The organism is Candidatus Protochlamydia phocaeensis, from assembly GCF_001545115.1.
In the GTDB taxonomy this organism is placed as follows: Bacteria; Chlamydiota; Chlamydiia; order Chlamydiales; family Parachlamydiaceae; genus Protochlamydia_A; species Protochlamydia_A phocaeensis.
In genome coordinates, this window is the sequence record NZ_FCNU01000023.1 from 115,343 (window position 1) to 173,013 (window position 57,671).

General features: G+C 43.5%; 53 protein-coding genes and 1 pseudogene (2 of these 54 running past the window's edge). 26 read left to right on the forward strand and 28 right to left on the reverse strand.

From position 1 onward, the window contains the following. From BN3769_RS09175 to BN3769_RS09200, 6 genes are all read right to left on the reverse strand, one after another. Positions 1-239: the start of a phosphoribosylanthranilate isomerase gene (locus tag BN3769_RS09175; protein WP_068469814.1), read on the reverse strand. It extends 385 nt beyond the left edge of the window; only the first 239 of its 624 coding nucleotides appear in the window; its start codon is at positions 237-239; the stop codon falls past the left edge of the window. Beyond that, the gene (trpC, locus tag BN3769_RS09180) at positions 229-1,050 is read right to left on the reverse strand and encodes an indole-3-glycerol phosphate synthase TrpC (RefSeq protein ID WP_068469817.1); all 822 of its coding nucleotides are present in this window, start codon (positions 1,048-1,050) and stop codon (positions 229-231) included. The genes BN3769_RS09175 and trpC overlap by 11 nt, the downstream gene beginning before the upstream one ends. Further along, complete coding sequence (gene trpD / locus BN3769_RS09185; RefSeq protein ID WP_068469819.1) at positions 1,028-2,107, reverse strand: anthranilate phosphoribosyltransferase; 1,080 nt, start codon at positions 2,105-2,107, stop codon at positions 1,028-1,030. The genes trpC and trpD overlap by 23 nt, the downstream gene beginning before the upstream one ends. Further along, positions 2,104-3,312 (reverse strand): amino acid permease, encoded by a 1,209-nt coding sequence (locus BN3769_RS09190; RefSeq protein WP_079989498.1) that lies wholly within the window; start codon positions 3,310-3,312, stop codon positions 2,104-2,106. Before BN3769_RS09190 ends, trpD begins: the two co-directional genes overlap by 4 nt. Positions 3,313-3,563: 251 nt before the next feature. Continuing rightward, on the reverse strand, positions 3,564-3,872 hold the full coding sequence (gene trpR, locus BN3769_RS09195) for a trp operon repressor (protein WP_068469917.1): 309 nt from the start codon (positions 3,870-3,872) through the stop codon (positions 3,564-3,566). A gap of 239 nt (positions 3,873-4,111) precedes the next feature. Beyond that, the gene (locus tag BN3769_RS09200; protein WP_068469823.1) at positions 4,112-5,791 is read right to left on the reverse strand and encodes an SEL1-like repeat protein; all 1,680 of its coding nucleotides are present in this window, start codon (positions 5,789-5,791) and stop codon (positions 4,112-4,114) included. Between the two features lie 214 nt (positions 5,792-6,005). Here BN3769_RS09200 and BN3769_RS09205 point away from each other — a divergent pair, with 214 nt between their 5' ends. After that, complete coding sequence (locus BN3769_RS09205; RefSeq protein ID WP_068469825.1) at positions 6,006-7,091, forward strand: hypothetical protein; 1,086 nt, start codon at positions 6,006-6,008, stop codon at positions 7,089-7,091. Positions 7,092-7,339: 248 nt separating this feature from the next. Further along, a complete protein-coding gene (locus BN3769_RS09210) occupies positions 7,340-7,858 on the forward strand; it encodes a hypothetical protein (RefSeq protein WP_068469827.1) in 519 nt (172 codons plus the stop codon). Between the two features lie 54 nt (positions 7,859-7,912). Here the strand turns inward: BN3769_RS09210 and BN3769_RS09215 are convergent, their stop codons facing one another. After that, the gene (locus tag BN3769_RS09215) at positions 7,913-8,623 is read right to left on the reverse strand and encodes a DsbA family protein (protein WP_068469828.1); all 711 of its coding nucleotides are present in this window, start codon (positions 8,621-8,623) and stop codon (positions 7,913-7,915) included. 581 nt (positions 8,624-9,204) lie between these two features. On the opposite strand from BN3769_RS09215, the gene BN3769_RS09220 reads away from it, so the two are divergent. Then, positions 9,205-10,611, forward strand: coding sequence for an alanine/glycine:cation symporter family protein (locus BN3769_RS09220; protein WP_068469831.1), 1,407 nt, complete (start codon positions 9,205-9,207; stop codon positions 10,609-10,611). Positions 10,612-10,707: 96 nt separating this feature from the next. On the opposite strand, the gene BN3769_RS09225 is transcribed toward BN3769_RS09220, so the two are convergent. Together BN3769_RS09225 and BN3769_RS09230 are read right to left on the reverse strand one after the other, a co-directional pair. Continuing rightward, entirely contained in the window at positions 10,708-11,610 is a 903-nt protein-coding gene (locus BN3769_RS09225; RefSeq protein WP_228840664.1) for a DUF4268 domain-containing protein, read from the reverse strand. A 278-nt stretch (positions 11,611-11,888) separates the two neighbouring features. Continuing rightward, positions 11,889-12,395, reverse strand: a complete 507-nt coding sequence (locus tag BN3769_RS09230; RefSeq protein ID WP_068469833.1) for a Dps family protein — start codon at positions 12,393-12,395, stop codon at positions 11,889-11,891. 148 nt (positions 12,396-12,543) lie between these two features. On the opposite strand from BN3769_RS09230, the gene BN3769_RS09235 reads away from it, so the two are divergent. Then, the gene (locus BN3769_RS09235) at positions 12,544-13,740 is read left to right on the forward strand and encodes a cupin domain-containing protein (protein ID WP_068469836.1); all 1,197 of its coding nucleotides are present in this window, start codon (positions 12,544-12,546) and stop codon (positions 13,738-13,740) included. Between the two features lie 317 nt (positions 13,741-14,057). Continuing rightward, positions 14,058-15,071, forward strand: a complete 1,014-nt coding sequence (locus BN3769_RS09240; RefSeq protein WP_068469838.1) for an esterase/lipase family protein — start codon at positions 14,058-14,060, stop codon at positions 15,069-15,071. A 9-nt stretch (positions 15,072-15,080) separates the two neighbouring features. Here BN3769_RS09240 and BN3769_RS09245 read toward each other — a convergent pair whose 3' ends face one another. Further along, positions 15,081-15,542: a nucleotide triphosphate diphosphatase NUDT15 gene (locus BN3769_RS09245; RefSeq protein ID WP_068469840.1), complete on the reverse strand. Its 462-nt coding sequence runs from the start codon at positions 15,540-15,542 to the stop codon at positions 15,081-15,083. Between the two features lie 537 nt (positions 15,543-16,079). On the opposite strand from BN3769_RS09245, the gene BN3769_RS09250 reads away from it, so the two are divergent. Next, positions 16,080-17,315, forward strand: a complete 1,236-nt coding sequence (locus BN3769_RS09250) for an MFS transporter (protein ID WP_068469842.1) — start codon at positions 16,080-16,082, stop codon at positions 17,313-17,315. 4 nt (positions 17,316-17,319) lie between these two features. Here the strand turns inward: BN3769_RS09250 and BN3769_RS09255 are convergent, their stop codons facing one another. From BN3769_RS09255 to BN3769_RS09265, 3 genes are read right to left on the reverse strand one after another with little or no spacing between them, the layout of a single operon-like run. Beyond that, the gene (locus BN3769_RS09255; protein WP_068469844.1) at positions 17,320-18,750 is read right to left on the reverse strand and encodes a phytoene desaturase family protein; all 1,431 of its coding nucleotides are present in this window, start codon (positions 18,748-18,750) and stop codon (positions 17,320-17,322) included. Positions 18,751-18,775: 25 nt separating this feature from the next. Next, the gene (locus BN3769_RS09260; protein ID WP_228840665.1) at positions 18,776-19,258 is read right to left on the reverse strand and encodes a YiiD C-terminal domain-containing protein; all 483 of its coding nucleotides are present in this window, start codon (positions 19,256-19,258) and stop codon (positions 18,776-18,778) included. Next, on the reverse strand, positions 19,252-20,805 hold the full coding sequence (locus tag BN3769_RS09265) for an efflux transporter outer membrane subunit (RefSeq protein WP_228840666.1): 1,554 nt from the start codon (positions 20,803-20,805) through the stop codon (positions 19,252-19,254). The genes BN3769_RS09260 and BN3769_RS09265 overlap by 7 nt, the downstream gene beginning before the upstream one ends. A 137-nt stretch (positions 20,806-20,942) precedes the next feature. Here BN3769_RS09265 and BN3769_RS09270 point away from each other — a divergent pair, with 137 nt between their 5' ends. Both BN3769_RS09270 and BN3769_RS09275 read left to right on the forward strand, forming a co-directional pair. Then, positions 20,943-24,152: an efflux RND transporter permease subunit gene (locus BN3769_RS09270; protein WP_068469847.1), complete on the forward strand. Its 3,210-nt coding sequence runs from the start codon at positions 20,943-20,945 to the stop codon at positions 24,150-24,152. Beyond that, the gene (locus BN3769_RS09275; RefSeq protein WP_068469849.1) at positions 24,152-25,327 is read left to right on the forward strand and encodes an efflux RND transporter periplasmic adaptor subunit; all 1,176 of its coding nucleotides are present in this window, start codon (positions 24,152-24,154) and stop codon (positions 25,325-25,327) included. Before BN3769_RS09270 ends, BN3769_RS09275 begins: the two co-directional genes overlap by 1 nt. Before the next feature lie 478 nt (positions 25,328-25,805). Here the strand turns inward: BN3769_RS09275 and BN3769_RS09280 are convergent, their stop codons facing one another. Next, a complete protein-coding gene (locus BN3769_RS09280; RefSeq protein ID WP_068469851.1) occupies positions 25,806-26,159 on the reverse strand; it encodes a hypothetical protein in 354 nt (117 codons plus the stop codon). Here BN3769_RS09280 and BN3769_RS09285 point away from each other — a divergent pair. From BN3769_RS09285 to BN3769_RS09300, 4 genes are all read left to right on the forward strand, one after another. Next, positions 26,148-26,387 carry a hypothetical protein gene (locus BN3769_RS09285; protein WP_068469853.1) on the forward strand — a complete coding sequence of 80 codons (240 nt, stop codon included), beginning with the start codon at positions 26,148-26,150 and terminating at the stop codon, positions 26,385-26,387. The genes BN3769_RS09280 and BN3769_RS09285 overlap by 12 nt on opposite strands. Positions 26,388-27,335: 948 nt before the next feature. Beyond that, positions 27,336-28,322 (forward strand): CapA family protein, encoded by a 987-nt coding sequence (locus BN3769_RS09290; RefSeq protein WP_068469855.1) that lies wholly within the window; start codon positions 27,336-27,338, stop codon positions 28,320-28,322. Positions 28,323-28,839: 517 nt separating this feature from the next. Next, the gene (locus BN3769_RS09295) at positions 28,840-29,424 is read left to right on the forward strand and encodes a pilus assembly protein TadG-related protein (RefSeq protein ID WP_068469857.1); all 585 of its coding nucleotides are present in this window, start codon (positions 28,840-28,842) and stop codon (positions 29,422-29,424) included. Beyond that, entirely contained in the window at positions 29,390-29,857 is a 468-nt protein-coding gene (locus BN3769_RS09300; protein WP_154017872.1) for a hypothetical protein, read from the forward strand. The genes BN3769_RS09295 and BN3769_RS09300 overlap by 35 nt, the downstream gene beginning before the upstream one ends. 44 nt (positions 29,858-29,901) lie before the next feature. Here the strand turns inward: BN3769_RS09300 and BN3769_RS09305 are convergent, their stop codons facing one another. After that, a complete protein-coding gene (locus tag BN3769_RS09305) occupies positions 29,902-30,708 on the reverse strand; it encodes a prepilin peptidase (protein ID WP_068469861.1) in 807 nt (268 codons plus the stop codon). 199 nt (positions 30,709-30,907) lie between these two features. On the opposite strand from BN3769_RS09305, the gene BN3769_RS14485 reads away from it, so the two are divergent. After that, positions 30,908-31,792, forward strand: a complete 885-nt coding sequence (locus BN3769_RS14485; RefSeq protein WP_079989499.1) for a phosphatase PAP2 family protein — start codon at positions 30,908-30,910, stop codon at positions 31,790-31,792. Positions 31,793-31,878: 86 nt separating this feature from the next. Here BN3769_RS14485 and BN3769_RS14760 read toward each other — a convergent pair whose 3' ends face one another. Further along, the gene (locus BN3769_RS14760) at positions 31,879-32,739 is read right to left on the reverse strand and encodes an acyl-CoA thioester hydrolase/BAAT C-terminal domain-containing protein (RefSeq protein WP_154017873.1); all 861 of its coding nucleotides are present in this window, start codon (positions 32,737-32,739) and stop codon (positions 31,879-31,881) included. Then, positions 32,675-33,241 (reverse strand): acyl-CoA thioesterase/BAAT N-terminal domain-containing protein, encoded by a 567-nt coding sequence (locus tag BN3769_RS14765; protein ID WP_195155568.1) that lies wholly within the window; start codon positions 33,239-33,241, stop codon positions 32,675-32,677. Before BN3769_RS14765 ends, BN3769_RS14760 begins: the two co-directional genes overlap by 65 nt. 77 nt (positions 33,242-33,318) lie before the next feature. Between BN3769_RS14765 and BN3769_RS09320 the strand changes: the two genes are divergently transcribed. Then, positions 33,319-33,888 (forward strand): GNAT family N-acetyltransferase, encoded by a 570-nt coding sequence (locus BN3769_RS09320; protein WP_068469864.1) that lies wholly within the window; start codon positions 33,319-33,321, stop codon positions 33,886-33,888. Between the two features lie 56 nt (positions 33,889-33,944). Then, complete coding sequence (locus BN3769_RS09325) at positions 33,945-34,817, forward strand: nucleotidyltransferase domain-containing protein (protein ID WP_068469866.1); 873 nt, start codon at positions 33,945-33,947, stop codon at positions 34,815-34,817. 45 nt (positions 34,818-34,862) lie between these two features. On the opposite strand, the gene BN3769_RS09330 is transcribed toward BN3769_RS09325, so the two are convergent. Next, on the reverse strand, positions 34,863-35,840 hold the full coding sequence (locus tag BN3769_RS09330) for a phosphotransferase family protein (protein ID WP_068469869.1): 978 nt from the start codon (positions 35,838-35,840) through the stop codon (positions 34,863-34,865). 50 nt (positions 35,841-35,890) lie between these two features. Further along, positions 35,891-36,754: a class I SAM-dependent methyltransferase gene (locus tag BN3769_RS09335; RefSeq protein ID WP_068469871.1), complete on the reverse strand. Its 864-nt coding sequence runs from the start codon at positions 36,752-36,754 to the stop codon at positions 35,891-35,893. A gap of 223 nt (positions 36,755-36,977) precedes the next feature. Here BN3769_RS09335 and BN3769_RS09340 point away from each other — a divergent pair, with 223 nt between their 5' ends. From BN3769_RS09340 to BN3769_RS09355, 4 genes are all read left to right on the forward strand, one after another. Beyond that, positions 36,978-37,787: a hypothetical protein gene (locus BN3769_RS09340; RefSeq protein WP_068469873.1), complete on the forward strand. Its 810-nt coding sequence runs from the start codon at positions 36,978-36,980 to the stop codon at positions 37,785-37,787. A gap of 80 nt (positions 37,788-37,867) precedes the next feature. Continuing rightward, complete coding sequence (locus tag BN3769_RS09345) at positions 37,868-38,314, forward strand: hypothetical protein (protein ID WP_068469875.1); 447 nt, start codon at positions 37,868-37,870, stop codon at positions 38,312-38,314. An 11-nt stretch (positions 38,315-38,325) separates the two neighbouring features. Further along, on the forward strand, positions 38,326-39,003 hold the full coding sequence (locus tag BN3769_RS09350; RefSeq protein ID WP_068469877.1) for a hypothetical protein: 678 nt from the start codon (positions 38,326-38,328) through the stop codon (positions 39,001-39,003). Positions 39,004-39,322: 319 nt separating this feature from the next. Then, positions 39,323-42,688 (forward strand): TM0106 family RecB-like putative nuclease, encoded by a 3,366-nt coding sequence (locus BN3769_RS09355; RefSeq protein WP_068469879.1) that lies wholly within the window; start codon positions 39,323-39,325, stop codon positions 42,686-42,688. A gap of 90 nt (positions 42,689-42,778) precedes the next feature. On the opposite strand, the gene BN3769_RS09360 is transcribed toward BN3769_RS09355, so the two are convergent. Beyond that, a complete protein-coding gene (locus tag BN3769_RS09360; protein WP_068469881.1) occupies positions 42,779-43,273 on the reverse strand; it encodes a GNAT family N-acetyltransferase in 495 nt (164 codons plus the stop codon). A 32-nt stretch (positions 43,274-43,305) separates the two neighbouring features. Here BN3769_RS09360 and ggt point away from each other — a divergent pair, with 32 nt between their 5' ends. Further along, positions 43,306-45,048, forward strand: coding sequence for a gamma-glutamyltransferase (gene ggt, locus BN3769_RS09365; protein WP_154017875.1), 1,743 nt, complete (start codon positions 43,306-43,308; stop codon positions 45,046-45,048). A 4-nt stretch (positions 45,049-45,052) separates the two neighbouring features. Here the strand turns inward: ggt and BN3769_RS09370 are convergent, their stop codons facing one another. The 4 genes from BN3769_RS09370 to BN3769_RS09385 form a co-directional block, all read right to left on the reverse strand. Continuing rightward, positions 45,053-45,481, reverse strand: coding sequence for a hypothetical protein (locus BN3769_RS09370; RefSeq protein WP_068469885.1), 429 nt, complete (start codon positions 45,479-45,481; stop codon positions 45,053-45,055). Between the two features lie 35 nt (positions 45,482-45,516). Further along, a complete protein-coding gene (locus BN3769_RS09375) occupies positions 45,517-46,566 on the reverse strand; it encodes a threonine aldolase family protein (RefSeq protein ID WP_068469887.1) in 1,050 nt (349 codons plus the stop codon). A gap of 157 nt (positions 46,567-46,723) precedes the next feature. After that, complete coding sequence (locus BN3769_RS09380; protein WP_068469889.1) at positions 46,724-47,695, reverse strand: hypothetical protein; 972 nt, start codon at positions 47,693-47,695, stop codon at positions 46,724-46,726. 289 nt (positions 47,696-47,984) lie between these two features. Continuing rightward, the gene (locus BN3769_RS09385) at positions 47,985-49,127 is read right to left on the reverse strand and encodes a hypothetical protein (RefSeq protein WP_068469891.1); all 1,143 of its coding nucleotides are present in this window, start codon (positions 49,125-49,127) and stop codon (positions 47,985-47,987) included. Between the two features lie 357 nt (positions 49,128-49,484). On the opposite strand from BN3769_RS09385, the gene BN3769_RS09390 reads away from it, so the two are divergent. Beyond that, positions 49,485-50,474: an aldo/keto reductase gene (locus tag BN3769_RS09390; RefSeq protein ID WP_068469892.1), complete on the forward strand. Its 990-nt coding sequence runs from the start codon at positions 49,485-49,487 to the stop codon at positions 50,472-50,474. A 266-nt stretch (positions 50,475-50,740) separates the two neighbouring features. On the opposite strand, the gene BN3769_RS09395 is transcribed toward BN3769_RS09390, so the two are convergent. After that, entirely contained in the window at positions 50,741-51,004 is a 264-nt protein-coding gene (locus BN3769_RS09395) for a hypothetical protein (protein ID WP_079989501.1), read from the reverse strand. A gap of 390 nt (positions 51,005-51,394) precedes the next feature. Between BN3769_RS09395 and BN3769_RS09400 the strand changes: the two genes are divergently transcribed. Next, entirely contained in the window at positions 51,395-52,837 is a 1,443-nt protein-coding gene (locus BN3769_RS09400) for an SDR family oxidoreductase (protein WP_068469896.1), read from the forward strand. 76 nt (positions 52,838-52,913) lie between these two features. Here BN3769_RS09400 and mgtA read toward each other — a convergent pair whose 3' ends face one another. From mgtA to BN3769_RS14770, 3 genes and pseudogenes are all read right to left on the reverse strand, one after another. Next, positions 52,914-55,469 carry a magnesium-translocating P-type ATPase gene (mgtA, locus tag BN3769_RS09405; protein WP_154017876.1) on the reverse strand — a complete coding sequence of 852 codons (2,556 nt, stop codon included), beginning with the start codon at positions 55,467-55,469 and terminating at the stop codon, positions 52,914-52,916. Continuing rightward, positions 55,454-55,737, reverse strand: a pseudogene (locus tag BN3769_RS15260) (phosphoketolase family protein); the annotation flags it as partial. The pseudogene BN3769_RS15260 and the gene mgtA, both read right to left, overlap by 16 nt. Before the next feature lie 159 nt (positions 55,738-55,896). Then, positions 55,897-56,040, reverse strand: a complete 144-nt coding sequence (locus BN3769_RS14770; protein WP_154017877.1) for a hypothetical protein — start codon at positions 56,038-56,040, stop codon at positions 55,897-55,899. Between the two features lie 346 nt (positions 56,041-56,386). On the opposite strand from BN3769_RS14770, the gene BN3769_RS15145 reads away from it, so the two are divergent. The 4 genes from BN3769_RS15145 to BN3769_RS09425 form a co-directional block, all read left to right on the forward strand. Continuing rightward, positions 56,387-56,731, forward strand: a complete 345-nt coding sequence (locus BN3769_RS15145; protein WP_068469898.1) for a VIT1/CCC1 transporter family protein — start codon at positions 56,387-56,389, stop codon at positions 56,729-56,731. 41 nt (positions 56,732-56,772) lie between these two features. Continuing rightward, the gene (locus tag BN3769_RS15265; protein WP_068469899.1) at positions 56,773-57,072 is read left to right on the forward strand and encodes a VIT1/CCC1 transporter family protein; all 300 of its coding nucleotides are present in this window, start codon (positions 56,773-56,775) and stop codon (positions 57,070-57,072) included. 205 nt (positions 57,073-57,277) lie between these two features. Then, positions 57,278-57,433 (forward strand): DUF3309 family protein, encoded by a 156-nt coding sequence (locus BN3769_RS09420; RefSeq protein ID WP_079989504.1) that lies wholly within the window; start codon positions 57,278-57,280, stop codon positions 57,431-57,433. Positions 57,434-57,577: 144 nt separating this feature from the next. Continuing rightward, a protein-coding gene (locus BN3769_RS09425) for a hypothetical protein (protein ID WP_068469904.1) crosses the window boundary here: on the forward strand, positions 57,578-57,671 show its 5' portion. The gene runs 119 nt beyond the window's last position; 94 of the gene's 213 nt are visible here — the first part of the coding sequence; the start codon lies at positions 57,578-57,580; its stop codon lies beyond the right edge, outside the window.

Sequence of the window (57,671 nt, forward strand, 5' to 3'; positions counted from 1 at the left end):
ATCACTTGAATTTCCGCCTGTTCGCAAAGAGAGCGGATTTGATCAGCCGTTTCATCGACGAATACGCCTACAGCTAAGGCGCCGTTTAGATGAGCTGCCTGGGCAATCTCTTTCGCGCGATTGAGCGGAACGCAGCGCTTGGAGTAACTGGAAAACAGGATTCCAATATAATTAGCTCCTAAGCTGGCAGCATAACCGGCTTCTTCCGGATCCGTTAACCCACAGATTTTAATTTGCATGTTCTTCTCCTCTCATCAACGCAATGAGCGCAGCCGGATCTTTTGATTGGACAAACGCTTCGCCGACTAAAATGGCATCGTATCCCAGCTCGTGCATGCGCTTAGCTTGATCGGGAGTGCGGATGCCGGACTCTGCCACTGCAATAGCCGATGGCGGAATCCGAGGGCGAAGCTCTTCCGATCGCTTTAAATCCACCTCAAATGTCCGCAAATTGCGATTATTCACTCCAATAATTGGCGCTCCAGCCTCTAAGGTCAGCTCCAAGTCTTCCACATCATGGACTTCTGTCAGGGCCTCCAATCCCAAGCGGACAGACGCCTCAAGGAATACTTTCAATTCCTTTCCTAAAAGGCCGGCAATTAACAGCACTGCAGAAGCTCCCGCCAAAGCAGCTTCTGCCAGCTGCAAGGGATGGATGATAAAGTCCTTTCTTAAAACAGGGACAACGGCTCTGCTGCAAGAAATCTCTTGCGAAACCTGCTGCAAATCCTTCAGCGTCCCTCCAAATCCTCCCAGATCCGTTAGGACAGAAATTGCTGAAGCGCCTCCTTGGCAGTAATTTAAAGCCAATTTCGCCGGATCGACGATCTCTCCTATTTTTCCAACAGAAGGAGACCTTCTTTTGACTTCCGCAATAATTCCCAGCTTTGGGCCTTTTAAAGCGGAGGCAAATCGTCCATTTGCTTTGCGCTCCTGGCTTAAAGTTTGATGCAAAAGATTTTGCGGATCTTGATCTGCCCTTTTAATGAGAGCCTGCACCTCTTTTCTCTTCCGATTAAGAATTTGATCAAGATAAGGATGGTTGCTCATGGAACTGCTCCTGCTTAAGTTTCATTGAAAATTGCCTCCATTTTTCCAATACCTGCAGCGCCTGACCTGTTTCTAAGGCTCTTCGCGCAACGTGAATGCCCTCTTGCAGAGAAGGCGTGCGCTCGAAGACCCATAAAGCTGCCCCAGCATTGAAAATAAGGGCATCGGCAACAGCGCACTTTCGACCGGCAAAGACCTCTTTTAAAATAGCCGCATTGGCCTGCGCATCCCCTCCTTGCAGATCAGAAAGCGAACAGGAAGGCAACCCTAAAGAAAGGGGGTCTATTTCCAAGCGTTCTTTTTTTCCATTGCTAATATCATAGGCAATGGCGGGCCCTAAAGGGCTCAGCTCATCTAAGCCACAGCCATGAAAGACGAGCGTCCGTTTGCGGTTGCCAAGCTTTAAAATCACTTCGCTCACTAGTTCAAGAAGAGAGGCTTGAGCAACGCCGATCAAACTGTATTCCGCTTTGGCTGGATTGAGCAGAATGCCAAGCAAATTGCAGGCAGTGGGCAGTTTCAATCCCTTTCGAATCGGTCCGAGCTTCTTCAAGCTAGGATGGTAGTAAGGCGCAAAAAGAAAGGAAATATTTGCTTCCACCAAACAGGAGCCGATTCGATCGGGAGGAATTTCCACTTCCACCCCTAAGGCTTCTAAAACATCTGCCGCCCCACTGCGGCTTGAAAGCGACCGGTTGCCATGCTTGGCAACGGGGATGCCGCAAGCGGCAGCTAAAATTGCTGAACCCGTTGAAATGTTCACTGTATTGGCCAGATCGCCCCCCGTTCCGACTATATCAAGGACAGGGTAGGGCAAGTGTACAGGCAGAGCTCGTTTAGCAAATGCTGATAAGAATCCGATCACTTCATCTGCCGTCTCTCCGCGGTATTTCAAAATGCTTAGCAAAGCGGCAGCCTGATAAGGATTCGCTTCTTCCACTATTAAATCCATTACGGCTTCAGCCTGCTGCCTAGTCAGCTCCTTCTTCGAAAACAGAAGATGGAGATATGATTCCAGGCCTAGCAATTCCTTTCCTAAATCCTCATATGTATTCATTGGTGCCTCAGCAATAAAAAAAATAAAGACAGCAGCATCATTGCTAATATAAAAGGCTTCCCCCCTGCAACCTGATAAGGTCCTTGCAGGCGCTTGATATAGCGTCCGACAAAAACAATCAGAGAAGGAAGCAGACCGAATAGCAGCACATCGGCAAATCCCCCGGCCAATCCCAATGCCTTCAAGAAGAGGTTAGGATAGAGAAGCGTACAGACTGCCGGCGGAATAAAGACTAATCCAATGACAGCCAAATGGCTTGCCAAGCGCGAGGACGAAGATAGCTTAAGGCCATCCTTGAGGAAGTCCACAAATGAAAGCGCATTAGGCAGGAAGGACGTCAAAATTGCAAGCAGGGAAAAAACTTTTACAAATACAATGGCAAATTGAAAATGCGAGGTTTCTTCCAATAAGCCTGTGACCAATTCATTATGGCTTAAGGCTTTTTTTAGCTCGGCATAGTCTTGGCCCAAGAGTCCCAGGATGACAAAGTCCCACACAAAATAAATGAGCAGAGGAATGAAATTTCCCACTATAATAGCTATCCGGATTGCCTCTACATTTCTCTTCAAGTAATGGACAAGGCTTGGGACCAGATTTTGGTAACCGAAGCATACGAGCAAAACCGGCAAAGCGGCAACCGATGCCTTCCAATCCATGTGCGCTAAATGGGCTAAATGGACTTGCGGCAAACCAAGCGAAATCAAGGCGGCATACAGGGCAATCAATCCAAACATCAACAGACGGTTGACATAGACGATAAATTGAGCGCCGATATAGGTCATCGCGCTGACAATAGCCAAGCATAAAAGGATTCCGCATTCGCGCGGCAGCACGACAAAAGGAGGCAAAGCCGACAAAAGATTAACCAATATCCCTCCTCCCGCATCTAAGTAAGCTACGAACAAGCAATAGAAAAGAAATGTAAACAGAAAGCTCGTTACAATTTTGCTTGCCCTTCCTAAAATAGCTTGTGAAATAGACAGCAAATTGACCTTTCCCTCAAACCATAAAGTCGCCTCAAGAATTAAAAGGCCTGTTCCGGTTGTAAAAAAATAGCAAAGAATCATGGCCAGCGTAGAGGGAATCAAACCGGCTTTTGCACTTAAAACCGGAAGTCCAATCATCCCAGCCCCTGTACAACAGCCAGTTACCAATAGGGTAGCTCCCAATGCACCCTCTTTCTTGGCAAGAGCGAAACTCGTCATAAAAACCTTATCGATAAAAAATTAAATAATTAAATCCAGCATGAAGCTTCATGGAAAGCATAAAGGCTTTGATATCCATGTCGTCACGGCAGTCCCTTTCCTAAAACAGATAAGGGCTATTCAAATAAACGTATGAAAATGAATAAGGGAATTAACGGGCGATCGCCCACCAGACAGAGAAAGAAGAAGGGAACAAACAAATAGAGAGGCAAGACGCTTGAGCACAGGCGACTCTTTTCTTAAGAGAACATTCAGTCTTCATCTTTTTTACTCTTCTTATGTGATAGCAATTTTTTTAAATACTGCTTTAATTTGGGATCGATAATTTTTAACGCATTCGATCCTCTGGTAATTTGAGCAATGCTGACTTGGTATTCTTCAGCCATTTCTCTTTGCGTTAATTGCTCTTCCAATAGTCCCTTGACAATGGCATATCGGGAAGCAAGCGTTTCTCTTTCTTCAAAAGTCAAAAACACTTGAAAGAATTGATTGAGCTCTTCGGTTGAGCGCATCTTCCTGCACCACTCTAAAAACCCCCGCCATTCCTCTTCTGAGCTCATTGTCATTTCAACCTCTTTTTCTGTAATGGTACACCATTACAAAATTACATTCAAGCTTTTCTTTTTTTCAGATGTCAAATCCCTTCTTTTCAAGAGCGATTCTTAGAAGGCGTATTAAGACATCCATAATCTTAAATAGTATGATTTGTTTGCTTAGTTATAAAAATGGAAAAATTTATTGAACCAAAGGAAACACCCCTCAAATAAATTTGAGGGTGCTTGCTTATTAAAATAAATACCTAGCTTGGATTAAAACCTTGTTCACATAACGCTTCCAATTTTGCCATTTCATAAGCGTCAGGATACAAAGACTTCATCATGGCTTTTGTTGAGTAAACAAATAAATGAGTGACGGCATTCATAGCAACAAGCGCACTTGCTCTCCTTTTTCCTTGGTAAGCCAGCCTTGCACTATTTACTGCCAGTTGTCCTGCCGTTCTTAACGATGAAGGGAGAAAAGCTTTAGCAGCTAAGTTGAAGGCTGGAGAAACAAAAGAACTGACTTTTGATATAAATGGAGTGACGCTTGATTCTTTATCTAATTGGTAACGCTCAATCATTTTTTCATCTAATTGAGAGATTCCTCGTCCTGCTTTATACATAATTTTCAAATTGGATTGCGCCTCTTCCTTGCCTTGGTCTGCGGCTAATAAAAAATACTGAATGGCTTTGTCGTCTGATCGTTCCACTCCTCGTCCGCTTGCGTACAGGACACCTAGTTTAAACTGGGCATCTGCATCACCTTGATTGGCTGCTAATTGGAAATACTCCGCCGCCTTCTCATCTGATTGAGGCACTCCTCGTCCTTCCTCATACATGATTCCCAGATTGAATTGGGCATCTGTATCACCTTGATTGGCCGCTAACTGAAAATACTCGGCAGCCTTCTCATCTGATTGAGGGACTCCTCGTCCTTCGTCATACATGATTCCCAGATTGAATTGCGCCTCTACATGACCTTGATTGGCTGCTAATTGAAAATACTCGGCAGCTTTCTCATCTGATTGAGGCACTCCTTGTCCTTCCTCATACATGATTCCCAAATTGAGTTGCGCCTCTACAAGACCTTGGTCCGCCGCTAACTGAAAATACTCCGCCGCCTTCTCATCTGATTGAGGCACTCCTCGTCCATGTTTATACATGATTCCCAGATTGAATTGTGCCTCTACATCACCTTGGTCCGCCGCTAACTGAAAATACTCCGCCGCCTTCTCGTCTGATTGAGGCACTCCTCGTCCTTTCACATACATTACTCCCAGATTGCATTGAGCTTTTGCATGGCCTTGATTGGCTGCTAATTGATAGTATTCGACAGCCTTCTCATCTGATAAAAAGACACCTCGCCCTTGCTCATACCTGGTTCCCATATGGAATTGCGCTTCCGCATGGCCTTGATTAGCCGCTAATTGATAGTATTCGACAGCCTTCTCATCTGATAAAAAGACACCTCGCCCTTGCTCATACCTGGTTCCCATATGGAATTGCGCTTCCGCATGGCCTTGATTAGCCGCTAATTGATAGTACTTGATAGCTTCTTGGTCTGATTGAGGCACTTCCTCTCCATTCGCATACATGCCCCCTAGAGTGAATTGCGCTCTTGCATCGCCTTGGTTAGCCAAGATTTTATTGGATAAAAAAGGAGAGCCATATAAAACGACACTCTTCTTTCCGCTCCAAAAGGCTTTCCATTCCTCTTTGCTCTTTTCAATAAAAGAAGAAATAATACCCAAAGAAAATATCGCATGAGCAATGGCGAAAATTCCCATCCAAATACGCTGATTGAAACGCACAGTTCGCTCTGATTTGCCTAATAAAATGTAAGTTTTCCCTGCATAATTTTTTGTCTCTTCTAATTCAGCGTTTTTTACAGGAACGGAATACTTGGAAGGAAGATAAGTATCTAAGAATTTTATTTTCATAATCAACTTTATTTTTAATAATAATTATTTAAATATTTAGAATAAATTCTACTAAAAATAAATTAATTTTTTATTAAGATTAAATATAAACACAAAAAAGAAGACAATAAGTTTAAGAAAATATTAAAGCTCAAGTTATTACATAATTGAATGAAATCAACTCTCTCTTTATGATTCCTAGGTGTTTTAATAGCGCAGTCAAATGAGGTAATAGATGAAAAAAATCATTCAATGGACGATAGGGTTTGTCCTTGGTTGTCTTCCTTGGCATTTACAAGGCTTAAATTTTATCATTCAAGATCTGGGGACATTGACAGCCGATGAAAGCTATGCCACGGCAATTAATAATCAAAATGCAGTGGTAGGCTATGCGAAGACTGGAGATCAAGTCAGCGATTTCATCTGGCAATTGGACAGCGGCTTGACCCTTCTGCCTTTTTCCTCCTCTTATCAACTGCCTTTAATTAATAATCATAATCAAGTTGCCTGCCTATTCTGGCATCGAACCAATTATTGGTTTTTTACGAATAAACGGACTAAACATGTGTATATCTTTAACCCCGATGGATCTTACCAAGATATTGGCGCTCCCAAGCAATGGAAGATGCAAGAATTAGAAGATTGGCAACAGTCTTCTGGTTGGGACAATAAAGAGCTAAAAATTTTAACGATCAATGACAAGCAGCAAATCCTGCTTGCCAATTCCCACGACCTTAACAAGGCAACGCAATTTGCCATTTGGCAAAATGGCGTCTTCCAAGATGTCGACCCCAACTTCATCAGTACCGCTTATAGCATGAACAACCAAGGCTTGATTTTAGGCAGAAGATGGATCAAAGACGACAATAGCAATATTCCCATGCTTGTCTTATACGACCCTGCTCAAGGAACCGTTACCGACATTATGAAAGACGTGAATATAGCCAGACGGGAATTAAACGACCAAGGACAAGTCATTATCTTTCAATCCATTAAGAATCAATCTATTTATAAAGGCTTTCTATGGGATCCTCAACAAGGCTTGATCGCTTTAGAGGATTTTGCCCCTTTGGCAATAAATAACTGCAATCAAATCATCGGATTTCAAATTTCAGAATTGCAAAGCCAAAAAATCGTCTCTCTTTTATGGAATCAAGGCGAAATCATTCCTTTAAATCTGCTTATTGGACTTGATCAAGCGGAATCCTTATGGAGCGAAATAGAATTTCTGACGGGAATCAATGATAATGGCTATATCATTGGACAAGGCCAATTTGACGGTAAAAGGCATGCCTTTGTTCTAATTCCTTCTGGTGATTAATCGTCTTCCCTTTTATGCAAAGGCGGTATCTTCGGCTCGCCTTTGCCCCTCTCTTCTCTTTTCTATTCTTGTTCCAAGATAAAAGTAAAAAAATATTTGATTTTTTTAAAATTTGCAGCTAATGATCAAGAAGATATTACTTTCTTAGAAAGTCATATTTACAAATTGCTAGTGGACGGGATCTGAGAGTTTCTCACCTATCAGCTCATTACGAATTTGTAAAAACACTAAATCCATAGGAGACAATCATGTTTAAATTTTCCAAATTGCTTGCCTTAGCAGCCCTTGCTTTCATGCCAAGCTTTTCTCATGCTGAAGCCTTTCACGGAATAGGCAATATCTTCACACTGGAACAATTTGCAGGAAACTACGCTTCAACCAGTCAATCATCCGGGGGATCGTTGACACCTAGCTCAAGTGTCTCACAATACACTTATGATGATGCCGGACATGGCGTAGTCAATTTTTTTAGCTCTTCTGCTTTTTTAGGATCTGTCGGATCGCCATTGACAGTCCTTAGCACTAACCAAGGAAACGTTCCTCTTTTAACACGCCAGTTAACATTGACTGATCCTGTTCATGGAGCAGGCTATGTAATCACTCGTGATTTCCCCGTTCCAGGTGCTGTGACTACAGCCGATTTCGTCGCTATTAAGCGCGGCAATAGAGTCGTAGAAATTTTTGAGAACGTCACAGGCAATTCACTAGGCAGCACATTCTTCTTGGATGGCACGAATATCGTTTACAGTGTCAGACAAGGACGCTAGTTGGTCGCTCAAGAGGCATGCCGCCGACAGGCGCCTGCCTCTTCTTTTTTCAGCTTAGTTGGCGCTTGCCTGAACCGTTCCCTTCCTATTTTCTTGCAGAGGTTCTGCTCTCTTTTCTTCAGTTTGCTTGACAGGCTGCCTTAATCGCTCAATGGCATCTTCAATGACTTGCGGCTTCATTTGATCCATCTCTTCAATTTTCATTTGCTGGTGTGTTCTTAAATTATAAATCACAATTGTAGGCACTTGAGAGACCTTTAAGCTTTTAATGAGGCTGTCAAATACTGTTGTTGCCACTTTAGCCAAATCGTCATTGATAGGCTCAAGCGTCAAATTGTTCTGTTCTAAGGCTTCTTTAACATTCACTTCTGACAGCTTAGGAGTGGCGGTTGCTAATTGAAATAAGGCTTGGCGAAGCTTAAAATAAGACTCAAGAGTCTTATCCTTCCTTAAAAGAAAGGACTCATTGGCACGGGTCAGCGATTCAGTCGCAGGGGCAGGAATATCCACAAAATAAAGCTTAGCTTTTTTAATAAGATCGGGGGCAAACGGTTTTAGAACGGCATCGAGCTTGGCGCAATTTGCACACTGCCAATCCGTGAACACGTAGACTTCCGTATCCAGTTGAATTTCGCCAAATGCCATGGCTAAGCGGGTTTGATAAATTTGCCACAGCTCGCGAGGAAAAGCAAAAGACAAACAGCATGCGCTTATCAGAAAGAAAAAACTTTTCAATATCCATCGAGAGGAAGGTTTTGGACTCATAAATATCTTCTCCGTTGATTTTATAGGATGTGACAAAGATCTTCCTTCATGGATAATTTTGAGATTCAAGTCAATAGAGGAAAGGAAAAGAGCCTTGCAATTATTTCAATTGTGTGAAAAAATCAATAGCCGTATTAGATTTAAATATATAAACGTTTTTTTAAAGTTGATTGTATGATTGGATTGTCAATAAAATTTTTTTTAACCTTTAAAGGAGATTTCCTTATGTGTATGGCGGCATCCCTATCCCTATCAAAGAAAATGAATAGCCTTCTTTCCATCCTCGTCTCCTTCCAGCAATGCAATTCTAATTGCAATCAACAGAATTAATCCCGTTTTTCCCTTTTATTTTTACATTATTTACCTTTAAGCCAATGCCAGGCTAAAGATCTTTGAATTAAGCTGATCAGAAAAGCTTAGTTTTAAAGAAGTAAACGCGTTTATGAGAATTCCAAGTGCTTGATTTATTTAATGTTAAGCATTTGCATTAGAGGGTATATTAAACCTCAAATCTAGACATTAGCGGTTTTAATCCCTCTTAGGGCTATAACACAATATTTAAGAATTGATTAGGTATACGTATGTTTGCTGAAATAACTATCGAAAGGATAGTTGATTATATTTTATTTTTTTCCTGCCTGTTTATTTTATTTGGCAGCTTATTTATCTCTTTTAAAATGCGCTTCGTACAGCTTCGGCTTTTTCCGACACTGTTTAAAATGTTGACGGCATCTGTGCTAAAAAGCAACCAAAAGGAGGGAGCTTATACGATCCTTCCCTACCGAGCTCTTTTCACTGCCATGTCTACAACCATTGGAATTGGCACGATTGTCGGCCCTGTCATTGCCATTCATTGGGGAGGACCGGGTGCTTTATTAGGCTTCCTCTTAACGGCTTTCTTGGGAAGCGCGGCGACCTATACAGAAGTGAATTTATGCATTAGATTTAGAAAGAAACTCGAAAATGGCCAAATTCAAGGTGGACCGATGCAGTATCTGCAAGCCATTTTGTCCCCTGCCGCCGCTAAATGGTATGCTTTAATTGGATGCCTCCTCATGACAGCCTGGTCTGCCGCTCAAGCAAACCAGTTGGCCGCTATTTTAGATTCCCCTCTTCTGGGCGATTACCGCATCCCGACTGTCTTTTCAGGAGCCTTTATTTCCCTCTTAGTTTTAGTGACCCTGATGGGCGGCATCAAGCGCGTCAGTTCGCTTTCTTCCAAACTCGTTCCACTGATGTTTACCCTTTATATTGGCTCGAGCCTATGGATCATTGGAGCGAACATCGACCAATTCGGAGCAATCTGCCAGACAATCGTCTCCTCAGCCTTCCAGCCTTATGCGATGGCAACCGGCGCGCTGGTGGGGGGATTTATCAGCTCTATGCGTTGGGGTGTATTTAAAGGCACGCAAGCAACAGAGGCCGGCGTAGGCACGCAGACTATTCCTCACTCGATGGCCGAAACAAAAGACTCCGTTGCGCAGGGAACACTAGCCATGCTTTCTACTTATACCTCGGGCTTGATTTCTTTTATCTCCGGATGCGTGGCTTTGATGACTGAAACCTGGCAAGATCCAGAGCTTCCTTTGGGAATCAGCATGGTCGCCGCTTCATTCAAGCAATATTTTTCCCATTATGGCGTAACCATTGTGGCCATTAGCACGTTCCTCTTTGCCTTCGGAACGATTTTGGGGAACAGCTACAACGGCAGCCAATGCTTAGGATATTTGACGGGAAACAAAAGCATCCGCTTGTACTATATCGTAACGGCCTGTGTCATTTTCATAGGCACTATTTCAGGTGTGAAAACGGTCTGGTCGGTCATTGATATCGGTTTGGCCTTTTTGGTCATCCCTCATATGAGCGCCTTAGTCCGCTATGTGTCCAAGCGATCCGGTGAAATTTTAGGTGTCTCTTCTCCTTCTGTCGAAGAGAACGCTCCTGTCCGGCCGGCGTATCTGGCAGAAGAGACAGCCATCAACACCTAAAAACCAGCTTTTTAGGACACTATCGATCTATTCTTTTCGTGAATTAGTCTTGCATGCAAGACTGATTCACGATTAAGAGAATATTAAAACCCATCCCTACAGATTCTTCACGCGATGGGCGAAGACATGCCAAAATCTTTCGAGATAATGTTTGAGCCATTCATGCTGCCTCTCCCATTCCTCTTTTTTAAGGAAATTGGCAGAGCGCGTAGAAAGGATAATGCGCGAAGCGGTTTTTTCAGGAAGTTCCATCCACTCGAGCGGATGGCCAAGCTCGTCTTCAATGTCTTGCTTTTGATTGTAAAGCGAATTGAAGAAAATTTTAGCATTAATATCCCGAAGATATAGCTCGACAGCAATGGATTTTTTTTGAGAGTTCACAGAAGCCGATAGATGCATGCCCGATCGTCCGATCGCAAAATTGATCCAATGCTGCGGCTTGGCTTTTTGAGGGCGAACAATAGAGTCTTTATCACGCAAATAATGGCTTAATCGCTGCCAATACTCCAACTGAATTTTTCTTGTTTCCGTCAAGTCTTCGAAAGAGAGCTTATTAGCCGCACTGGCCACTTGCTGGCTCCAATTGTTGGGCTTGGCCACCAAGTTAAACTTCGGCGCAGGCAACGATTCCCCGATCGACCACAATTCAATTTCTAAACCGAAAAAGTGGAAACGCTCGTCGGTGATCTCATTCAGCCAATCTAAAGTCGCCCGATGCTCTTCTGTAAAATGGCCAGCAACCCAAATGATGGCAAGCGCTTTAAGTCCGGAGGCATAAGTGAGGACTTGCCCTAAATGCTTATGGTCGGTCGCCTCTAACTGATTTTCGATCAATACCCAGCGGTCGGTATTTAAATCTTTACACAAAATATCAGCGCGAAAAGGACCGACATCTTTCTCGCACACCTCTAGCTTTAGCTCCATGTCTAAAGTCTTGCCCAACAAAGCCAAATTGTCTTCTTGCGCCAGCCAAGGAGTAAAATCTTGCGCTTCGGACATCCAAATTGTCCTAAGATCAATTTTTCTAAGAGTAGATAAACGGCATTTCTTCATATCATTCAAAGGGTTAGGAACAAATAAAAGAATTATAAGGGGCTGGATCGTTTTCTGTTTAGTAAAATTAAATCGCAAAGGAAAAGATAGAGAAGACAACAGGAAAAGACACCTATTTTAGCAGTAAGTTGTTGCAAGAAATAACATTAGCGCAGAGAAAGCCTTCGCTCCTCTGCGTAATGAGTTTGCCGTTAAATTAAAACTTAGAAGTCTTTCTGTCAAAATTAATGCGAATTGACTTGGATTTCAAAGAGGAACCAGGTGCGGCGCTCTGTCTCATCGATAAAGACTTCTAAAAAGCTGGCTGTCGCCACGTCTTCATTTTCTTCGCAAACATGATGGGCCTCGCGCATGCGGGCAGCCAAGTTTTTATTATCTTCCATCAACCGTTTTACCATTTCCAAAGGAGGAACAAATTCATCGTTGTCGTCTTGAACATTTTGCAGCTGGCTAATATGGCCAATCGAACGGATCGTCGTCCCGCCCAATTTGCGCACACGCTCAGCCAACACATCGATCATAGCAAAGATTTGATCGGCCTGCTCATCAAAAAGGAGGTGATAGTCCCGGAAGTGATGCCCCGAGAGATGCCAATGAAAATTTTTTGTTTTAACGTAAAGAGCAAAGGCATCAGCCACTAAAGGATTAAGCGCTTCCGCCACGGCTTTGCCGGCTTGTTCCCCTAACGTATTAGGTGTACTAAGTTGAGAAGAATTAGCAATGGCTTTCATTTTCGCCTCCTAATAATAATTTTTTGGAATTATTTCATTCATAGCATAAAATAAATTTTAAAAGAATTTTTTCATTTCTTTGTCATCCCTCATTTCTTTTTTGTCCCCAAATGAGGATTTTGCCCGCTCTATTAAAAAAGGAAAAACTATGAAAAAGTCCACTGAGCCCTTACCAACCGGAAATCCGGATAATGAGAGAAGAGGATTCGATCTTGCGGAAATCAACCCGGAAAGCGCAACGGACCCCGGTCCAAAAAATCCTTTAGAGAGGGATTTAGCTCCTTCTTCCGAGATGCCTCCTTCAACCGACCGGGGTGACGTTCCAAATTTTTGGTTTCCCTTTTCACGCTCCAACAAACGCCTGCAAGAGGGCGGATGGGCAAGGCAAGTGACTGTCAGCGATCTTCCCATTTCGACCACCATTGCAGGCGTCAATATGCGCCTTATCGCAGGCGCTATTCGAGAAATGCATTGGCATCAGGCATCCGAATGGGCGATCATGCTCTATGGCCATGCGCGCATTACCTGCATCGATCCTCAGGGAAGGAGCTTTGTCAATGATGTAAAAGAGGGAGACTTATGGTATTTCCCTTCCGGTTATCCTCATTCTATTCAAGGACTGGGACCCGACGGATGCGAATTTCTGCTCATCTTCGACGATGGGCAATTTTCTGAAAATGAAACATTTTTGATCAGCGACTGGATGGCCCATACTCCCGTTGATATATTGGCAAAAAATTTCGGCTGGACTCCTTACGACCTTAATAATATCCCTCAAAGGGAATTGTATATTTTCCCGGGCACCGTGTCGAAGTCTTTAGAGGAAGATATCCAATTGGCAGCAGGCCCTGCCGGCAGCGTTCCACAATCGTTTTCTTATTCCTTATACGATCAAAAACCCAACGTATCTAATCAAGGAGGAGAGGCGCGGGTTGTCGATTCCAACAACTTTCCCATTTCCACACAAATCGCCGCCGCCTTAGTCACGCTGTGCCCAGGCGCCATGCGCGAGCTGCATTGGCACCCCAATGCGGATGAATGGCTTTATATTATTAGCGGCAAGGGGCGCATAACTGTCTTTTCTGCCGTCGGGCGTGCCCGCACCATGGATTTTGGAGCAGGCGATGTGGGCTATATTCCCAAGTCAATGGGCCACTACATCGAAAATACAGGCGATACTGATATGCGGTTCTTGGAAACTTTCAAAAGCAGCTACTATGCAAGCATTTCTCTTGCCGAATGGATGGCCCTTACTCCACCAGAGCTCGTAGAAGCCCATACCAATATAAAAGCCGACTTGCTTTCAAAAATCCCCAAAAAGCAGGTTGTCATTGTACCGGAATAAAAGCTTTGCTTTTTTTAAAATAAATCGTTAAAGAAAAGGCATTCCAAGAAGGTTTCTTAAAACTCATAATGGCCTAGATTTGAGATTATTTTCTCCTAGGAAAAAAGACTCGAGTCCATGCCAGGAGCAGTTTTAAGAAATCCTTTAAGAGATGATCATCGAATTCATAACGGCCTGGATAAAAATTCTTTCCTCACAGCTTGCTTCCTAGAACGGAAATAATCCTGACTATAGACAATTAACAATTCGATAGTAGTTTTAATAATTGATAAAACAGGTTATAATTTTCTCATCATTATTTTCTTTAAGGAGAAAAAATGACGCCATTTCTCAATGCTTATCTTAATCCCCAGACGACTTCGCTTACCATTGAGAATCCCCCTTCTTTTCGATCGTTTGCGTCCACTGCTGAAGCGATGGTCCAATTTACAGTCCAACAAGTGTGGCGCTCTTTGACCTCTCCCGAACCAAGACCGCTCAAAGCGATAAAGATCACATTGGGCATTCCCTTTTATTGTGCCTTAACGGCCATGTCAGTGATGATTGTGGCATCGACAGCGCTAGCCCATTTCCTCTTTTTGCCTGTCATGCTGCGCAAAGCAAGCTTTGCCCTTTATCTGCAGTCATCGCTTTTAGAGTTATTAGCGCTCTTTCCCCTTATTTTAACGAATGCCATGCAAAGGCCTCAGCCATCCCCAAATAGTTTGTCCTCTTCATCCCCTCCTATTTTGTTCGTGCATGGCTATCTCCACAATGGGACTGGAGGACTTTTCCATGCTGCCCAGCTGGAAAGGAAAGCACGGGAAGAGGGGCTTCCTCTAGGAGCCTTCTATTCAATCGATCTGCCTACCCCCTTTCATAGCATAGAAACACATGCTCAGCAGGTAAAGGAAAAAGTTGAGGACATCATCCGCGCCACTGGGCAAGCGCCTATTTTAATTGGCCACTCTATGGGAGGGCTCGTCTGCCTCAAATGCGCTGAAAGCTGCGCTGATGAGCAAATCAAAGCCATTATTACTCTGGCCTCTCCTCTTAAAGGAACTCCGCTCGCTTCTGTTGGAATCGGAAAAGACGCGGAAGAGATGCGCCTGAACTCTTCCTTTGTTCATGCTTTGCAACAGAATGATTCGGATGCCATCAAGGCCCGTAGCTATCACATGGGAAGCCTAACGGATCTTATTGTTCCGGATTTTTCGGCCCTTCCCGATTACTCGACGCATTTCCAATCGCTGTTTGCATATGGCCACACGACATTTTTGTATTCGCAGAAAGTCAATAGCCAAATTTGGAAGATCTATAAAAATTACCTTCCCTGCCATCCTTCTGCATAAAAATCAATTTCATTTGGGGATAGCAAGGGAAAGAGCAGACTTGGACAGCTCATTCAAATAATTCATTCCGACTTTTTCGATGAGGGATTCAATCGGCTTAAAAAGCGGCTGAGGCAAACAAGCCCATTCAAACCAGTCCCAATTTTCGCATTTATGCGGCTCTAAAACAACCGGATGCCCGGAAAACTCTGTCACAAACATAAAGAGCGTGACATAATGCTTGCACCCATCGATCATGTCATTTGTCCAAGGACCTGGAAGGATGGAAAGCGGCTTCAATCCCGTTTCTTCCTCTAATTCACGGACAACACAATTTTCCGGCGTTTCATTGAATTCTAAATGCCCGCCCGGAAAGGCCCATTGCCCCTCTCCATGGGAACCTTTTCGCTTGCCAAGCAGCACCCTTCCCTCTTTTAGAACAGCGACACCCACTCCAATTTTTGGACGTTCCGCAATCAAATTCGCCTGCATGCCCGCTCACCTTAATAAGATTTAAATATCATTCCATCTAGCTTACCAAAACGCCTTGTTTCGGTATAAACTTAAATGAAAACGCGTTGCAAATGCAAAATTGAATTCTTTTAATAAAATTGTTATTAAAAAATAATTTAATGGACAATAATACAAAAAACATGTTAACCTTTAAGTCCAAAGGACCCCAATAAGGAGTTTAAACTATGTTTTACATGAGTTCTATGCAAATGTCTGCGCCGTCAACGCCCTCGTCTTGCCCTCATATGACTCTCTCCTTGTCTCTCCTTCGTCCCCTTCTCCTTCTTAGCCTATAAGGCTGGATTCTCCTTATTTGCCCATTTTCTTATCAATGACTTCTCAAAATTAGCTGCGATTGAATTCTGGATGTTTGATAACAGTAGGCCTTTCGATTGCTTTCATTGATGAAGACAATTGCGTTAATGCAAAATTTCCTTCCGCATTCCGACAAGCTGAGAAGCGGAAAGACAAATGAAAAATTAGTTTGAAATACACTTGAAAAGCGAGTTAATAAATATGTTTAATTCACGCATGATGGCATGGATGGTTTGGATTATTGCCTCTGTCTTTTATGCCTACCAATATATTTTAAGAGTCATGCCCAATATTATGATGGGCGATATCATGCAGCATTTTGATATTGGCGCTGCGACATTCGGCCAGTTTTCCGGCGTTTACTATATCGGCTATTCTTTGATGCACTTGCCTATCGGCATTATGCTTGATCGCTATGGCCCAAAGAGAGTCATGGCAGGCTGCATTGTGCTGACCGTGATAGGCCTGCTGCCGCTGTTGTTCTCCGACCACTGGATTTATCCCATTGTGGGAAGAGCTTTAATCGGCATAGGATCGTCTGCCGCAATCTTAGGCCTATTTAAAATCATCCGCATGGCCTTTAGCGAGAAGCGCTTCTCTCGGATGCTGAGCTTATCCGTAACCATCGGCTTAATCGGAGCGATCTATGGAGGCGCACCCGTTAGCTATATGCGCGACGTATTAGGCTACCAAGCTGTGATCCAATTCTTTGCTATTGCCGGAATTGCCTTAGCTGTTGCCACTTTTTGGATTGTTCCGGACATCAAGAGTAGTGAGCAGACAGCAGTGATGGCAGATATCAAGGAAGTCTTGGGAAACAACCGCGTGATTTTTTCCTGCCTTTTTGCAGGTTTAATGGTCGGCCCCTTGGAGGGATTTGCAGATGTATGGGGAACAGCCTTCTTAAAGCAAGTCTATGGATTTGACGGAACATTGGCCAGCAGCTTGCCTTCCATGATTTTCATTGGCATGTGCTTTGGCGCTCCCTTGTTAAGTTTAGTCGCCGAGAAGACGGGCAACTATTTGGGAACCATTATCGGTGCCGGGATCATCATGGCCGCAAGCTTTTTCGTCTTGCTGATCTGGCGTCCCTCGGCAAGCTCCATCAGCTTTAGCTTTGTCTTAGTGGGCATCTGCTCTGCTTATCAAATCTTGGCAATCTATAAGGCTTCGACTTATGTACGCGAAAATGTAGCTGGTTTAACGACAGCTGTTGCGAATATGATCATTATGACGTTCGGCTATGCGTTCCATACAGCCATTGGCGGAATGGTCAATGCCATGGGAGGGCCTCAGTCTTCTCAAGCTTTGACTTATGGCATAGCTGTCATCCCCGTTGCTCTTTGCTTGGGAAGCGTGGGCTTCACTGCCTTATTCTTCAAAGATAAAGTGCAAAAGCCTGCCCAACCTATTGCAGCTCAAACTGCGCCTAATTGATCGCTTAGCGAAAGCATGTCTTCAAGGCCGATTGTGCGGCGTAATAGCCGCACATGCCATGTACCCCTCCGCCAGGGGGGGTAGAAGACGAGCAAATAAAAAGATTGGGGACAGGTGTGGCATAAGGATCAATCAGCGATACCGGCCGTGAGAAAAGTTGACCCAAGTCCTGTACCCCTCCATTGATATCCCCTCCAATGCAATTGGCATTATACGCTTCCATCTCAAGGGCGGAACGCGTGCTGCGCGCTAAGATGCAATCTCTAAAGCCGGGTGCGAACCGTTCAATTTGCGATTCTATCTGTTCTGCCATGTCATCGCTTGAACCATGGGGAACATGGCAATAGCCCCAAGCCGTTTGCTTGCCTACCGGTGCACGGGAAGGGTCAAACAAACTTGGTTGGGCAATGAGAACAAAAGGTTTTTCCGATCGCTTTCCCTCCCATGCATTTCGCTCCGATAGGCCAATTTCGTTAAATCCTCCTCCTACATGCACGGTTCCCGCACGCAAGCATTCCTTTGCTTTCCAAGGAATAGGATCGCTAAGCGCCCAATCCATTTTAAATACGCCGGGACCATAGCGGTACTCTGCCAGCTTCTTTCTATATTTATCGGGAAAGCGGTGCTTGACAATCTTTGATAATTGCCTGGGAGTGACATCAAAAAGAATTGCGCGGGAAGCGGGCAAATCGTCCAAATCTTCAATTGTTGAATCCGTTAAGATTTCTCCCCCAAGAGAAAAAAAATAAGAGGCCAGCGCATCGGCAAATTTTTGCGTGCCTCCACGAGGCAGCGGCCATCCGACAGCGTGTCCCAAAATGCCAAGAACCAACCCAAAGGCCGCTGTCAAAGAGCGTTCCAGCGGCAAAATGGAATGCGCCGCAAGCCCGGCAAAAAACGCGCGCGCCTGCTCGGCTTTAAACCATTTATTTATTAAATGATCGGCTGATCGAAGGCCTAACAGGCCGAAGCGGCCTAAGAGGAAGGGATGATGAGGAAAGTGCAAAGGGGCGAGAATATCGATCGTCAGATCATGCCAATGCGCGACAAGCGGCCCCAAGAGGCGCTTATAGGCTGCAGCATCTATCCCCAGGGTATGGGATGTCGTTTCAATCGAACGCTCTAAAATAGCCGCCGGCCCTTCATCAAATGGATGAGCTAAAGGATAGACAGGATGAATCCATTTAAGCCCATGCTCAGCAAGAGGCAAAGGGTGAAAAAAAGGCGAGGCAAGGCCCAGAGGATGAATAGCCGAGCAAACATCATGAACGAATCCGGGAAGCGTCAACTCGGCTGAACGCATGCCCCCTCCAATCGTTTTTTTCGACTCCAAAACGACTACCGACAGTCCGGCTTGGGCTAGTGTAATGGCAGCGGCGAGTCCATTAGGACCTGATCCAACAATAACCGCATCGTAGGAAAGTCTCTTCAGCATGGCGCTCCTTAAACATGTGAGCTGTCTAAATGCCTGGCTTAGTTTTAATGGCAGCAAATACTCCGCGATAGTCGACAGCCAATCGATCGCGGTGATAAATGGACGCTGCTAAATGGATACGCGCTCTTCCTTTCACTTTCAGGACTTTGAGAAAATGTTGCCACTCCTCTTCTGCCGGCATCAGGCAAACGGCTTGAAAATCCGCCTCAACAGGACCCAGATAATCGATCTCGCTTTTGGTAATGACAATCTGACAAGGCTCCGGACAGGCTTTTTTTAAATTGATATGGACTAAGCACCAGCCGGCCAAAGTCGCCACAGCATGTAAACTGCCTCCAAAAGCGGTTTTCTTGTGATTGATATTATTGGCCAGAGGAGCAGACAAAACAATTTTATCTAAAGACGCCTGCACGACATGGACTCCCATGGCGTGGGAAAGAGGAATATTTTCATAAAGATACGTTTCTAGTTGTTTTTCCATTTCATAGCCATTTGATAAGTTTACCACCCGCCGCCAAGCGCTCGGATCAATTGAATGGTCGCGACAAAGCGCAACCCTTGCAAGGCATTGAGATCGATCTGAAAATTAAGCAAGTCCCTTTCCGTATTGGCAACATCAATATAATAGATGACTCCCAATGTATAGCGGTCTAAATAAAGCGCATGCGTTTTTTGCGCCCATTTAACAGTTTCCTGGGCGATTTCTTCTTGCTTGGCATAAGACTCCAGATCGCCCAATGCATTTTCGACATCTTGGAAAGCCGTCAGCACTTGCTGCTGATAATTCCCGCTTGCCTCTTGGAAGCGCGCAATCTGCAGCTTAAAATTATAATAAGTCATTCCCCCATCAAAAACAATTTGATCAATCTCCGTACTATTCGACCAATAGCGGCTTATCCATTTTAAGAAATCTTTTAATACCGGACTTTCAAATCCCGTTGTGGCGGTCAACGTCAAAGAAGGGAAAAACAGAGAATAGGCAAGCTTGACCTGCTGATGCTCGGATAAGACATTATACTCGGCTTCGGCCACGTCGGGGCGCCGCAATAAGACCTCGGAGGGAATGCCGGCCGGAATGCAAGGAGGGCTTCCCTGAAGGGGCATGGATTCCAGGGAAAAGTCGGACGCAGGAACGCCAAGCAATATGGCGATTTCATTTTCCATTATCTTCCGCTGGCGGGCCGCCTCTTCATATTGGAGCCGCGCGGCATCCCATTCTTCTCCTGCTAAAGTGACATCCGCATAGGTCGTCATTTCTCCTTCATAGCGGTCTTTATTGATATTGAACGCCTTTTGACGGGTTTGAATGACTTTTGACAGCAGATCTAATTGCTTATCCAACGCCCGTATTTGATAATAGGCAATGGCAAGATTGGAAGTCAGGCTGAGCATGACGACTTCATAGTCTTTTTGCATCGCCCGCCAATCATAAACGGCCGAGCGATAGCGATCTCGGATTTTGCCCCATAAATCCACTTCATAGCGGAAATTAAACGGGAGTGAATAAAGCACTTCATGGATCCGGAAAAGATTGCTTCCCAAGGCTGTGCCAACTGTTCCAGCTGTTCCTGTGTTTGCCAGATTGGTAAGCGCAGGATTCCTAAATGTTTTATTCAGTTGAACTGTGTTTGTAAATAAGGGATTAACGGTAGCTTGAGGATAAAAGTCTGCCGCTGCAATGCCGACCAAAGCGCGGGCCTCTTGAATTCTTTCAAAAGCGATAAATAAATCCCTATTGTTTTCAATGGCTAAAGCTTCTAAGCCATCCAGCTTTTCATCATCGAAGACTTGCCACCAATAATCCAGATAAGCGAATTCTTGATTTTTTTGGGCTTCCTCCTCTTTGCACTGGCGATTTTGCTGGTTTTTCCACTCGCAGGGAATCTCGATGGAAGGAGGACGATAGGCTGGGCCGACCGAACAACTTGCCGTCAAGACGACACCGAATCCAAGTGCAAAATAGATTAAATAGGCGGCCATTCTTTTTAAGGAATGAATGGATGCTTTTCCCACAAGATCTGTATTCAAACGGTTTTGCCGATTTTTTTCTTTCATTCAATCCATCATCCCATAAGCAGGCAATTTTGCTTTTTCTTAGAACATATTTACAAATGATCAATCAATTAGATTCTATTTGCCAAATCCAATTTTAAAAAGTATATTGTGATTTTAAAATAAAATTTTTATTTGCCGTGTGGATTGTTGAACTTGCCCTTAGGCGCCCTTATACTTTTGTTGTCATTGCTCTGCTCATTGCAGTTTTGAGCTCTGTCTTTATGGTCGTCACGCCTAAAGATATTTTTCCGAATATTAATATTCCCATTGTCAGCGTCATCTGGTCCTATGCCGGCTTGCCGGCAGAAGAATTTGCCCAGCGGATTACCACATATAGCGAATATACGCTGTCCAATAATGTTAATGATATTGAAAGAATCGAATCCCAAACAGTCGATGGGGTCGGACTAGTACGCATGTACTTTCATCCGTATGCCGATATTCCAACGGCAATTGCCGAATCAACCGCCGCTTCACAGGCTATCTTAAGGCGCATGCCTCCCGGCATGCTTCCCCCGACAATTTTGCGCTATTACGTCAATACGGTTCCCATCATTCAAATGATCTTATCCGGCGAGACAATTACAGAATCGGAACTTTATGACTACGGAAACTGGCGCATACGGCAGTCGATTGCCACCATCCCAGGTGCGACACTGCCGACTCCTTACGGCGGAAAGGTCCGTCAATTAATGGTTGATGTCGACTCGCATGCCCTTCAAGCGCGCGGGCTATCGGCTCGAGATATCAATAGCGCGCTTCTCAGCCAAGTGTTGACGACCCCTTTAGGGGACGCCCGCATTGGCAATTATGACTACCGCGTCAACCTCAATAATACTCCGGTTGAGCCGGAATCCTTTAATGATATTCCTGTGGGGAAAGTGGACCAGTCAACCATTTTTCTGCGCGATGTCGCCTTTGCCCATGACGGATTTGCGCCTCAGACAAATGTTGTCCGTCAAAATGGAGCCAAATCCGTCCTCATGCAAGTGCTCAAAAATGGCGCTGCTTCTACACTAGACATTGTCAATCAGGTCTGGCAGCTTCTCCCGACTATCCAGGCAGCGGCACCCAAGGGGATGAACATCAACTTGATTTTCGACCAATCCGTCTTTGTCAAAAAAGCCATTCAAGGGGTTGTCATCGAAGGCGTGTTAGCGGCAGCTTTGACAGGATCCATGGTACTCATATTTTTGGGCAGTTGGCGCAGCACGTTAATTGTCTTGGTTTCCATTCCCCTATCAATTATGACCTCTATCATTTTCCTTAGCCTCATTGGAGAAACGCTCAATATTATGACGCTGGGGGGGCTAGCTCTTGCGATCGGGATTTTGGTCGATGACGCAACCGTTGCCATTGAGAACATCCACCGCAATGTCAGCTCCGGCAAGCCATTAGAGCAGGCCATATTGGATGGCTCCTATGAAGTGGCCATTCCCGCCTTTGTCTCTACCTTATCTATCTGCATCGTTTTTCTGCCGGTTGTTCTTCTCGTCGGACCCGCCAAGTTTTTATTCACGCCCTTTGCATTGGCAGTCGTTTTTGCCATTGCCGCCTCTTATTTTCTCTCGCGTACGCTCGTTCCCGTCATGATCAAGTTCATCTTGCCGCCTGAAATGTATATGTATACGGGTGGAGGGCCTAAAACAGCGCTAGACCGCTATCACGTCAGATTTTCAGAAAGATTCCACCGCTTTCGCCATCATTATGGAAACGCACTTCAATGGGCATTGGACAACCGCCCGATTGTTTTATTGGCCTTCGGATTGATTTTTGCCAGCGCCTTGCTTATTTCTCCCTTTATTGGAGAAGATTTTTTTCCTTCCATTGACGCCGGCCAGCTGCGTCTGCATGTCCGCGCGCCTTCGGGAACAAGAATAGAAGTGACCGAGCAGATTTTTCATGATGTGGAAGATGAAATTAAGAAAGTCATTTCGCCTGACGATATTGAAATGCTGATGGACAACATTGGAATGAATCCCGTCCCCTATACGCTTGCCTTCGGAGACAATGCAACGGTGGGGGGCTATGATGGCGAAATCCTCGTTTCCCTCAAGCGCGAAAGGCAATACTCTACCCAGGAATACATGGCCTTATTGCGCAGACATTTAAGTAATCGATTCCCCAACCTCCTGTTTTATTTCCAGCCGGCCGACATGGTCAACCAAATTTTAAACTTGGGATTGCCATCGCCTATCGATGTAAAAGTCGTCGGATATGATCAAGAGAACAACTTAAAGATTGCGCAAGAATTGGTTGAAAAAATCTCCCATATCCCGGGCGCTGCCGATGCGCACATTCATCAAGTCGTCGATTTTCCAGAATTGTTCCTAAATGTAGACCGCATGCAGCTAGCCAAAGCAGGCCTGACCCAGTCGAATGTCACCAATGATATTCTCATCAACTTCAGTGACAGCACAACAGTCACTCCCAATTTTTGGCTTGATAGGAAGTCCGGGGTCCCCTATCTGATTGCCGTACAAAATCCAAAATATCGCGTGAATACGGTAGAAGGCCTTTTGCACATCCCCATTTCCAGCCCTCTAACGCAGCAGTCCCAACTTCTTTGCGATCTTTGTCAACTCGAGCGCCGCTCGACAGTAGGCGTTGTCAACCACCTCAATATTCAGCCTGTCTATGATATTTATGCCAATGTGCAAGGGCGCGACCTCGGCGGAGTGGCTTCTGACATTCAGACGATCGTCAATAGCTATAAAGAGAAAATGAAGCCCGGCAATAGCATCATGGTCAGCGGCCTTGTGTCAAATATGCAAACGGCCTTTCAAAAGTTAGGGATCGGCTTTATTTTTGCCGTCATGTTGGTTTATTTCCTCATGGTCATTAACTTTCAATCCTGGCTGGATCCCTTTGTCATTATCATGGCCATTCCTGGAGCCTTTGCTGGAATCGTTTGGAGCCTGTTTCTAACGGGAACTACATTCAACATCCCTTCTTTGATGGGAGCGATTATGAGCGTAGGAGTGGTCACTGCCAATAGCATTTTATTGGTGACGTTTGCCAATTTCCAGCTTAAAGAAGGCAAGACGAGCATCCAAGCGATCCATGCAGCAGCTCTTACAAGGCTTAGGCCCATCTTAATGACAGCCCTGGCTATGATTGTTGGGATGATTCCCATGGCCCTGGCGATCGGAGAAGGAGGCGAACAGAATGCCCCCTTGGGGCGGGCAGTCATCGGCGGGCTGGCTGTTGCCACTTTGACGACTCTATTTTTTGTCCCGGTCATTTTTTCTCTCTTGCGCCATAAGGAAAACCCTTATTTGCATGCCAAGCCGCGTCCTTATCAACCACCGGAACATCAAACACTAGAAAATGAAGGAATAGACTAATGGAGCCAGTTCAACCTAAGCCAAAACGTTCGGGCCGCGGCTGGCTGCTCATCTTAGGAATTGCAGCGGGTCTTACCCTTTTATTCTTGCTTGGCTGGCTTCCGCGCCTATCTAATAAGAAAGTCATCGATGCCATTGCAGCCGAAGCCCCTCTTCCCAGAGTTTCTGTCCTAGTCATTAAACCCAACACAAAACCCATCGAACTCATCTTGCCTAGTTCGGCCCAAGCTTGGCATATTACCCCCATATGGGCAAGAGTGAATGGTTATTTGATCCGTTATTTGGTCGATATTGGAGATCCCGTCAGAGTAGGCGATTTATTGGCTGAAATCGATACCCCCGAAACCGATGAAGCAGTGGCGCAAGCGCAGGCGGACCTCCTCAATTCCATTGCTGTAAGGGACATCGCAAAGATTACGAACGACCGTTGGCAGCGATTGTGGAATAAAAATCGGGAAGCTGTTTCCAAACAAGAAGTCGATCAATACCAAGCCAACTATCAAGCGGCCGAAGCAACTGTCGTAGCGAATGAAAAAAATGTTTCGCGTTTGACTTATCAGCAGCAATTTAAATATATTTATGCACCATTTGACGGAGTCATCATTCAAAGGAACGTCGACATCGGCTCTTTAGTTTATGGCAATATCAATGGGACGCCGCAAGAGCTTTTTCAATTAGCGCAGACGCACACCATCCGCTTTTTTGTCGATGTTCCCCAAAATTATTTTAGGCAAATTAAAGAAGGCATTGAAGCAGAAATCACTGTTTCTGAGTTTCCGGGAAAGACCTTCAAAGGCATCGTTACCCGCTATGCCAAGGCCTTAGACCCTACGGCCCGCACTTTGTTGACGGAAGTGGATGTCGATAATCCGGACGGCATTCTTTATGCCGGTTTGTTTGGCCGCGTGAAGTTTTTTTTAAAACCCGATACAATTAACTTCATCATTCCCACCACTGCGATTATCATTCGCGCTGGATTTCCAAACATGGCCGTCGTCGATGAAAACAATATTGTCCACCTCAGACAAGTGCAAATCGGACGCGATTACGGCAAGCAGATGGAGATTACGTCGGGTTTGCAGGAAAATGACCGCATTATCACGATTCCGTCCGATCGGATTTTTGATGGAGTAAAAGTAGAGATTATATCGGAAAATCATGCGCAAACAAACTGATTGGCCGGCAAAGCCTATCCTTAATTCTTCACAGTCCGAATGGATAAATATCGGATATGCCTAGCGAAGTAAAGGACGGGATTAAAGGCGTGACGGCTTTGGTCGTATCAAACCAGCTATACTCATCAAATTGCCGCAATCGATGAAAAAGAAAGAGCTTCCCGCTTCAATTGAGTGACACGTTCTTTCTCCAGGTGCGACGAAAGGGAGCCTCCCATTGGCAATTCTAATCATTTCATACTTAAAATAAATAGAATATCTAAAATAAACAACGTCAGTCCGACCTTTTAAGACTTATTTATCAAGCAGAGCAAGCGGATGCTGGACTCGCACGAATAAGACTTTAAAGTCGAACTGACGTTAATTATTATTATGTTATTATTATATTTTTTACTAATTATTCAAGGCAGATTTAGGCTATACACATAATCAAGGAAGAGTGGGATTATAGGTATAATCAAATGTAAATTGCTGCCCCCTAATTCCGGAAGCCCCCGGCTACGTTATAAAAAGCCGTATGTGGCTTATCAGTCTCAGTAATAATCAAAGTCCCAAACTGGCTCAGGGTTCCCCGGCTAATTTCATCAACAAAAAAAGTAGCCGTATAAACTTCTACTGGAGCTGGGGACGGAATAACAATATCTTCTGTTAAAGTCGTCGGTATCAAAGGAATTGGCGTGGTCGTGACAATATCCCCTGTAGGCATAGTTACAAAACCAATGACTGTTCCTGTAAGCGCCGGAAGGCCAAGATCGGTTGTCACTACAGTAAAAGAAAAATTAAGGGAAGCCGGTCCCACAGGATCTTGGAGAATCGCACCTTGAGGCCCCATTGGCCCTGGGAGTCCGGCAAGACCTACTGGACCTATCAGACCCGAATTGCCCGAAGCGCTCGATGGCCCTTGGAGGCCCTCTTTCCCCATCTCGTCCATGATGCCCATGTCCTTTTGTTGCAGCCCCCCACCCCTAAAGCTGCGACAGCAATTCCTCCAATCAAATATTCTTGCGTTCTACTCAGGCAACCCGATGCGCAAGGATCGCAATTATCTGAGCAGGAATAATCATTTAAATAGTTTTGAGCGGTTAAATAGGAATTAAAGAGATTCCCATTTACCACAAAAAAGATAGAATAATTCATAAGGAAAATCTTATCTTTTCCAGTCGTTTATATAATTTATTAAGCCTGCTTTTTAGCCTCTGTCATTAAATTAACAGCAATGCCACAATCCACTAATGAAGGCTAGGGAAGGAACTTAACTGTCTGCAGGAATTTAGCGACTTCCAGGCAGCAGAAATTAACCGAAATCCTCTCTTTATTTGCGAGCATAGGCTTTCGATTTTCCATCTAGAACTAGTTAACCTACCTCCAGACAGCTTAATGTCCTTTAATGAATAACTGAATGGCAACTCACTTATCCGCTTATTACAGATTATGTTTGTTAAATTCTTATTATTTTTATCATTTGACAAACATTTTTATTTATCAGCCATTCTTATGTCATCATTCAATGTATAATGAAGAGTAGAAACAAACAGTACTCGGAAGAAAGAAATTCTTTATTAAGATTTCTAATCAAGTTAGAGATATTTAAGGCTTACATTATCGCCTTCCTTAATGTAGCCTTTTAACAAGTTGCTGCAAACCTCCTTTAATTTAACGTGTAATTAAATTCGAATTAGCCATTTCCCCCTATTTTTGTCAAAATTATTTTTTAAAACAAAAACCCATAAACCAAAACTCTGACATTTAACAACTTATATATTCAAAATTTACAACTTGGACGCCATCCTGCAAATTAACATGCGGAGACTGGGCAGTGGCAAATAAAATTTACCAATCATATTCGTTCTATACCTGTCAGATATTTTCTTATAAAAACAAGTCAAGCCTATCTTTAAGGCAGTACTCTCTCTTCTTTTTATTTGCCAATCAGCTTTAAAAGCGATATGAAGAAGGAGGTGTTAGATGTGCCATTCAAAGACAAAAATAAGGATGAGGAGTAAGAACAATGAAAATCGCGTTCATGGGAGATGTCATGCTAGGGCGTCTAGTAAATAAAATGCTCCAACAAGCCTCCCCAGCCTATCCTTGGGGAAATTGCCTGCCCATTTTGCAAAGCGCAGATTTGCGCATCTGCAACTTAGAATGTGTGCTTTCCAATATAGGCCGTCCTTGGTCTGCCACACCCAAAATGTTTCATTTCCGTTCGGATGAAAAGAACGTCCTTTCCCTGCAAACCGCCGGCATTCATTTGGTTTCTTTGGCCAACAACCATGTTTTGGACTACGAAGAAGATGCCCTATTGCGCATGCTCGATGTCCTCGATGCACATGATATTTTGCATGCCGGTGCGGGTAGAAATGCAGCAGAGGCTTCACGGCCTGCCATTTGCCATATAAAAGGCCAGAAAATTGGTTTGATTGCTTTTACGGATAATGAACCGGACTGGGAAGCGCAAGAGAATAAACCAGGAGTCTTTTATGTGCCTACCGATAGACAGGATAGAAGGGCGCAAGACCTTTTTAGACAGATTAAAAATATGCGGCAAGAAGTCGATTTCTTAATTATTTCGGCACACTGGGGAGCTAATTGGGGATATGAACCTCCTAAAGACCATTCCTTTTTTGCCCACGCTTTGATTGAAGCCGGAGCCGATTTGGTTTTTGGCCATTCAGCGCACATATTCCGAGGCGTTGAAAGTTATAACAACCGGTTTATTCTCTATTCGGTAGGAGATTTTATCGATGATTATGCCGTAGATGAAGTAGAAAAAAATGACGAATCCTTTATTTTTATTTTGGAAAAAGAACCCGAACAAAAAAGTAAACTGCTGCTTTATCCAACCTTTATTCAGCATTTCCAAACCAATTTAGCTGTTTCTTCTCAACGAGAGGAAATTTTAGCGAAAATGCAAGAATTATGCGAAAAATTGGGATCTTCCCTTCATCAAGTAAACAATCAAGCTTTTTTAGAGACTATCCCCAATCTGAAATAGGGTGCTTTGTAATGAATTTAGTTATAAATGTGTAAAAATTTTTCCGCGATTCTAAAGTGTTGTACAAGGAGTTGAGATCCTAGACAGCCTCTTAAAGAATTTTTTAAAAACTGCTAGATTCAAGTTTTAAAAAACCTTTTTAGATTAAAAAAATTACCCTTCTATTAATAAATAAAATATAAATAGAATTAATTAAAATATCTAAGTATTCATTAAATAAAATCAAGGGTGCCACCATGGTGGAGTATGTGCTAATTGCCGGTTTGATCTCTATTGCCAAAACCATTTAATTACTTTTAGTACAATCCCCACTAATGTCAATGTCACCGTCACAGCCTCTTCTTCTTCTCAGAAGTTTGGCGATACACTCACGGTTGTCGTAAGATATACCTATACAGATCTCGTCCTGCACAACCTGATTAATCATGGCAAGCAATACACACTGACTGCTACAAGCGTCATGACTTATGAATAAAGGTTTAAGAATAAGCCTGTCTAACTAGGAAGAAAGCCCTTCATGAAAAAGGCCAGGAACTTGCTTACCCCACTAAAGGACAAGAAAGGACAAGCACTGATTATGTTTGCCACAATGGTGGCTGTTTTACTGGCTTTGGGGGCTTTAAGCATTGATGTTGGACATGTCTTCGTCGTTCGCAATCAACTTCAAAATGCGGCTGATGCAGCGGTTCTTTCCGGTGCCGGATACTTGTATCCTTCCGCTTCAGGCGGCGGGCCAAATTGGAGCTTAGCCAGCAGCAAAGCAACAAGTGCGATTACGCTCAATCAAGTCGATGGCATAGCTCTTACCAATGGCACAGTGACGACTGGTTATTGGAATTCGACAGGATCCAACTCAACTCTTTCGCCGACAACAAGCACTCCTACCAACAATGATGCTCCCGCTGTAAAAGTCACTATTTCTAAATCCTCTGGAAATAATGGAGGCCCTATCAAATTATTTCTAGGGCCCATTTTTTGGAATCCGAACAGTCAATGTCAGCGCCTCGGCAGTGGCAGTCATCGGTTCGCCACGCACGGTCGAAGCCAATACTCTTTTTCCCGCCGCCATGGCACAGAACGTCTACGATGCGTATTGGGATAAGGCCAATAACAAGCCCATGATCGATCCAAAGATGGGACAGCCTTATGTTTTCCAAATTTCAGCCGGATCTCAAGGCGGATGGTCGACGTTTAACCTTGCCACCAATGACAGCCCGACCCTTATTAGCCTTATCACTAACGGCAATCCGAAATCGTTGAGCATTGGTGATAATGTGTGGATGGCTCCTGGAGTTAAAACGGATGTCTACAGTTATGTGCCCACAAACAAAGATGCCATGGTCGCTGTGACGGCAGCATCAGATCCGGGCACCTTTCAGCCCATCGTCGCTTTTGCCCCTCTTCACATCGATTATGCGGCTGGCGGCTCTGGAAAATATATTCAGGTGCATTTTATCAATAACTTCCGATTTGTCCGCAGCGATCCGGGAGGGCCTTATTATGGCGCCTACACCGCTGCCCGGTTAGCTCAATAAACCATCTATAAGAAGCTGTCCATAATAGTCTAACGATCAATAGATCAAACGAATCCAGCCAGCATAAGATAAAGAACAATAAAGGTAACGACGGAAGCATAGCAGCCGTAGGCGATTTCTTTATAGAGATAGCCTGCATGAAGAGTGCGATTGGAATAAATGAATTGGGCCAGGCTTCCCACAAGCATGGCAAAAACCGAAATCCCAATGATAATAAAAAGCCATTTAACTCCCACGCATGCTCCAATCCCCGCGTTGAGTTTGAAATCGCCCGGATACATGCCGTCCCGATGACGGAAAAAGCGATAAATTTCATTGCATAGCCAAAAAACTCCATATCCTGCTACAGCGCCAATAATCGACTGGCGCGGAGTGAGAAAAACCGGATATAAGGATCCAATCAATCCAATCCATACGAATGTCAACGTAAACTGATCGGGCAAAATGCCGTGATCGAGGTCTGTAATGAAGCAACACATCAATACACAGCTGATCAATAAAACAAATAGAACAAAAGGACTAAAAGAGAAGAAAAGCACCGTTAGGCCAAAAAGCAGCGCCACCGCCAATTCAAGCGGAAAGGACTTTTTTCCAATTAATTTCTGGCAATGAGGGCACCTTCCCTTTGATAGCACATATCCCAAAATGGGGATATTGTATGCGCCTTCAATGGAATGTTGACAGTTTGGACAAACAGGAGTAGAAAAAAACCATCTAAAAATATCTCTCGGCTCTCTCCCCTCTTCATACCCTTCCAAAATAATCAGAGGAAGATAGTGAACGACAAATCCCAAAAATTTTCCGACAAAGGCTCCTATCAAAGCAGCCAGTAGCGCATTTACAATAATCATAAATAGGCTTCTATATGGGTAATGATTTATTTAATGCTACATATATAGAAAGGATTTAAATAACCTCAACAATTTCAAATAATTATTTTCATTTGATAAATAATTCCAGAAAGAACGTTTGAGTTAAATTCTTTGCATATTGGAAAATCTTCTTTCGATAGATTTAACTTCTATACATTTAAGGAATAAGCGAGAAAATATGCTTCATGCGATTGAATTGGAATTCATCCATTTTATTCATCAGTTTAGACAAGCTTGGTCCGATCAATTGTTTAAGTGGCTGAACGTCTTCGACCGTCCAGAATTTTTCTTCTTCCTCATTCCCATTCTTTGGTTGGGACAAGGCTGGAGAACAGGGCTTCGCCTCTTTTATATTTTGCTTCTTAGTAGCCTCTTCAATCAAACCTTAAAAGAATTTTTCCAATCCCCGCGCCCTTTCCATCTTGATCCGCATGTCGGCATTATTCAAGTCGGCGGGTTTGGCTTTCCAAGCGGAGCCGCTCAGACCGTCATGCTTCTATCCGGAATTTTGTTAAATACAGCGAAAAGCAACTGGAAATGGCTGATTGCCGCAACCTATATCATCCTTGTCTCCTTTTCGCGCGTGTATTTAGGCGTGCACTTTCCCAGTGATATTTTGGCAGGCTGGCTAGTTGGAGTAGGCTTGTGGGCAGCTTACACTTATTTGGGTCCTCTTATTGAAAGGCAACTTGAAGTCCTTCAGCCCATTTCTCTGCTTCTATTAAGCCAAACCGCTCCCATCGTCCTTTTTATCCTGCATCCTTCCCTTTCTTCCTTTCACATTTGCAGTGTCGCAATGGGCCTTGGCCTTGGCGCATGGATAGCCTATTCTCGCCAACTTTTTTTATCGCCTCCTGCAAGCGCTAAAGAATATACTTTAAGAGCAGTGATTGGAGTAGCAAGCACGTTCGCTTGTGAGGCAGCCATATCCTTATCGTTCCCCTCACAGCCCGTGACGGCTTTATTATTCCGCTTTTTCTTGCTAGGTTTTTGGGTTTCTCTGGTAAATCCTATTTTTTGCCTGAAGCTTCTTCCCTCACGCTTCTTCGTAAAATCAAGATGAGTCGGTGCTTGAGAGCCTGAATGTCAATAATTTGATAAACTCCATAAGATTGCCCACGCAAAGCATTTACATAAGTCAACTTCGGCTCATAAATGTGCATGAAAAAAATGAATGATTTTCACCCAAGAATCGCGGCTTGCCAAGTCATCTTGCTCAGGTGTTCCTCCCATCGCAAACCAAAGCTTGCCATGCGGATGATAATAGACGGATTCTGACGGTAAAAAAGGAAGACTGATTTGGTGGCCGGCCAATGGATAACTTAAATGAACGCGTTCAATGGCGGAACCTTTCTCATCCAAGCGTTGCATGACTTTCCCGGCAAAAATAGAAGAAGGCCACATCTGATCATCTCCCCCGGAAATGAGCATTAGAGCCGCTTCGATATTCTCGACCGGAATTTCAGCTGCTTGATAGGCATCCGGATAATCATGCATACTTTTTAAAAAATCAGGAGTCGTTACAATCGGATCCTCTGGAACTAATCCTTGCCCGTGGCTTAGCTCTATTTTTGGTATAGGCGCCGTTATTCCAACAGGCTTGCCTTCATAAATCCATGCATGACTTGGTCTATTTCCTAATCCGCCTCCAAATATCACTGCGCTCGGAACAGTGGCGACAATGGCCTGAATCCTATCGGAAAATAAGCTACCCAAAAGAAGGGCTAGCTCAGCGCCTCTTGAAATTCCATAGATCCCTACTCGATCTCCTTGCACATCGCTTCTCTGTTTAAGCCAATTCAAAGCCTTTTCAAAAAAGGCAAGATCGATATTTTCTAGTTTGTTCGGCAAGCCCGGCGCTCCAAAATAACCAAGGGCAAGAACGGCAAATCCATGCGAAGCGAGTAACTGGGCGCGATTTTCCCCTAAACCGCCATTCGATCCGCTAAGAGTAATAATGACCGGAAGCGGATCTTGAGAAGGGGGAAGAAAGAAAGAAAGAGGCCACAAGCCCCTCCTCTCTTACCTCAATTTTTTGGACAGCGGGTAATTTGCGCAGACGCTTAATGCTTTGCTGAGCCGTTATTTGGCCATTTACCCATACCTTTAAATCAACGTCCCAATCGCCTTTCATCTTAAAAGAATCAAAAGGACTAGAGACAGGCTTCATGGACCAAAAGAGTCCCATGGAATCAGCATGGACATAGGTTCCAGCAATCGGCTCTGCCTTACTCAAAGAAATGACTCCCTTTTCATTTGCTTCAAACAACGCCCATGAAAGCCACTTCTCTCCTTTATTATCCACTGTTTCCGCTTGTATTTCAGCGATTTGAAAAGGAGCTAATCCCCTTACTTCTATCCATACCGGTTCATCGGCCAAAGACACAGGGGAAGAGATCATCAGCTGTGTGCAGGCATGAGGGAGGCGAGTGTCTGAAGAATGGACAAATAGACTAACGCCTAGCAGACAGGGCAAAAGGGCACAAACATAACGACAAAGTGAATGAATCATAAGATTAGCCTTAATAGACATGACAAAAAGAAATCGGTATAATAAATATCTGTTATTTTAAAAAGAAGGGATGCGAAATGTCGGAAACAAAACTGGAGTCCATTCTCACCTTTGCATACATGATGGAAAACCAAAAGCCTTTATTGATCAAGTGGCTGGCGCAAGACCACATTCGGGAATGGCTACATGGAAAAGGACTGCAAAATACCTTAAATGACTTAGATCAATTCTTCGCCGGCTCTTCCCTTTGCAAGCACTGGATTGCTTACAGCAATGGCATTCCTTTTGGTTATCTCATCACTTCGGAAGTTCAGAAGGACTCGGCTGAGGATGCCGATCTTGCACAATGGTGCCAAGAAGAGGGGCGTGCCATTACTTTAGACCTCTTTATTTGCGATAAGCGATTTCTAGGAAAAAAGCTTGCTGTTCCCATGATCCAATCCTTTCTATTGAATCACTTCTCAGGCGTGGCTGAAGTTCTTATCGATCCGGAAGCGACAAATGCGCGGGCCATCCATGTCTATGAAAAAGCGGGATTCAAAATAATCGGCGAGTTCACTGCAGCCTGGCATCCCGTACGCCATTATAAAATGCGCTTAAGCATGAAAGAGTTAGCTCTAAAAAGTCTTGAATTGTTTAAGGTTTAGTGTTTTACCATATTTTTCATAACGATTCATCCAATGCTTAATGGAGTAATGAAGAGATGAACTGCCTCCCCCAAAATAAACAACTGCTTGTCTCGCAAATGCTCGCTTCTTTAGCTGATATTGAAGGTATCGAAGCAATTGCATTGGGCGGATCATACGCCCGCGGAGTTGCAACAGACGCTTCGGACATTGATTTGGGAATTTATTATTCAGAGGCATCACCGCCTTCGATCGATCAGATCCGCAACCTTGCCCGGACATTTGATTCTACACCTCACTTGATTGTCACCAATTTTTACGAATGGGGACAGTGGGTGAATGGAGGCGCTTGGCTAAATACCTCCTGCGGAGAAGTGGATTGGCTATACCGTAATCTAGATCAAGTCGAAAAGGTGATAGAAGAAGCCATGCAAGGAAAATTTGCTTGGGATTTTAGGCAGCAGCCTCCCCATGGGTTCTTCAGCGTGTCATATTTGGCCGATTTGCGCCAGAATATTATTTTATACGATCCTAAAGGCAAATTAGCGTGGGCTAAGCAAGCCATTCAAGCCTATCCGCAGCCATTGAAAAAAGCCCTTGTGCAAGGGCATTTATGGAGCATTGAGTTTACCTCTTTCAATGCAAAAAAATTCTTAAAGCGCAATTGTCTCTATGGAACGGTGGGTTGCATCAATCGGATGATTGCAGAATTGACGCAAGTACTATTCGCTTTGAATGAGATCTACTTTGCTACCGACAAAGACATTTTAAGTCTAATCGATACTTTTGCTATAAAGCCAAGGGACTATTCCCAACGCATTCATTCCATCCTCTGTTGCCCTGGGAAAGATCAGGCCTTGGCAGTTTCGTTGAAACAGCTGCAAGAGATCATTCAAGAAACAATGGCGCTTGCCCATCCGCTTTATACTTCCAAATATGCCATAGAATAAATGCGCAAAGAAGTGGAGGCAAGAACTTGAATATGGGCTCATAGCCTAATTAACGTCATGTCCTAGAAAAAGATGGTCAAGACAGTCCCAGTGCCTCATTGTCATTTCAAAGCTAGTCCTTAGTTCTCTAAATAGCTTGGGATGCCCGGGCGGGCTATCCATCATGGTCAGCATATTGACAAAATCGGTGATCAGGGCTAAGCGAAGCCAGTCATTGGGAAGCACTCCGCCATTTTGCGTATACCCTTCCTTCAACGCTTGCAAGTCCAAGGGAAACTGATGGCGATGGCGCAAGAGAATGGCAAAATCCAAGATCCCTATTCCGGCATGCGCAAATTCCCAGTCCAGCACAATGATTTTGCCATTTGCCCCATAGAATAAATTGACCGGCTTGAAATCCGCATGCGTCAAACAGCTATTGCCACGGACGATGGGGAAACTCGATTGGTTATGCCGCATAAAGGAAAGGATGTCATCGCTCAATTTTTCCCCTAGCTGCTCTCTTGCCTGGCCTGCATAGGACAGCACGCGGACGGATTCTTCAAAATAAGGAGAAGAGCCCTCTTCAAATATATGCCCGATCTTCAATTCTTCTTCAAAAAATCCGGCTTGCGGGAAGCGAAAGGAATGAATGCATGCCAAGGCTTTGCCTAATTCATAAGAGAGAGGAGCTTTAAACTCCTTATTTACTCTGTAAAGAGGAATGCCATCCACAAACGTAAAAATCGCATAAGCCCATGGATGATGATTGGCATCTGCATAAATGAGCTTGGCAGTCGGCACAGTCTTTTCAACTAATGCATGCAAGGCTTGTTCCATTTTGCAAAGCTCACGCTCTCTCGCATAAAGCCTTAAAACAAATGCCTGCTCATTCATTACAAACTTGTAATGGGTATTCTGCGCGCCTCCGTTTAACAGCTCCCAGCGTTCAAAATGAGACCCGGCAGGAAAAGCCTTTGAAGCTAATGAAGCCAGCTCGCTGGCTTCTAATAAGATAGGTTGGATGCTCCGCTCAATTTCCATGATAAACGCCGGCAAGATCCCACAGTTTATAGATTGCAAGTTGGATATTTTTATTGTTTAATGGCTTCGATTTCAATGCGTCCATACCGCATTTCAATTACGCCTTCGGCATTCATGGCTTCAGGAAGCAAGCGTAGGTATTCTTCGATCATCCCATTATAAAATTCTCTGGCCATTTCAGGCGGAACGGCAGGCGTGAAAGTTCCCAATAGGAAGCTTAACAGCTCTTCGCGGTCAATAAAAGAATCTTGCGTTGAAACTTTTTCTATTCGCTGCGGCAAAAAATTCGCTCCTTTGAGCAAATCTGCATACTCTTCAACCGTTAGAAATTTTCTAGGAGGGATTGATTGCCAATAGGCGGCCCATTTGGGGGAAGACTGCATAATTTTCCGTGCCTGCTTCCAGGCTGGATTGTCAATGGCAGGAATCATGATTAAAACTTTTCCGCCTGGTTTTAACAAGCCGGACATACTCTTAAAGGCGTGGGATTGATCAGCACAATGCTGCAGAGCGCAATTAGAGATGATTAAGTCAAAGGATTCGGCAAGGTTTGGCTCTAAAAATCCCCCTTCTTGGAAGGATAGGTTTGGATATTCTAAAGAGCCATACTGCTTATGCGCCCAATCGAGCATGGGCAAGGACGGATCGATGCCTAGAATTTGGCCTTGAGGAATAAACTTGGAGACATCTGCTGTGATTTTGCCATCGCCGCATCCAATATCCAAAATGGACTCATCCCCCCTTAGCTGGCGCAAATGGGGAGCTAAAAACGCCATGGCCCATCTTCGCTGCATTTCAGAGTGATGGACATAGGAGCGGACAAGCCGGGCATCCCAATACGTGTCATCGGCTGAAAGAGAGGCTGACGTGCAAAAATGGCAGATAGACAGAGCGAATAGAACCTTTTTAAGCATAAAACTTCCTCAATGATTGAATGCAAGAAGAGCTTTTATCACAAATAATACCATTTCCTAGAAATAAAAGTTATTTAGCAAATATATACCGAAATAAGTTCAAAAATTGAATTTGAAAATAAACGTTAAATTCGCATACTGAATAGTTCAAAATCAATAAGACTTACCTTTTCCATACAAAAGTTTATCTAAATTATTAATAAATAAATTTCAAGAGAATGCCATGCGCCTATTCCCTTTCCTGTTGCTTGCGTCCATTCCTTTTTTGGGATTCTGTGAAGAAGAAATTCCCCCTTCCCAGTCTTCACTTCCCGGCCAACTGTTATACCAAGGAAAGCCCATTCCTGATGCCATTTTAGAAGATTTCTTTGGCTTTGCTGTCGCTGGATTTGGCGAACCAAGCCTAGAGCTGGATATTCCGGCAAGCTTAGCTGAATACGAGGAAAAGCTGAGTGCGCCGGCTGATAGCGAAGAAGAGATCGATTCAACAGACGCTTACCGTCCACCAAAAACTGTCTTTGAATGGGAATATATCGGCTCCATCCACAACGATTTCCATGTTGTCAGAGCCTATACATGGGAAACAGGCTGCTTGGGCAAATTTACAGGCCTGCTGATCCTTAAACGGGAAGGCGATACGCTTAAAATTGCCGATACCATTTATGGCGGCGACCGGCATTCAAGCATGATTTTTGAAGGGGACGCAATCATACGGGAGAATATGATCTTGTATCATCAGGCTGCTACAAGCGGCAACGTGGTCGACAAAGCAATGGAGCTATATCCCGAAATCGAAGAGGTCTATCTAACAAGCTCGAGTAAAAAAATGTGCTATGGAGAAGCCGGTTATTATGGATCTTTTGAAAAAGCGGCTGAGATCAGTCCGGATGGCAAAGTGGTGAGCATCGATATACTCCAATTTTCCCCTTGCGAGGGAAGCGAGCACGAAGAGAAATTGTATGAAGAAGGCGGCTTAAAAGCATTGGCGTTAGATCTTCTTGTCGATGAAGACGAAAAAGCCATTATTGAGTAAGCGGATGCCGCTCTAATTTCCTTTCACTTGAAAAGAATAGATCTGGCACAATGTCTTCTCTTTGATTTAAAGGACCTTACATGGAAACAGAAATCAGCCAAATCCGCTCCAAAAAAGTGCAGCATTTTTGGGATCACAGCCAAATTTTTTTAGCTGCTTATCTTGCAGGCCCTATTGGGGGGTGCTATTTCTTGGGCAGGAACTATATGCAGTCCGGCCAGCCGGCTTATGCTAGACTATGCTATGCCGCAGGCCTCCTAGGGCTTATGGGAATTTTAACGATTCTGGCTTTTATTCCAACATACGCCTTAGAGCATATCCCAAAGTCGATCATTCCGATTAGTTATTCGGCTATTATTGCCGGCTTTGCTTACGGCTATCAAAAGAATTTGATCGAAGAACAAGTGAAAGAAGGCAATAAGCGCTTCTCCTATTGGTGGTGCCTTTTGATCATTCTCTCTTTGCTGATTGTTCAAATTCCCCTGATTTTCCTCTATACCATCTTCTTATCCTCTATTTCGTCATAACAGGAGCGGGCATGTTCGCAAAAGATCCAGATAAAATCCTCATTATTGCAGCTATCCTGCTCATCCTGAGCGGCTATTTTTTCAAAGATCGGATCGTCGAGGAAGCCCATCTTTTCAAGGAAGCGGAAGGCTTTTCTCAAAAACTGCTAACCACTTATTTTTATCCCCTGTCGCAGCAAGAGAGACTCGCTGTCTTTCAAGACTCCCTGAAAAAAATGGAAGCCATGCAAGAAAGGGCCTCAAACTCCCTCTTAGTGAAGTATTTTTTTGATTTCCGCGAGCTTATCCAAGAGCAGCAAGAAGATATCCAAGAGCTAGAAAGACAAGAACCCCATGAAGGCTTTGTTTCCTTTTTGACATCCAATCTGGCTAATGTGATTGCAAATCGGCATTTTTCTAATGAACAGCTTCTTCAGCTTGGGCATTTGATCGATGAAGAGCTTCCGGAATCAAATCAAGCCGTCTACCTCCTCAATCGGGAAGAGAATCATCAACTGCTTTTAGAGATCATGCTCCACCAACCGCTCGATTCCATGGATCAGAAGCGTTTCCAGGCACTTGCCGACCGCGCGTCGGTAAGCATCTTCAATGGAGAGCCCGTTAATCTTCTTGTTGGTTCGTTCGCTGACAAAGAAGACATCCTGGAATTCAAGAGCCAAGAAAGCGATCAAGTCGCCAATGAAGCGTGAGAATTTTCCACGCTTTTTTCGGCTTAGCTTTGCACCTAATAGCCAGCAAATGGCTGAAAGTTTTCCCTCTCCTTAACCTTGCCCCATGCTTAGGTATAAAAATTCTTTCATATTGCCTTAAAGTTCAATAATATAGAAAAATAATTAGCTTTTAAACCTAAACGACTTAATCGCAAACCTTAAAATTTTCTTCTTGCTTGCCTATTCAATTGAGCTTGTTAAGTAAAGCCTAAATCGATCAAATGGTATGAGAAAACCGCTCTATTCCTGCAAAATAATCGTAAAGCTCCTCAATCCCTTCTTCACAAGCTGATGCCCTATGAGAAAATATAAGAATCATCTCTTGCTATCCGCAAACGATCTCATTGCTTTTATTGAATGCCATCATAAGACTTTTCTCGACCTGCAACATCTTGGCGAATCACAACCAAAACAAGAAGAGGACGAGCATACGCGCTTGATCAGGAAAAAAGGATTGGAGCACGAAGCGAATTATTTACAATGGCTGAAAGACAAGGGCTGTACAATTATTGAAATTCCGACAGAGGCAAGCGTTTCTCTGCATGATCGGGAACAAATGACCGTCAAGGCCATGCAGAGCGGGGCCGACTATATCTACCAGGCCGCCTTGCATCAAGGCTGTTGGCATGGCTATGCGGATTTATTGAAGCGCGTAGAGCACCCTTCTCAGTTGGGATCATTCAGCTATGAAGTGATTGATACCAAATTAAGTAAACGGCCCGAACCCAAGCATATTCTACAACTTTGCGTTTACTCGGACTTGCTATCTCACTACCAGGGCATGCCTCCTCGGGCTTTCTCCTTAGTGTTGGGAAATGGACAAACGCTCGACTTCTTATTTAAAGATTTCGCTTATTACTATGCCACGCTCAAACAAAAATTCGAACATCATCTTTCCTCCCCGCTTACTGAGTCGCATCCTACTCCATGCCCGATCTGTACATTTTGTGATTGGACCAAACGATGTGAAGACGCCTGGGAAAAAGCCGATCACTTAAGCCGCGTGGCCAATATTCAAAACTCGCAAATTGCCAAGCTCGAAGCGCATGGCATTCGCACACTTGAAGCCTTGTCCTATACAAGCGCCGCTTTTTCCATCCCCAACTTAAACCAACAAGTGTTTGACCGCCTCAAATCTCAAGCCAAGCTGCAGCGGATCAAGCGGGAATCCGGCAAAAACGAAATAGAAATGCTCCCGCTTACAGACGATAAAGGATTCGCCCGCCTGCCCGCTCCCGATCCCGGCGATCTGTTCTTCGATATGGAAGGCACTCCCTATGCGACAGATGGGCTAGAATATCTCTTTGGCTTTTATTATTTTGAAAATGAAAAACCGCTTTTTAAGCCTTTTTGGGCCCATAATGAAGAAGAAGAGAAAAAAGCTTTCGAAGATGTGATGGACTTTCTCATGGGACATCTCAGCAAGCATCCGCACGCGCATATCTACCATTACAACCATTATGAAGATACTGCCATTAAGCGCTTAGCGGCCAAGTATGGCACGAAAGAGGACAAAGTCGATCAGCTGCTTCGCCTGGGAAAGCTTGTCGATCTCTATAAAGTCGTTCGCGGAGCCATTAGAGTCTCAGAATCCAGCTATTCCATCAAGAACCTGGAAACGTTTTACATGGAAAAAAGAGAGAGCGATGTCGCCAATGCCAAAGACAGCCTTGTCTACTATGAGCAATGGTGCGAGTTAAAAAATGAGGCGCTGCTCGAAATGATCGGCAAATACAACGAATACGATTGCCGCTCCACTTATTTATTGCGCGAATGGCTCCTTAGCTTGCGCCCAAGCGGTTTGCCTTGGTTCGCCATAAAGGCTAAAGAAGAGAGCGAGAGCCAGGAGAATAGCGCAAAAAAAGTTGAGCGCGAGCAAGAAAAGCAAGCGATACAAGAGACAAGGCTTTATCGAGAAAAAGCCCTTTTAGAGGGAGCCCATGAGGAAGACAAGCCATTGAGGGAACTGACCGCCCAGCTTTTATCTTTTCACAAGCGGGAGAGCAAGCCCAAGTGGTGGGCCCTGTACGACCGGCAAACAAAAGACAGCGAAGAGCTCATTGAAGACACCGAATGCATAGCAGGGCTGACGCTCGATACTGAAATGCCGCCCTATAAAGACAAGCGCTCAACTGTGTACACCTATACATTTCCTCCTCAAGAATTTAAACTGAAAAAAGGAGATAAATGCTGCCTGGTTAGCACGCTAGAGGGAAGCTATGAAATTGTAAGCTTAAATGAGGAGCAAGGAAAGATCGGCCTAAAAAGCAAAAGCGATGCGCTGCCTCCCTTTTCTGCCATTACAATTCAACCAAGCGTTAATAATAAGAAACTAGAAGAAGCCATCGGACGCTTTGCCGATTCCATTATTGAACAGACCTTTCGCTACAGCGCAATCGAGCATTTTTTGAGAAGGAGAGCGCCTGCTTTGCAAAACTATGCGCTCCATGCGCCTCTTTACGATGGCTCGCTAACATCCATTGCCAAAGCCGTCAAAAGCTTAAATAATAGTTATTTATTCATTCAAGGCCCCCCAGGAGCCGGAAAGACCTATACATCTTCTACGATTATTATTGAGCTTCTCCGCCTGGGAAAACGCATCGGAGTCGCATCCAATTCACACAAAGCGATCCATAACCTTTTGGAAGGCATCGAAAAAGCAGCTAAAAAGGAAGGCCTTCTATTCTTTGGACAAAAGAAATCGGACTCGAACAAACAGGAAACCTGGTTTGAAGGAGAAATGATCCAGGATATCTTTGATAATAAAAGCCTCGATCCCCAGGCCAATCTACTTGCGGGAACCGCTTGGCTATTTGCCGAAGAGGCGCTTGATCAAGCCCTGGACTACTTATTTATCGATGAAGCCGGCCAAGTCACTTTAGCTAATTTTATTGCCATGGGCACCTGCGCTAAAAATATTGTCCTGATCGGCGATCAGATGCAATTAGGACAGCCCATCCAAGGCACCCATCCCGGCTCGTCCGGTATGTCTACTTTAGAATACCTTTTGCAAGGCGAATCCGTCATCGCTGCCGACAAAGGCATTTTTCTCGACACCACTTGGCGCATGCATGACAAGGTCTGCCGTTTTATTTCCGATGCCGTCTATGAAGGCCGTTTGCAGGCGCAAAATAAGAATCAGACCCAATCGCTTATCCTCTCGCAAACCGCTCACCCCAGCCTAGTCGCCAATGGCATCAAATTCATTCCTATCGAACACACGGGGCGCAGCCAGAAAAGCGAGGAGGAAGGGGCTCTAATCCGTGAAATCATCAGCGACCTTCTCAAGCAAAACTATCGCTGCCGCGAAGGGAATGTGAGGCCGTTAACGTTGGAAAATATCCTGGTGATTACACCCTATAACATTCAACTGAACTATTTGAAGACTATCCTGCCTCAAGGCACACGGGTGGGAACGGTGGATAAATTCCAAGGGCAAGAAGCCGAAGTGGTTTTATTTTCCATGGTGACGTCAGGAGCGGATGAGCTGCCGCGCGACATTGAATTTCTCTTCAGCAAAAATCGCTTGAATGTGGCCATCTCGCGCGCACGCACGCTGGCCCTTATCATCGCCAATCCCCGCCTGCTAGAGATTCCTTGCAGCACCGTTGATCAAATCCGCCTGGTCAATACGCTCTGCTGGGCAAGGGAATATGCGTCCTAATGGACTGATCGATTTAATTGGCCAAGAAGATATATTAAAAGAGCTAATGAACTAGCTCTCTTTCCTAAATGCTGTTCAATTAGACAATTGCTAACTGTTCTTCAAATCAAGCCGGTAGAATTTCTCGTCGCAGTCCATCGGCTGGCAATAAGGCGGCATGTCTTTTCTTGCGATTTCATAAAAGCCATGCTTTTCATAAAAACGATGCGCAGCCCGAAAAGCAAACGTTGTGCCCAAATAAATGGTATGCACATCTTGCGCTTTGGACCAATCAACAACTGTATCCAAGAGCTTCTTGGCAAATCCAGTAATGGGTCCGCGGTAGTCTCTATCAAGGAATACATCCCTTAACTCGAAGGCATGATGGCCAATATCGATCACGGCAATCGTACCTATTACCTTTTCATTGAAAAGAGCAATCCAGTAATTTCCTTTATCTTTTTGGAAAGCAGTCGAAATGGATTGCAATTCCTTGCGCTGCCCTTCCTCAATGGGAATGCTGAACTCCCCTACTTGGATGCGTTCAATTAAATCAATCACTTCATGTTGATAGCTTGGCTCAAAAGGCTGAATTCTAAAAGACATTTTCCTCCCTCATAAATCAATCGCTTAAAGTCTTGACAAAGCGTAATCTAGGAAACTACTATAGCGCTTTCTTATCTATCCCATCAATCCTTTACAAATCCAATCTAGCCATGCAAAAGATCGCTTTATCCCTTTTATCTGCCATTTTTTTTCTAACTACCTCTCTTTTTGCCAAAGAAGAGCCCATATGCGGAGCGATTGCTTCGGGACATCCCCTTGCCACACGGGCGGGATTGGAAATTCTTGAAAAGGGCGGAAATGCCTTTGATGCAGCCATTGCCGTGGCGTCTACGCTCAATGTAGTAGAACCTGCCATGTCCGGACTAGGCGGATATGGCTCAACTTTAATCTATGACACGCAAAAAAGAGAGATCCGTTACTTGAATTCGAGCGGAAAATTTCCAGCCAACGCCAATTCAGACTTGATGCGGGCGCCAACGGCTAATTATTTAGAGAACCGAAAAGGAGCCAAATCCATTTGCACACCCGGCAATTTAAATGCCTGGCAAGAGATGCACGCACAATACGGACAAACGCCATGGAAGGCCTTGTTTGAAAAAGCCATCCACTATGCCAAAAAAGGATTCCCTCTTCCTTCCTATATGGCTAAATTGATTGCCTCCTCATTTGATGAATTCCCGGCTTATCCCAAGTCTTTTTATGGCAAGGAAGGACGCCCTCTGCAAGAAGGAGAAATTCTGATCCAGCAAGACCTGGCCAAAACCTATGAGCTGATTGCTTCGCAAGGAGCCGATCCTTTTTACAAAGGAGAGATTGCCCAGCGCATCGACCGGCAAATGAAAGAGCTGGGAAGCTTTCTATCCATTGAAGACTTGCACGCTGATGTAGCTGAGTGGTGGGATCCTCTTAAGCTCACTTATAAAGGATATGATGTTTATACCATGGGCACACCCGGCAATGGCTTTTCCGCCCTTTTTACATTGGGCGTCATGGAACAATTCCCTTTACAGTCTTGGTCGCCTGATTCTCCGGAGTATCTACATGTCTTGATAGAAGTATTAAAAGAATCATGCAAAGTCCGCCTCACACATTCCGGAAGCCCGGAAGAAAGAGACAACATTGTCAATCGAATCCTGACGCCTGCCACCTTCTTATCTATTGCGCATGCCATCGATCGACAGAAAGCCTCTCCTTTTGATCTTCAGGGAGGCAAAGAAGGCTTGAATACGACGCATTTTGTCGTCGTCGACCGCTGGGGAAATATTGTCAGTTCGACACAGACATTAGGTCTGGGATTCGGCAGCAAGGTGATGATTGAAGGGACAGGTATCTGGATGAACAACTCCATGGCCTTTTCCACTTTTGAACCGAAAGGCAACCCAATGGATGTCATACCTGGAAAATATAAACTGTCGAGCAATTCTCCCATTATTATTCTAAAGGATGGCCTTCCATGGGCAGCATTAGGCACGCCTGGCGGCCATACGATCCCTCAAAATGTCGCTCAAATCATCTTCAACCTCATTGATTTCAAAATGACGATGCAGGAAGCGATCGATGCCCCCAAGCTTGCCTTTTTCGAGGAAAGCCAAATGGTTTGCACGGAAAAGGAAATCCCCTCTTCTACCCTCTCTTCTCTTCAAGCTAGAGGCCATCAAATCGATAATGAGCAGATTGCAAGCTATATCGGCCTTAACAGGAAAATCGGAAATGCGATGGGAATCAAGCTATTCCACCACCAGGATGGCATGTCCTTCGATATCGGCGTAGATAAAAGAAAAGATGCCTGGACAACCCAGCTTCCGGAAGAATGAACCATCAATGAAAGCGGACGGTCGGATTGATTCCATCAATGATAGCCCGTCCGCCATTGGGAATAATCATTTGCGGATCGGTATGGCCGAAGTTTATATTAAAAACGACGGGAAACCGAACCTTATAATCTTCTAAAGCCTTTTTTACGGCGTTTTGCTGATTGCCAATAAATGCCTCTCGTCCTTCCGGCGGCTTCCTCTCGCAAAACTGTGCCTTCGGATAGGCCATGAGAATGGCCTTAAAGCGCTGCAAGACATTTAATTCTGCCAAAGCGGCAAAAAAGCGGTAAACGAATCCTTCGGTTGGCATTTCTTCCGCTGTCTCTACGTAAAGGATCCCCCCATTCAACCGTTTTACAAGCGTTGTTTTGCCGACGCCTGAGATACCGCTCACGCCAATGATAAATGGAGAAGGCTCCGTCTTTGCTTCCATATGTTTCAGCGATAAAATTCTTATTCATTCAAGCCTTAAATCGAGCAGTAAGAGATCTTTTCCAAGATGGATTGCACGGCCTTTACATCCTCTTCCGACGTATTCCAAGAAGTAATCAATCGGATCTCGCTTTTTTCCTGGTCCCATAGATAGCAGAAAATATCTTCTTGAATGAGTGGAATCCATGCAGGCGGAGCCGTAAAAAAGATCTGGTTGGTTTCTACCGGATAGCTTAAGGAAAGGTTTGGCGTCAATTGGATGAGGGAAGCGATTTCTTTCGCCCTTTGATTGGCTTGCCTTGCAAGTGTCTGCCACAAACCATCTTTAAAGAAAGGAATATACTGGGCGGAAAGATAGCGCATTTTAGACATCAGCTGCAGGGTCTGTTTCTGCAAGTGATCGCTGCCCTCTTCTAAGGCCGGATTAAAGATCAGAAGCGCTTCGGCTCCCATCAGTCCATTTTTAGTGCCTCCCAATGAAAGGAGGTCGACTTGGGCTATGGCAAGCATGTCATGCAAGGGCATTCCTAAGCTGACAGCTGCATTATACAGGCGGCTTCCATCCATGTGAAGGATCAGGTTCTCTTCGCGGCATAGCTTTGCCAAGGCGGCCAACTCCTCAAACGTATAGACTGTTCCCACTTCAGTTGGCTGCGTGATGGACATAACGCGCGGAGAGGTTGAGTGTTTGCCGAAAGCGCGTTCACTTTTTAATTTTTTTAGCACAGCGCTTGGAACGAGCTTGCCTTCTTTATGGGGAATCGTCAACAGCTTACAGCCAACAATGGACTCAGCCGATCCGGACTCCTGATATTGAATATGGGCAATGTCCGTGCAAATGACAGATTCATGCCTGCGACAAGCAAGCTTAAGACCGAACACATTCGCACCTGTTCCCGTTGGAACAATCAAGATTTTACATTTCGCTTTAAAGGCATCCTGAATCAATTGCTGCGCTTTTTCCGTCCAAAGGTCAGCCCCATAGGAAGCCGCGTAGCCGTCATTCGCTTCCAATAAAGCTTGTAGGACAGACGGATGAACACCCGTCCAGTTATCGCTAGCGAGACAAATTTTTTTGCGAGTCATACACACCCAATTAAATGCTCTCATTATAAATCTTAAAAGAGAAAATTCAAGCGCTTTTGCCTTTAGCAGAAGCTGCCATGCAAGCTAAAAACCATTCTCTTATCCTGAATGGTTGGCTGATGCAAGACAGCTACCTTGCATCGACCTGAAGGAATGTCTAGGTATGAAGAGCTAGTGCATTCATGCGTGCGCTGATTTCCTGCATTTCTATGCAATCATATTCAGCAATATTGGGAGCACGGACTCTTTCTTTCAATTTAGGCAAAAGGGCTGCAAGCGTCATTTGTTCCACCGATTCCTGTAATCTCTCTCGCTCTTGTTTCAAAAAGCTTCCTAGGTAATATATTTTAGCTTCTTTTAGAAGTTCTGCTTCATTAATATTTTGAATATGCGCGCGATAGAATGCCTGCCTAAGTTGGATGACTTGCTTGTTTAATTCGGAACATTCTCCTTGCTTTTGAACAATCCTTTGATTCTCATGCAGTCGTCCCAAACGCTGAAAGCATTCTCCCAAATTTTGAAGAGCCATTATGAGCTTAAAGTTAGACCAAACACAGTTTATTTTTTCCAAATGCGTTTCGGTATGAACCTCCAAGGGTATTCCAAAAAGCCCCACCATTTTAATCTCTTCTTGAGGATCATCAATAAGCCGCTTAAAAGGTTCAATAAAATGGCGTATATGGGCAATTTGCGCATCATAGGCATTTAGGACTTGGTGAGTAACCGCTTGAAGTTTTTCTTGCCGCGTATTTTCTATTATTCTTCGTCTTTCCAAAACGCTGTGAGGCAATTGATTGGGATTTAAACCCAGCATCTGAGCTTGGGAAGCCAGGGCTTCTCTTTCTTCATTTTCCCCTATCCGTTTCTGAATCAGATCATGAATGCCAACGGCAATATTGCCTAAGACAGGGACAAGCAAGACGACGCAGCGCAGGCTGCTCTTATCGCTTATATAAGAAAAGTAGCGATTAGTCTTTACAAAGGCTGATTGGCTGTACGCTTTTAAAACGCATTTTTCAAAAAGATCTATCAAATTTATGACAGTGCTTGCAATCGGTAAATAATCCCCAATTCGATCAATTTCTATCAAAATGCTACTTATAGAATAAGATGACGTAATAGTAGACATTTTTACTTTCCTATGGGTAAACAATTAAGAACTTCAATTTTCAGCAATAAAAAACTAATTTATCATAAAATTTTAAATTATCAAATTAAATAATATTTTATTAACACTCAACTGACAAAAAAAAAATAATTCATTTAAATAGAATGAAAATCAAGATATTTAAAATGATAGATAAAAAGGATGAGGAATTTTTCTACTCTAAAAAAAAGAAATGATCACTCATAGAGGATTGAAACAGCTTATCCAACTCTTATTGCGCGCATCATTTATTGAAGCATGAAATATGCTCTCATACTTTGATCAAATGGAGTGATGGACTCTTCGATATCATAAGCGAATGATTTTCCCCTTTGCATCTAGGAGAAACCATGACAAAGTTTTTTTCTATGTGTACGCTAATTTCTTGCATCTCTACCAGATCGTAGTCAGCTTTAGCTGAATTAAGGCATCTTTCTTTCAATCTAGGTAGAATGGCTGCAAGATCAATCTGTTCGACTGTCCCTTGGATTCCTTCTCGATCTTCTTCAGAAAAGCTATTAAGGTAATATTTTTGAGCCTGCTTTAAGAGCTCTTTCCCATCAAGGGTTCGAATATAATTACGATAGGATAAGCGCCTGATTTCTAATAGTTGTTTCTTTAATTCATTAAGTTCCTGCTGCTTTTGAATGAGAATTTCACTCTGATTGAATCTCATTAAATTTAAAAAGATCTGGCGATAATTTGAGAAAGCATATGTCAGTTTACAGCTTGACCAGGATTCTTCTATTTTCTTTTGGTCTGATGCATTCCCAGGACCAGTCATTTTCTCAAATTCTTCAATAGATCGGCGCATTTCACCAATTCGTCTATCAACAATTCTTATAAACTCTTGAGTAACTAACCGGCGCTTTTCTTGCCGCTTATTTTCGATAATGGTTCGTCTTTCAGAAAGATCATATGGCAAGTGATCGGGATTTAACCCAAACTGGCGGGCTTGATTATTTTGGGCCTCTCTCTCTTCGCTCTCTGCCCGCTGCCTCTGCATTAACTCCCGCATTTTCTCTTGTCGCCTATTTTCAATAACGATTCGTCTTTCAGCAAGGCCATGCGGTAAGTAATCGGGATTTAATTCTAACAGGCGAGCTTGAGCATTTTGAGATACTCTTTCTTCATTCTCCGCTTGCTGCTTTTGAATCCAATCAGAGAGGCCTATAACGATATTCCCTAAAACAGGCACAAGTAAAACAATACAGCGGAGCATGCTCTTATCGTTTATATAAGAGAAGTAGCGATTGGCTTTTATGAAATTTGGCTGAAAGGCTACTTTTAAAACGCATTTCTCAAAAATATTTATAAAATTTGTTAGCGTGCTTGCACCAGGTACACGGTCACAGAATCGATCCATCCATATTAAAAGGCTATCTGTGTTATATGATGTGGTAACAGCTGACATCTCAATATCCTTGATTTAAAAATTTTCAAGAAGCAAAGCATTCATATTTAACATGGCAATGAATTAAGAGCAATTTATTTAAAGAAATTATTTGACACATAAAAAGATTCGACTTTTAACTTATTAGAAATAAGAGCCGAAAGAAGTAGGGTTAATCTCGCTAGAGTTTTGTATTCAATTCTAAGAGAGTTCTGTACGATCAAGCATAATAGAATTGCCCTGCAACTAAATCGTTTGCCTTTTTAAGGGCCTTTTTAAAAATTGGAAGCAACGGCTCATTTATACAGACGAATTCAGCCGATATAGTCGTACGGTACGCCTGAAAAAGACAAATTTGATCCAACGAAGGAGAAAATCATGAAAAAGCGCAAGCTTGGAGAATTGGAAGTTTCAGCCCTTGGGCTTGGCTGCATGGGAATGTCTTTTGGATATGGCCCCCCTAAAGATAAGCAGGAAATGATTGCCTTGATTCGCACGGCTGTTGAACGGGGCATCACCTTTTTCGACACTGCTGAGGTCTATGGCCCTTATGTCAATGAAGAGCTTGTAGGAGAAGCGCTCGCGCCTTTTCGTGACAAAGTCGCCATCGCAACCAAGTTTGGCTTTGCCCCTAGCACAGAAGGAGAAGCGCGCTGGAGCGGTTTAGATAGCCGCCCGCAGCATATCAAGCAAGCCGTCGAAGGATCTCTGAAGCGGCTCAATGTTGATTCGATTGACCTATTGTATCAACACCGCGTTGATCCGAAGATACCCATCGAAGATGTAGCCGGTACTGTGAAGGAATTGATCAAAGCAGGCAAAGTCAAGCATTTTGGCTTGTCGGAAGCCGGTGCGCAAACCATCCGGCGCGCCCATGCCGTCCAACCCGTAACTGCCGTGCAAAGTGAATATTCCTTATGGTGGAGACAGCCTGAAGAGGACGTGCTGCCGACACTTGAGGAGCTAGGAATTGGATTTGTGCCTTTCAGTCCGCTCGGCAGAGGATTCCTTACAGGCAAGATCGATGAAAACACCCAGTTTGATAGCACAGATTTTCGCAATATTGTCCCCCGTTTCAATTTAGAGAATCGCAAAGCCAATCAAGCTTTGGTAGATTTATTGACCTCATTTGCAGAGCAAAAGAAGGCCACGCCTGCGCAAATCGCGCTCGCTTGGCTGCTCGCTAAAAAGCCATGGATTATTCCCATTCCTGGAACAACCAAGCTGCATCGCTTGGAAGAAAATATCGGAGCTGCCAATATCGAACTATCAGCGAAAGATGTACAGGCCATTGAAAAAGCTGCCTCCAACATTAAGATCGAAGGCAATCGCTATCCCGACTCTATGGAGAAAATGGTAAATCGGTGAATGATTATATTCAGTCCTTTTACTTGCTCCACCTAGTTGCTTATTAGGCTTAGCAGTTTGATTGGATAGATTCAAAGAATTCAGGGGTAAAATTAGCGAATATAAGCAGCAAGCAAATTGAATTTGAACATCAAGATCAGCGGGTTATAAAGGAGGTTGTCCGCCACATTATTTAATACCATCCAACCGCTATGAGTAAGATGATAAGGGACTTATGTAGAAAATGCTACTGGATTTTACTGGAATTGAATGGTAAATTAGGAGAATCATTGCACCGCTAGTGCACCATCAAAAAATTGAAATCTAGCATCTAAGCCTTCTTTAAAAGCTTCCTCATACACAATTGATGCTAATGCTCTATCCTGCATTGCTTTACCTGTTGAATCAAAAATAATGACGCCTTTAGGATCTTCTCTTTTTGATGGGTGTTTTAATATAACTTCTCCAAGTTCGAAGACTTTACTTTGATCAATAGGGTTTAATTTTAATGCATGATGCAAATCTCCAACAGTTGCACATTGTTCTTTAATATCCGCTTTTGGGGCCTCAACATCAGCCTGGCGCTAATGGTTATAATCGATCTTTTCCTCCAGGTCTCCTTCAGCTATATGACTCAATGGCAAATGGTTACTGGCATGCTCGGCATTTAAATTTTATTATAAATGGGCTTTTCCATACTTTGGAATGGATAAGATTAGTGCCGGATGCTTTGTTTATTCTAGTAGGTGTAATTCCTACTGTTACCGCAATTTTTATCACGTATAAATATGGATTCAACAGTCGATGAAAAATCAATTTAGAAAAGTATTAAAATAAATAGGAATTCCAAGATGCATTCTTGAATGCGAGATCAAATTGCACTAAGCTTATTTTCAAATCCATGAGATTATGCTAATTTGAAAAATAAAACAGGATTCCTGATGAAGGTCTTACTAACAGGCGCTAATGGTTATATCGGCACCCGACTATTGCCTCTTCTTCTAGAAAAAGGCTATGAGGTTTATGCCCTTGTCCGTAGCAACAAACGGATGCAAGTTCCTGATAAATTTGAAAAACAAATTCATATCATCCAAGCTGACTTGCTAGATGCTGAATCGTTAGAAACAATACCTAATGATATCGATATTGCTTATTATCTTGTTCATTCGATGAGCAGCTCTGTTGAAAATTTCACTTCGCTCGAAGCTAAATCGGCGACGCATTTTCGAGACCGGCTTTCTTGTACCAATGCTCGCCAAATTATCTATCTTAGTGGCATTGTCAACGATGAACAGCTCTCTCATCATCTCATGTCTCGTAAGAATGTCGAAACAATTTTGCGGCAAGGAAAAATCCCTGTTACAACACTCATGGCAGGAATTATCATTGGAGCCGGCAGCGCTTCTTTCGAGATTATCCGAGATCTTGTGGAGAAGCTTCCAATTATGGTTGCACCCAAATGGACGAAAAACCTCACTCAACCAATTGCAATCCGTGATGTCCTAGATTACTTAATTCTTGTTCTAGATCATCCCGCTTGTCTAGGTAAACGATTTGAAATCGGCGGGCCCGATGTTCTTAGCTATAAGGAACTTCTCCTTGCATTTGCTCGCATCCGCGGCTTAAAGCGCTGGATTATTACTGTGCCTATATTGACACCAAAGCTTTCTTCGTACTGGCTTTATTTTATAACCTCCGCAAGCTTTCCTCTTGCTCAATCACTAGTCGAAAGCCTTAAAAATAATGCCATTTGCAAAGAAAACAATATCCAAAAGATCTTTCCCAAAGAGCTTTTGGATTTTAAAACGGCTGTTCGCCGCTCATTTAATTGTATTGAGGAAGATGATGTTCCTTCTAGTTGGAAAGATGCGATAGGAAATTCAAATCTTAATCCCGATCTTTCTACCTATGTGCAAGTCCCCCATTTCGGCACAGTTTTTGATATACAAATAGTTTCTTTCACTCAATCCCCAGATGTAGTTCAAAAAAAAATTTGGTCGATTGGTGGAGATACTGGGTGGATATACATGAACTGGGCATGGAAGATGAGAGGATTTATCGATAAATTAGTCGGGGGTATTGGCCTTCGCCGCGGAAGAACACACCCAACGCGATTGAAAGACGGGGATGCTCTAGACTTTTGGCGTGTTCTGGTTGCAGATAGCAAAAACCGCCGCCTTTTGCTGTATGCTGAAATGAAACTTCCTGGCGAAGCATGGCTTGAATTCAAGATTGTCAACCACACCCTTTACCAAACAGCCACTTTTCGTCCACATGGACTCTTGGGAAGAATCTATTGGTATGGGCTTTTACCTTTCCATCATTTGATCTTTCGAGGATTGGCTCAAGCCTTGATAAAATCTGATTATTGCATAGACGATTAAGTTGTTTTTAGAGTGTTCTAGTCCTCTTTGAAAAATCTTCAGATGTTGTATGAAAGATGTACTGTCAGTGTTGAATTTAGCGTGAGCTATAATGCTTATAAAACCATTGTTTTACCACTTCTACCATCAGTAAGTACACGATCACCATGCTCGCCAGGATAAAAAAGAATAGCAACGGAGGTGCAACAAATCCAAGAAACTTTCCTAAAGAAGTGAAGGGTAGCAAAATAGCTAATGATACTATTAAGAGAGAACAGATAGTGAGCCAAGGATTAGGGCGGCTCTTTAGAGGAATCTTGCGCGTGCGAATGACAAAGATAACGAGTACCTGCGTTGCCAATGATTCGATGAACCAGCCAGTATGAAAAAGAGCCTCCCCGGCTTGAAAAACTGTGAGCATTACAAAAAAGGTCAGAAAATCAAAGATGGAACTGATGGGTCCAACGATCAGCATGAACTTTCGAATAAAGTTAATATCCCATTGTCTGGGGCGCATCAGGTATTCTTCATCGACATTATCCATTGGGATGGGAATTTCAGATATATCGTAAAGCATGTTATTAAGCAAAATCTGCGTGGGTAGCATGGGAAGAAAGGGAAGAAACAAAGATCCACCTGCCATACTGAACATGTTGCCGAAATTAGAACTGGTTCCCATCATGATATACTTCATAATGTTGCCAAATGTACGCCGCCCCTCAATAACCCCACTTTGGAGAACCCCCAAGTCATGTTCTAAAAGAATCATTTCTGCTGCATCTTTAGCAACATCAACAGCACTATCCACAGAAATGCCGATGTCTGCAGAATGAAGTGAAGGAGCATCGTTAATCCCATCCCCAAGATATCCAACAGTATGACCTCGCTTCTTTAAAGCTAGAATGATCCGATTTTTCTGGGCCGGAGTAACACGACAAAATAGATTAACACTTTCTACTTGTCCAACTAAGGCCTGATCATCCATTTTCAGGATATCCGCGCCCGTCAGAATTCCGGTAATCGACAGTCCCAACTGTCCGCAAATATGTTCGGTCACAAGTTCATTATCGCCAGTTACTATCTTGACCGAGACTCCACTGGCAGCAAGGTGTTCTAAAGCCTTCTTCGCACTCTCTTTAGGTGGATCAAGAAAAGCAGCGAATCCTGAAAAAACAAGTTTTGCCTCATCGCTTACTACGATATGAGGGTAATCGGTTTCTTCCTGACGCCAGGCAATCCCAAGTACTCGGAATCCCTCTCTTCCTAGAGAGTCAAATAGTGCTCGCACGATAGCCATCGCTGCATCATCTAAAGGGCGTAAATCAGTGTCACTTTCCCCTTCATAAGTTGTGCAAAGACGCAAGATATCTTCTGGAGCCCCTTTGATCACGAGCATTCTTTTCTGTCCATTATCAACCAGTACCGAAACTCGACGACGTTCAAAATCAAAAGGCACTTCGTCAATTTTTCGCCAACCAGTCATATCGATCTCTTTATGTTCCAAGATCGCATCATCCAATGGACTTTTCAATCCTGTTTCAAAAAAACTGTTCAGATAGGCCAACTCCAAAACTCTGTTGCTATTACGTCCAAGGCTGTCAATATGGCGCTCCAAATGAATACGTGCTTCAGTTAACGTACCTGTTTTATCCGTACAAAGCACATCCATACTTCCCAAGTTTTGTATGGAAGCGAGTTGTTTAACAATGACTCGTTTAGCCGCCATACGCTTTGCTCCCTTGGCAAGAGTCACTGAAACAATCATAGGAAGCAGTTCGGGAGTTAATCCGACCGCTAATGCTACGGCAAAGATAAAGGATTCAAGCCATGGTCTATGGAAGAATGCATTGACTAGAAGAACAAACAGCACGAGAAAGATTGTAAAGCGCATGATAAGCAGTCCAAAGCTACGAATACCTTGTTCGAATGCATTAGGAGGAGCTTTGGCTATAAGACTGTCAGCAATATCGCCAAGCACTGTATTAGCACCGGTATTGCAAACTAATATTCTTGCCGTTCCGCTCACTACTGAAGTTCCTCGTAATACAGTATTGCTCGCTGATAGGATCTCAGCCTCATTAGGTAATTCGCCTGGTTTTTTCTCGACCGGATATGGTTCCCCAGTTAGAAGCGCCTGATTTACAAAAAAATCCTTTGCCTCCAATATGCGTCCATCACCAGGAACTAAGTCACCGGCAGCAAGTAGCACAACATCTCCAGGAACCAGCGAAGGAAGAGGAATCTCCTGAGATTTTCCATCTCGCAACACTTGCACATGCACTGTCACTGATTGACGTAATTTCTCGGCATCCTTACCGGCCTTATATTCCTGAATAAAATCCAGTGTGACACTCATGAAGACAATAAGCGAAATAATGATAAAGCTAGCGACATCCCCTGTGAGAGCTGATATAGCACTGGCTACGAGCAGAATGATGACAAGAGGATTGCTAAACTTGGACAGAAACTGAAAAAGTAATGCATTTTTTCGCTGTGGATGAAATAGATTAGGGCCATAATGTACAAGGCGTTCAGAGACCTCGCTGCTTGTCAATCCGTCTGAGGTTGCCTTATAATATTGTAATAAAACTGTCAAATTCTGCTGCCAAAAGGCGGGTTCCTTGTCAAACTGCAGACTCACAATCCACCCCATTTCCAATTCCGGATTTCCGGCATGTCTTGGCCATATTTATCAATGTAAAGTTTGTGCTCGATGAGTTTTTTTCCGAACTATTTGCTTCAGATAGTCTCCCTTTGGAACCTAAATATAGTAAGCGATCAATCACATTTTGCACTAAGTGGAACCTATTTAAGTCATTCTGCACTCTAATGTCGAAGACTGTTATGACAGTTTCCTCTTCTTTATATCCTCGGAATCAGAGATTTTGGTTTGTCCGACGATAGGTCAGTCCATTCTGTAAAGTTAGATTCATCTCATATTGAATAGTGCCTTTATTGCCCGCAATCAAATAATCTTGAAGGTGAGAGAACCCGACATGTGAATATTTCTTTTGCTCTTCTTAAATGCGTTTTAAAAAATCTTGGATTTTTTTCCTATCAGTTTTTCCATTGCTTGAATTCTAAAAATCACGAAAAAATATTTTCAAAATTAACGGCATCAGGTGGCTATTTTGCTTACAATAATTTTTAAATTGATCTAAAAATTTATTTAACACTTTTAATGCTTTTTGCTTATCGATCGCTTGTGTTTTTGTTGCTACCATAAATTTCTCCTAGCTCAGGCTTATTCTTAACATAGACGGTTTCGACGATAAATCGAAGATTTGGCAATCCATTCGAAAGAGAACACTCATCAATCCAACCACGTCACTTAAAAATAATTATTAGAAATTTTAATCCTGTGAATGCTGTCGCGTGGTAAGACCTATTTTAGGTAATCGCATTCATACTGTAACGGATTGACTAGTCAATGTGAATGAAGGCTTTTTGATGTCCCGATATTCTAATTAACATTTTTTATCTAGTACAATATTAAGGATTTAATACACACGCCAGAAATTTTGATCCATAAAAGAGCATCAAAAACCATAAAAAAAATGAATCGATGTCATGAAAACGATATATCACAAAGAAGACCATTTCCAAGCTGGAAACAGCATAAGTTGGCATGTCAGATGGACTCACTGTGCCTTTTGCTCTCGCTGGGGTATATTCGGTGCCGTCGCTGAAACTCATCTTGTAATCACAGCTGGCTTTGCCGAAATTGCAGCAGGCTCAATTGCTATGGATTTAGGAAGCTACTTAGCTGTTAAAAGTGACACAAAATATTTTGAGAGCGAAGCCAAGAGAGAGAACAGCCCGAAATTATCCACCAAACTCAGGCAGAAGAACAGGAAATATAGGATATATTTGCCAAATACGGTGTTTCCAAAAATGAATCATCATCTGTGGTGATAGCTCTTAAGCGAAATCCCACAGCATGAAAAGATTTCACGATGAAATTCGAACTCGGACTTGAAAAGGCAGATCCTTTTAGAGCTTTCCTAAAGCGCCTTCACAATTGCTTTTCTTATGTTTTAGGGGGTATTATTCCATTATTCCGCTATCTCTTAATGTCAGACTCTAATACAGCTCTCTTAATCTCTGCCTCTGCAACCCTTCTGGCATTATTCTGCTTCGGTCTTGTCAAAGGATACTTTATAGAGGTTTTTCTTTTTAAAAATAGTTTTCAAACGGTATTTGTTAGGGAAATGGCTGCTGGAGCCACCTATTTGTTAGCAAAGGCAATATCGTAAAGATATAAATTCTAAAAATACATTGACAGAAGGTTGTAATTGATCTCTCCTCCTAATTAGGATCCACTCTCCAGTCGGGTAATTTCCTATAACTACCTTCCTTAAACATATAAATTAAATATTTATGTTGACATCAGAGTATGGTTATTCTAGCTTAATGAAAATTGACAAAATATTTATTGACATTTTTTTTAAAGGAGAAGCCATGCTAGGCACAGTATTAATTGTCATCATAATTTTATTGCTTATTGGCGCTTTCCCATCATGGCCGCATAGTTCTGGTTGGGGATATGGTCCCAGCGGACTTTTGGGAACAATTTTAATTATTGTCCTTATTTTGTGGTTGCTAGGAAGACTTTGAAATTTGTTTGACATCCAATCTTGGGTAGATGTTATGTAAGACTGATATTCGTCTATGTTTATGTGTGGACTTATGATAAATTTTCTAAAAGCGATTCTTTATGTTAGCGGTAGAACGAAGCCAATATGAGCAATGCGGGGTGATATGAAACATAAAAAAAAGAAAAGCAATAGTGATAATCCTAAACCTCTTAATTTTGATCAGGACGAGGAAAAAGGACCTAGTGATCATTTAGAAA

Coding starts and splice junctions, on each gene's coding strand:
- trpC (WP_068469817.1), bottom strand. CDS start 1,050: ATGAGCAACCATCCTTATCTTGATCAAATTCTTAATCGGAAGAGAAAA.
- trpD (WP_068469819.1), bottom strand. CDS start 2,107: ATGAATACATATGAGGATTTAGGAAAGGAATTGCTAGGCCTGGAATCA.
- BN3769_RS09190 (WP_079989498.1), bottom strand. CDS start 3,312: ATGACGAGTTTCGCTCTTGCCAAGAAAGAGGGTGCATTGGGAGCTACC.
- trpR (WP_068469917.1), bottom strand. CDS start 3,872: ATGAGCTCAGAAGAGGAATGGCGGGGGTTTTTAGAGTGGTGCAGGAAG.
- BN3769_RS09200 (WP_068469823.1), bottom strand. CDS start 5,791: ATGAAAATAAAATTCTTAGATACTTATCTTCCTTCCAAGTATTCCGTT.
- BN3769_RS09205 (WP_068469825.1), top strand. CDS start 6,006: ATGAAAAAAATCATTCAATGGACGATAGGGTTTGTCCTTGGTTGTCTT.
- BN3769_RS09210 (WP_068469827.1), top strand. CDS start 7,340: ATGTTTAAATTTTCCAAATTGCTTGCCTTAGCAGCCCTTGCTTTCATG.
- BN3769_RS09215 (WP_068469828.1), bottom strand. CDS start 8,623: ATGAGTCCAAAACCTTCCTCTCGATGGATATTGAAAAGTTTTTTCTTT.
- BN3769_RS09220 (WP_068469831.1), top strand. CDS start 9,205: ATGTTTGCTGAAATAACTATCGAAAGGATAGTTGATTATATTTTATTT.
- BN3769_RS09225 (WP_228840664.1), bottom strand. CDS start 11,610: ATGTCCGAAGCGCAAGATTTTACTCCTTGGCTGGCGCAAGAAGACAAT.
- BN3769_RS09230 (WP_068469833.1), bottom strand. CDS start 12,395: ATGAAAGCCATTGCTAATTCTTCTCAACTTAGTACACCTAATACGTTA.
- BN3769_RS09235 (WP_068469836.1), top strand. CDS start 12,544: ATGAAAAAGTCCACTGAGCCCTTACCAACCGGAAATCCGGATAATGAG.
- BN3769_RS09240 (WP_068469838.1), top strand. CDS start 14,058: ATGACGCCATTTCTCAATGCTTATCTTAATCCCCAGACGACTTCGCTT.
- BN3769_RS09245 (WP_068469840.1), bottom strand. CDS start 15,542: ATGCAGGCGAATTTGATTGCGGAACGTCCAAAAATTGGAGTGGGTGTC.
- BN3769_RS09250 (WP_068469842.1), top strand. CDS start 16,080: ATGTTTAATTCACGCATGATGGCATGGATGGTTTGGATTATTGCCTCT.
- BN3769_RS09255 (WP_068469844.1), bottom strand. CDS start 18,750: ATGCTGAAGAGACTTTCCTACGATGCGGTTATTGTTGGATCAGGTCCT.
- BN3769_RS09265 (WP_228840666.1), bottom strand. CDS start 20,805: ATGAAAGAAAAAAATCGGCAAAACCGTTTGAATACAGATCTTGTGGGA.
- BN3769_RS09275 (WP_068469849.1), top strand. CDS start 24,152: ATGGAGCCAGTTCAACCTAAGCCAAAACGTTCGGGCCGCGGCTGGCTG.
- BN3769_RS09280 (WP_068469851.1), bottom strand. CDS start 26,159: ATGGGGCCTCAAGGTGCGATTCTCCAAGATCCTGTGGGACCGGCTTCC.
- BN3769_RS09290 (WP_068469855.1), top strand. CDS start 27,336: ATGAAAATCGCGTTCATGGGAGATGTCATGCTAGGGCGTCTAGTAAAT.
- BN3769_RS09295 (WP_068469857.1), top strand. CDS start 28,840: ATGAAAAAGGCCAGGAACTTGCTTACCCCACTAAAGGACAAGAAAGGA.
- BN3769_RS09300 (WP_154017872.1), top strand. CDS start 29,390: ATGGCACAGAACGTCTACGATGCGTATTGGGATAAGGCCAATAACAAG.
- BN3769_RS09305 (WP_068469861.1), bottom strand. CDS start 30,708: ATGATTATTGTAAATGCGCTACTGGCTGCTTTGATAGGAGCCTTTGTC.
- BN3769_RS14485 (WP_079989499.1), top strand. CDS start 30,908: ATGCTTCATGCGATTGAATTGGAATTCATCCATTTTATTCATCAGTTT.
- BN3769_RS14765 (WP_195155568.1), bottom strand. CDS start 33,241: ATGATTCATTCACTTTGTCGTTATGTTTGTGCCCTTTTGCCCTGTCTG.
- BN3769_RS09320 (WP_068469864.1), top strand. CDS start 33,319: ATGTCGGAAACAAAACTGGAGTCCATTCTCACCTTTGCATACATGATG.
- BN3769_RS09325 (WP_068469866.1), top strand. CDS start 33,945: ATGAACTGCCTCCCCCAAAATAAACAACTGCTTGTCTCGCAAATGCTC.
- BN3769_RS09330 (WP_068469869.1), bottom strand. CDS start 35,840: ATGGAAATTGAGCGGAGCATCCAACCTATCTTATTAGAAGCCAGCGAG.
- BN3769_RS09335 (WP_068469871.1), bottom strand. CDS start 36,754: ATGCTTAAAAAGGTTCTATTCGCTCTGTCTATCTGCCATTTTTGCACG.
- BN3769_RS09340 (WP_068469873.1), top strand. CDS start 36,978: ATGCGCCTATTCCCTTTCCTGTTGCTTGCGTCCATTCCTTTTTTGGGA.
- BN3769_RS09345 (WP_068469875.1), top strand. CDS start 37,868: ATGGAAACAGAAATCAGCCAAATCCGCTCCAAAAAAGTGCAGCATTTT.
- BN3769_RS09350 (WP_068469877.1), top strand. CDS start 38,326: ATGTTCGCAAAAGATCCAGATAAAATCCTCATTATTGCAGCTATCCTG.
- BN3769_RS09355 (WP_068469879.1), top strand. CDS start 39,323: ATGAGAAAATATAAGAATCATCTCTTGCTATCCGCAAACGATCTCATT.
- BN3769_RS09360 (WP_068469881.1), bottom strand. CDS start 43,273: ATGTCTTTTAGAATTCAGCCTTTTGAGCCAAGCTATCAACATGAAGTG.
- BN3769_RS09370 (WP_068469885.1), bottom strand. CDS start 45,481: ATGGAAGCAAAGACGGAGCCTTCTCCATTTATCATTGGCGTGAGCGGT.
- BN3769_RS09375 (WP_068469887.1), bottom strand. CDS start 46,566: ATGACTCGCAAAAAAATTTGTCTCGCTAGCGATAACTGGACGGGTGTT.
- BN3769_RS09380 (WP_068469889.1), bottom strand. CDS start 47,695: ATGTCTACTATTACGTCATCTTATTCTATAAGTAGCATTTTGATAGAA.
- BN3769_RS09385 (WP_068469891.1), bottom strand. CDS start 49,127: ATGTCAGCTGTTACCACATCATATAACACAGATAGCCTTTTAATATGG.
- BN3769_RS09390 (WP_068469892.1), top strand. CDS start 49,485: ATGAAAAAGCGCAAGCTTGGAGAATTGGAAGTTTCAGCCCTTGGGCTT.
- BN3769_RS09400 (WP_068469896.1), top strand. CDS start 51,395: ATGAAGGTCTTACTAACAGGCGCTAATGGTTATATCGGCACCCGACTA.
- mgtA (WP_154017876.1), bottom strand. CDS start 55,469: ATGGGGTGGATTGTGAGTCTGCAGTTTGACAAGGAACCCGCCTTTTGG.
- BN3769_RS14770 (WP_154017877.1), bottom strand. CDS start 56,040: ATGGTAGCAACAAAAACACAAGCGATCGATAAGCAAAAAGCATTAAAA.
- BN3769_RS15145 (WP_068469898.1), top strand. CDS start 56,387: ATGAAAACGATATATCACAAAGAAGACCATTTCCAAGCTGGAAACAGC.
- BN3769_RS15265 (WP_068469899.1), top strand. CDS start 56,773: ATGAAATTCGAACTCGGACTTGAAAAGGCAGATCCTTTTAGAGCTTTC.
- BN3769_RS09420 (WP_079989504.1), top strand. CDS start 57,278: ATGCTAGGCACAGTATTAATTGTCATCATAATTTTATTGCTTATTGGC.